The following is a 55,893-nucleotide window of genomic DNA, read 5'->3' as shown; positions in this document are numbered from 1 at the left end:
AGACACGCCAAGCCTGAAACTGGCTTTCCCAGAAGCTGCGATCTTCAAGGCTGGGATCTTGGGCCAAAGCGCAAACCTCGGCCCAATCCCCTACGCGGCCAGAATAGGACGCAATAGGAGACAAAAGCTGCTCCTTGGGTCGAGCTTGAGAGATTGCACAAGACCGTACCAGTGCGCGCCGCGCTGCCCCTACATCTGTCTCCGCCCAATCTGGTAGGCCGTCAAATGCAACTTGGCTAAAGAGCAACGGTACAATATCGGCGGGCGGCACTGGCGCGGCTGAAGGCGTAATCGGGCTCGTTGCCGGTCTTAGGGGTGTTGCAGGCGCTGCAGCTACGGGCGGCGGTGGTACCACCGGCTTAACTACGGGAGCAGGTGCCGGGATTGGTTGTGCAACTGGCGCAGGCACGGGTACCGGTGCCACCGTGGCGCAAGCCGTCAGGAAAACCGGCATCAAGCCTGATGCGGCCAAAAGACCCAAAGAACGACGCATGCTTAGGCAGTCCGGACTGCGCTCAAGAGCCAATTTGGATCGCGCGCGTCAACAGAACGCTCAAACGTCCAAATTTCATCAGCTGCGCGCAGGCCATCGCCGCCATCGGCTAGGTCTGACGAGAAAGCTACGTCAATGCGGGCAATCTTGCCGTCTAACTCGGCATCGAGGATTTTGGCGTCGCTCAATCGAATGACTTCAATCTTGGGTGCATTCGCGGCCCGACGCTCATCCATCGCAACCTTATAGGCTTCGAACACATCGGCATCGACGAGACCTTTCAATGTCTCCTCGTCTCCAGCGCCATAGGCCGTCACGATCATCTCATAAGCTGCCTTTGCGCCCTCCAAGAAGTTAGCCGCATTGAACCCGCGCTGGGCTGCACCGATGGCCTTCAGACCAGCAGCACCAGGGCCATCATATTCCTTGACAGGGAAAGACAGGACTTTGCCGTTTTCATCGGCGGATGCGGGCGTGTCCGCATCGCCTTTATCGGCAGGCGCATCTGGTAAACCAAATCGTGGTTGCCGCATGGGAGGTGGCTCAGCGCCACGGTTTTGGCCTAGAACTTGGTACAAACGGCCAAGGACGAGTGCTGCCACAACGGCAAAAAAGACTATTTCCATGGTTTTCGATCCGGTTCCGCTTGGTTTTGAATGGCGGTCTTACTCTCATATAGGGTGCAATGTGGCGTAAGTCAGCCACTTGGTTGCCGTAAAGGGCTGTTGCGTGCTAGCCACCACAGCTTCTGGAGATCATCACATGACAGACGAAACGGCCTCTGAGCCACTAGAAAACGGTTCTTTAGCGAATGGTGGGGCCGAAACTGCCCCTTCGGTCCGTGTTTTAGCCCAATATGTAAAGGATTTTTCGTTTGAAAATCCAAATGCACCAAATTCCTTGCGGGAAGGTGTACAGCCAAAAATCGATCTTCAATTAGACGTGAGCGCCCGGGCGATGGATGAATCCGGCGTTTTTGAAGTCGATTTGAAGATCAATGCGCGCAGTGATCGTGAAGGTCAGACCCAATTCATCATCGAGTTGGTGTATTCAGGCTTGTTCCAGTTCGCCAATGTTCCTGGTGAAGCCTTGGAGCCCTTGTTGTTGGCTGAATGTCCGAAGATTCTCTTCCCATTTGCGCGCCAATTGATTGCGACCAACAGCCAGGCTGGTGGCTATCCGCCTTTGATGTTGGATCCAATGGATTTTGGCGCACTTTATGCCACTCAGCGCATTGAGCGCTCCAGCGGTCAGCCTTCCTAAGCGATTGCCTGCCCCTTTTCGGCAAGGAATTTGTGCCAAGCAGGTTCCTTGCCAAGGGTGGCGACAAAAGCACGGTGCGCTTCTATTTCTTCTAATGTAGATAAGGGCTCTAAAGCTTGAGCACGTTCGCGTCTGGGCTGTCCGGCTTTGGTTTCCAAAATGCCTTGCGTCGTTTGGTTCGGGGCTTGAGTCGCCTCGACAGGATCGAGAAAATCGAGACGCCTTTCCCGGCCCCCTTTAAGTTCAAGATAAACCGCTGCGAGCAATTGGGAGTCCAGCAAGGCCCCGTGTTTATCGCGTGCGGTCAAATCAATGTTCAACCGACGGCATAAAGCATCCAGAGAGGCCGGAGCACCGGGATATTTTTTGCGCGCGATCACTAAGGTATCGACACAGCGTTCTTTTGGAATCAGCGGCAAGCCAAGACGCCCAAGCTCGGCATTCAAAAAGCGTCGGTCAAATTCGGCATTATGCGCGACAAGCGGGGCATCGCCAATAAACGCCAATAGCTCTTCAACCACCTCAGACGCACCAAACACTGGCTTATCGGCCAAAAATTCATTGGTCAGGCCGTGAACCCGAACCACTTCAGCCGGTACATCGCGTTCAGGATTGATATAGCGGTGGAAAGTCGCACCGGTCGGAACAAGGTCGATTAACTCAACACAGCCGATTTCGACAATTCTGTCGCCTCGCTCCGGGTCAGTTCCTGTGGTTTCAGTATCAAAAACGATTTCGCGCATCTTATTCTTCCGCTGCCGCCATCAAAGCTGCGTAAACTTTCCCAACTTGTTCGCGAGCTGCGTCAAGCCCTAAGCCGGTCTCGATGACAAAATCGGACTTAGCTCTTTTTATTTCATCAGGGGTCTGACGGGCTAAAATCGCCTGAAACTTCTCGTCTGTCATACCGGGGCGGGCCAGAACACGTGCCTTTTGGATATCAGCCGGGCAAGAAACGACGATCACCGCATGAACATAAGCTTCACCACCGGTTTCAAACAAGAGCGGCACATCGACGATCACTAAAGGTGCCCCTTTTTCCCGTGCAGCGGCCAAAAAGTCCGCGCGGTCCTTACCGACCAAGGGGTGCACGATGGCTTCAATTTGTTTCAGAAGCGTCGCGTCTTGTAAAATTCTAGCTGTTAGAACGCCTCGATCAACACCTTCAGGGCCAATCGCTTCGGGGACTAGCGCCTGAAGCGGAGCAATTGCGGCACCCCCCGGGCTATAGAGACGGTGAACGGCAGCATCCGCATCCCAAATAGGCACGCCCAAATCTTGAAACATGGTCGAGGTTGTCGATTTCCCCATACCGATTGAGCCGGTCAGCGCCACAATCTTCATGCAGTAAGCGCCTTCTCCAACGTGTTCAGACCATCTTGCAGATTAGGTAGAACGCCAAACCAATGCTGAAACGCCAAGGCCCCTTGCCCGGCCAACATACCAAGGCCATCAAGATAACGACGTTTATAACTTTTCGCGCTCTCTAGATATGCGGTCATCCGAGGTGAATAGATGGTGTCATAGATAATCGCGTCAGGATGGGTCGGCGAAAAATCCGGCGAAAAGGGCGAGTGGTTATTGAGGCCTTGACTGGTAGCGTTGATGACAAGGCTGGCATTGGCCAAATGCTGCGAGAGATCCTGCCACGTTCCAACACGAATTTGTTGTGGATTTAGCTGATCTGCGATTTTCTGCGCCCGTGCTTGATCGCGATTAATCACGCAAATTCCTTTATCGCTATGGGCAGACAAGGCAGCAAGGATAGATCTGGCTGCACCTCCTGCACCCAACACAACAATATGGCCTTCCAGACTGCGCCAATGTGCTGCACGGCTATCTAGGTCCGCGACCAATCCGTCGCCATCAGTATTATTGGCATCATAACCACGGCCTGCGCGGTCCAAAGTCAAACAATTAGCTGCACCGACCAACCTCACTCGGTCTGACTGCTGTAACGCTGCAGCTGCCGCACGTTCTTTAAATGGGGTCGTAATATTCAGTCCACAGACATCGCTAGCGGCTAGGCCCTGCAATGCTGTTTCAAAGTTTTCCGGCTCTACCGGTAAAGCCACATACAGAGCGTTGAACCCATGGGCTTGAATCCATGAATTCTGTAGAATAGGCGACATGGAATGGCGTACGGGATTGCCCAAGACGGCATAAAGCTCTGTCGATCCTGTTATCCTCATGTCGGGAGTTCCCCATGAAGACGCAAAAAGGCCAAAACTTCTAACAATGGCAGACCTAGAATCGAGAAAAAGTCGCCCTCAACACGGTCAAACAATTGCGCGCCTGGGCCTTCAAATTGGTAACAGCCAACACTTGAGAGGGCCGCATCCCCATAGGCCTTTAGATAATCGCGCAAAAAAGCATCGGAGAATACCCGCATAGTTAGTTTGGGGCTGGTGACCAAGCGCCAAATGACCTGACCGTCTTTAGCGATTACGGCCGCACATTCTAAACTATGGGTCTTGCCGCGCAATACAGACAGACGCTGAAAAGCTTCTTCTAAAGTCTCAGCCTTATCAAAGGAACGGCCTTCAAACGCTAGAATCTGGTCACATCCAAGTACGAACCCGCTCCGCTTTTGTGAGACTTTAACGGCTTTGAGCTCAGCTAATTTGTCGGCCTGATTTCGTGGGCTAGCGCCTTCAGCACGCATGGCCTCTTTGACGGCATCTTCATCAACCCCAGATCCAACCGCCTCAAACTCAACACCAGCTTGAGAAAGGATATGTTTTCGAATGGCACTGGTAGAAGCAAGCGTCAGCATGATTATCTCGCATTGCGCTCGGCAAGCAGGTTTAAGATCGCGGCAGAGGTTTCCTCAATAGATCGGCGCGTTACGTCGATAACCGGCCAATTCTGACGTTCAAACAGACGGTTAGCATCTGTTATCTCCTCACGAACAGCATCTTCATCAACATATTCGCTCGTCGCATCCGCATTGAGAGACAAAAGTCGATTTCGCCGTATCGCAATCAATCGGTCGGGTGAAACCCGAAGTCCTACTACTAAAGGCTTGGTTAGCTCTAACAAGGCTTGCGGAATTGGCGCTTTTGGCACCAGTGGAAAATTCCCGGTGCGAATACCGCGGTTGGCCAAATAAATGGAAGTTGGGGTTTTCGACGTACGGCTTACGCCAACCAAAACGACTTCAGCCTGATTGAATTCATGTACCATTTGGCCGTCATCATGGGCCATTGTGTAATTGAGTGCATCAATCCGGCGGAAGTAATTTTCATCAAGCGCCTGTTTAGACCCGGTCTTTTCGCCGGCCCGCATTTTCAAATGATGTTCCCACATGGTGAGAACTTGGTCCAAAAGTGGTAGTGCCGGGATGCCTAAACGCTTGCAATGGTCTACCAACACATCACGTAAATCGTGTGCCGCGATGGTGAAAAGAACTACCCCTGGAAAGGATTCGATTTCTGCCAAGACGCGGTCCAATTGGCGACGGGAGCGCACCAGATAATAGGAATGCTCTAGCGGCGTCACACCTTCAAACAAAGGTGCAACTGCCCGTAATACGGCATTCAGCGTCTCGCCGGTCGAGTCAGACACCAAATGGACATTTAGAAATGTGGAAATGCGCATGTGGAAGGTGTGGCTGACGACGCAGTCCGGATCAAGGTTTTCATACATGATCGGGTCAAACTTCTTGGCGTCTGCCCAGGCCATCCCGGTAGGGCTGTTAATAACTTGTTAAAAGGGCTTAATGAATCTCTAAGAAACGCGGTTAATTTTGTATGAATATGTGAGACAAATCGTCGCTTGTGTATTACCGGAGAAAAAGCCACGCGGAACTTTTCTCGAACATCCACAGGGCTGGTAAGATGTTGAAATTAGCATCCCCATTGGGGGTAACTATTGCCCGATCCTGCAAGCAATCGCATGATTTTCAGAGCTTTTCGACCTCTCCACCCTGTGGAGAAAACCGGGGCAAAAGCTGATAAACCGCTTGAGAAATCCCGTTAGGTCATGCAGGTGACTTGCAAGGATCAGTCTATCCACCGCACTACTGTCTACTGATTCAAGAATCTAAATCTTATAAGGGAAGGGGAGCTCGCGATGGGTGAGGGAGCAAAGGGACAAAATAGCGCGTTGGTTCGCACCCTCCTAGGTGAGCAGCAAGCCCATCCCCCGATCTGGCTCATGCGCCAAGCTGGCCGTCATTTGCCAGAATATCGAGAACTTCGCGCAAAGAATAAAAGCTTCCTTGATTTTTGTTATGCGCCCGCAGCGGCTGCTGAAGCGACATTGCAACCTGTTCGTCGTTATCCAGTCGATGCAGCCATCATTTTTTCCGATATTTTGGTGGTCCCACATGCTTTGGGTCGGGATGTGCGTTTCGCAGAGGGCGAGGGGCCTCTTTTAACACCCCTTGAAGGCGCGGCAGATATTGCGAAACTTGATATGTCGCGTTTGGAAACGCGCTTGGCACCCGTCTATGAGGCTTTGGAACGAGTTCGGGCTGCGATGGATGCAGACAGGGCGTTAATAGGCTTTGCCGGCGCACCTTGGACCTTGGCAACCTATATGATCCAGGGGCGTGGGGGCGAACGTGACCTTGCTCGGGCTTTTGCCTATCAGAACCCCGAATTAGTGGATGATCTTTTGGCAATTTTGGCAGACGCCGTTGGCCAACATCTCATTGCCCAAATAAAGGCTGGGGCGAATGCGCTACAGATTTTTGAATCTTGGGCCGAGGATATTCCCGGACACTTGTTCGCTCGTTTGGTAACCAAACCAATAAAGCGCGCGGTGGATGTGGTTCGCGCTGTATATCCGGAAGTTCCGATTATCGGTTTTCCTCGTGGGGCTGGCCACCGCGTTGGCCAATTTCAGCAAGAGACAGGCGTCCAAGGTGTAGGACTTGATATTGCAGCTGATTTGGGTGCAGCCCGGTCTGCATTGGGGCCAAAGGTTTGTTTACAAGGCAATCTTGATCCGATGGCGTTAATGGCCGGTGGCGCGGCGCTTGAACAGGCTGTGGATGCCATTCTTGCCGCGGCGGCTACGGGACTACATATCTTCAACCTTGGACATGGTGTGGTTCCTGCAACGCCGATCCCAAATGTCGAATATGTTATGCGCCGCGTAAAAGGTTTGGCCTAAATACCGGCTAAGTTGGACTACCGCTGGCCAAAAAAGGTAATTGATAGGTCTATGGGACAAAAAATAGCGATTGTGCTCTTCAATCTAGGGGGCCCGGATGGGCCGGACTCAGTGCGCCCTTTTTTGAAGAATTTGTTTTCTGATCCAGCTATCATTCGCGTTCCAGGCCCTGTTCGCTGGATGTTGGCACGACTGATCTCGACGCTGCGGGCAAAATCCGCACGGGCCAATTATGCAAAGATGGGTGGTGGCTCGCCATTGGTGCCTGAGACTTTAGCTCAGGCGGAGGCGCTAGAAAAAGCCGTTAAGGCGCGTCCAGGCTATGAAAATGCGGAAGTCAAAACCTTCTTGGCCATGCGTTATTGGAAGCCGTTTGTGAAAGATGCGGTTGCGCAGGTGCGCGCGTTTAATCCAGACGAAACCGTGTTGCTGCCGCTCTATCCTCAGTTTTCGACGACCACGACGGATTCGTCCCTTCAAGCTTGGAAAAAGGCAGGCGGGGGTCCAGCCAAGCTGATTTGCTGTTATCCAGACGCTCCGGGCTTTATTGAAGCGCATGCTGAAGCGGTTATGGAAACCTGGAGGGCTGGTGGCTCGCCCGAACGTGTGCGTGTCCTATGGTCCGCACATGGCCTGCCAGAAAAGATCATCCTCGATGGTGACCCGTATCAAAAGCAGGTTGAAGAGACTGTGGCTGCCCTTCGGCCTCGTCTCCCGGACAGTTTTGAGCATGCCATTTGTTATCAGTCGCGCGTCGGGCCGGTGAAGTGGATTGGTCCGGCGACTGAGACTGAAATTGAGCGCGCCGGTGCCGACAAAATAGCGGTGATCGTTGTCCCAATTGCCTTTGTCTCAGAGCATATTGAGACTTTGGTTGAATTAGACGAAGAGTATTATGAAGTGGCCCATGAAGTTGGTGTACCCCTTTACTTGCGCGCACCTGCGCTTGGGACACGGGCGAAATTCATCGACGAGTTGGCGCGTCTAACCACCGATCTTCTTGAGGGTCCAGACCCAATCCTTGCAGCCCGAACGACAGGCTGTATCGTCGCGTGTCCCGCCTGCCCGCGGGCAGAATTTGGTGGATGCGCGGCATGAGTGAATGGATCGCTAGTCATTATGAGGTCTTTCGAGCCCTTCATTTGATTGCGGTGATCGCATGGATGGCCGGGTTGATGTATTTGCCGCGTCTGTTTGTCTATCATTCTATGGCGCCACTTGGCGGGGAAGTAGATCAACAATTGATTGTTATGGAGCGCCGTTTGCATCGCGGGATCATGGTTCCGGCCATGATAGTCGTGTGGATTTTGGGCCTTACCCTTTTGGTCGGGCGAGGCGGATGGGATTTGTTGGCCCATCCATGGATGCAGATTAAACTGGCCATGGTGACCACCATTACCGCTGTTGATCATTTGTATATGCGTTGGCGCAAAGCTTTTGAGCGCGGTGAGCGCCCGCTGAACCATGTGGCCTTCCGTTTCTTGAACGAGTTGCCCTTTGTTTTGATGATTGTTGCTGTCTTTATGGTTGTCCTTGAGCCTTTTTCTTGACAACACACCTTGACCCCGCATGCGATAATCGTCATGTGAGCATCCGATGCTAAGACCTTCTTCTGGTTTGGCACCGCGTTACAGCCGCTGCAGTCCTTGCAAAGACGGCTTTCACCAAAGATATTTTGAGGCCCTGACATGTCAGAGGAATTGTCGATCGACGCCCCACCTCGCCGGTCCACCCTACAAGAATTAAAGACCCGCACCCCAACTGAATTGGTGGTGCTGGCAGAATCCCTAGAAATTGATGGCGCATCCAATCTGCGCACCCAGGATCTTCTTTTCGCTATTTTAAAGGCACAAGCCGAACGCGGTTCAGAAATTGGCGGCGGCGGTGTGTTGGAAGTTTTGCCAGATGGCTTTGGCTTCTTGCGTTCTCCAGAATCCAATTATCTGTCCGGCCCAGATGACATTTATGTCTCGCCACAACAAATTCGGCGCCACGGTTTGCGGACGGGTGATACCGTCGAAGGACCCGTAAAGGCACCTAAGGACGGCGAACGTTACTTTGCTCTGTCAAAAGTGGACACGATCAACTTCACCGACCCAGAGCAAGCCCGCCACAAGGTCAATTTCGATAACTTAACCCCTCTTTATCCAGACGAACGCCTACATCTGGAAATCCAAGATCCCACTCGGAAAGATCGTACTGGCCGCGTGATTGATATCGTAGCCCCTATCGGTAAAGGCCAGCGTGCCTTGATTGTGGCTCCACCCCGCACCGGTAAAACGGTCATTCTGCAAAACGTTGCCAAGTCGATCGAGATCAACCATCCAGAAGTCTATTTGATCGTGCTATTGATCGACGAACGTCCTGAAGAAGTGACGGATATGAAGCGCTCAGTGAAAGGCGAAGTGGTATCCTCTACCTTCGACGAGCCCGCGACGCGCCACGTGCAAGTTGCTGAAATGGTTATCGAAAAGGCAAAGCGCTTGGCCGAACATGGTCGCGATGTCGTGATCTTGCTGGACTCGATTACGCGTCTGGGCCGCGCCTACAACACGGTAGTACCATCTTCCGGCAAGGTTTTGACCGGCGGTGTCGATGCAAATGCCCTACAACGTCCAAAACGTTTCTTTGGTGCGGCGCGTAATCTGGAAGAAGGTGGTTCGCTGACCATCATCGCCACTGCGCTGATCGAAACTGGCTCGCGGATGGACGAAGTCATCTTCGAAGAGTTCAAAGGTACGGGTAACTCTGAAATCATTCTCGACCGTAAAGTCTCTGATAAGCGCGTCTTCCCAGCCATCGACATCATCAAGTCGGGTACCCGGAAAGAAGAGCTTTTGGTTCCTAAAGAACATCTGCCAAAAATGTACATGCTTCGCCGCATCCTGAACCCCATGGGTACCATGGATGCGATGGAATTCTTGCTGGATAAACTCAAGCAGACCAAAAACAACGACGACTTTTTCCAGAGTATGAACACATAAGATTAACCGCTCTATGATCCACTTACACCGCGATGGGATGGTACCCAACGCATTCGATAAGGGGGTCTGGCGATGCGCTATACTCTGATCACAGGTTTCTTGGCGGTGGGTCTATTCATAAGTGCCTGCGCGCCAGGCGACCCACTTGGAAAAATCTCTGCTGCCGACCGCGACTTTCTGTTCGCCGGTAAAGATACAAATGCTGCCTTTATGGGCCAACCCGCCGATGCGGGGCCAATTGCCTGCAATCCTCAACGGATGAATCAGGGCTATGTTCTCATGGATGAAGAGTCTGGTCTTTGGCTAGACAGTATCAGACCATCCGGCATAGAGCGCCATAAGATTTTGGCGGTGGAACCAACAGAAAAAGGCTTTGAAGTCAGAGGCCAAAATGGTGTTGGGGTGTCATTTAGCTTGATTATTGAGAAGATAAGTGACGAAACCGCCAGTATTTCTTGGGATGGCGCGATGCCAGAGAAATATTTGCGCTGCCCCGGGATGCCGGCTTAACTTAGTCGCTAGCCGCCTTACGGCAAAAGCCTCTCACTCCAAACCCACCTGGGACAAATGCGTCGCGCGTGCCACGGGCTAAGGCCCAGAGCGTTGCCGCAGCAATCTCATCATTTGGTGTTTTGCCGTTGGTACGGGGTGGGACATCATAAGCAATTAGTGTGCTTGGGACCCGAGTTGGCGACTGCTGATTGGCCTTATGCCAATGCCGCTTTGCGGCTTCTGCTGCCGACCATAAGGGTCGCGCTCCATCCGGGATCCAAGCTGCCGCAGAAACAAAGATAATGTGACTTCCCCCTGTTTTTGCGAAATCGGCCGAATAAGCCCGCTGTGCGATCTCTAAAGCGGTGATTTGAGTGGCCCACACTTGGGTAAAATCCTCGGCGCTGTTGCCCTCTCCATGATGCTGTGCACAATGAAAGATAAAATCGACCGATCCAAACAAGTCGCGGGCTGAAGTTAGTGCATTGAGCCACATAGGCGGGTCGCGAACATCCAGACCTAAGGCCAATCCTTGAGTTTGAGCTGCCGTTTCTCGCGCGGCTGAAAGGTCACAATCACCGACCACCAGCGAACAGCCCCGTTGTGCCAAGGCTTGGCAAAGGACACGGCCGAACCGGCCACCCCCACCTGTGACTAAGGCGACTTTGCCGGGAAAGTTTTTTTTCGTCATCCCGCGCGCGTTTTGAGCCAAAAGCCAAGCATCAAAAGAAGGACGGCGATGAACTGGACCACAACTCGCAGACGCATCAGCTGGTTAGACCGTGACCGAGCTTTGTCACCCGTTATGGCCAGATTAGCGATGCCGGCAACCAAGACAGCCAAAACAACAGCCATAGCCACGAAAATTGCGATATTGAGGGGTTCTAAGGTCATGGGCTTGATATATGCCGAGCCTATGGTCGGGGCAATCGCCTGAGTCTGTCGTGTGACTATTTGCCCTTCGTCAGCGCCAAGAGAACCGCGGCACTCGACGGCCTACCGGCGTAGCCTGCGCCAGGCACCACACCAATCGTCAAAACCCCGGATTGCCAACGTACACTGGGGCGATCAAAGCTGCGCTGAACGCGGATTAGTTTGACGCGACGTTCTGGTCGACCGAAATAGCCACGCGGTGCGCGCGACATGCCTTGCGCAGCGCGCTCAAGCGCTTCATGGACCAAAGCCGGCGGCAATGCACCCGAAGCCTCAACCCGAATGTTTCGGCTGGAGAATTTATCAAACCAGCGCAGCGCTTTTTCTAAGGTGGCTTGTAGATTGCCTTCGCTTCGCACTGGGGCCGATAGGGTTTTCGCTCGCCCCTCGCTAGCCGCTAGGCCGCCATTGGTGCCCAATGGCCCATAGACCGTGACGCCACCCAATGTGGTGATACGCACAATGACTTCTCCAATATCATTGCGCAAAAACTCATCGCCGCGTGGTCCCCATTGCGAAGTCAGTGCCCAGACTTCGGGATCGCCCTCAAAGCGCAATAAAACGACCCGCGGTTGCGACCGGTCTAGGACAAAACGGATGTTGTTGGGCCCTGCACTAAAGGAAACGGCTTGTGCGGCAGCTGCATTTGGGCTGGCGAACATATCATTCAGCGTAAGGTCGCTTGTCCGCTTTTGAGTTTGTGCAGTCGCAGAGCCTGCAAACAGCAGCCCAAAAACCATGAAGGTGCAGGAAAGCCAGCTCAACATAGGTTGAGCCCAAACACCTGAACCCAGATGCTTTTCACAGCAGAGACCGTCCCTAATCACCATACAGCTTTCATGCACCCAGAATCTGGCAACATAGAGACAAAACTGTAATGAAACGCAGTGAAAAAAGCCTTACGGCAATAGAGCACTATTCCGCCGCTTCTTGGCCGCGCATCTCATAATGAGAGCCTTGATTCATGAGGTCTGGTAATCCCAACAACTCATTGATTTGTTTAAAGTCCAACATCCTATCGCGGAACAAGGCCGTTGTGCCATTGGCCTTAAGCGATTGCAGAAACTGTTGTGCGACAAAAGCATGGAGCCGCACCATCGAGCCAGGAGCAATCACCAATCGATAGCCCATCTCGGATAATTGATCGCATGTGAGCAGTGGCGTCTTGCCGCCTTCGACCATATTGGCCAAGAGCGGTGTAGCCGGAAATGCGCGGCAAATCGCCTGCATTTGGTCAATCGCTTGTGGGGCTTCAACAAACAAAATGTCTGCGCCTGCTTGGCGGTAGAGGTCTGCTCGTTCTAATGCATGGTCAAATCCCTCCACCGCGATGGCGTCGGTACGTGCTATAATCAAGGTGCTTTCCGAGGCACGGGCGTCCACCGCGGCCTTGATCTTTCCCACCATTTCGCCGGGTGCGACCAGTTCTTTCCCCGCTAAATGGCCACAGCGCTTCGGGGCGGTTTGATCTTCCAATTGCAGCGCATTGGCCCCCATTCGCTCAAACAGTCGAACCGTATGTTGAACGTTAAGCGCATTCCCGAAGCCTGTATCGGCATCCACAATAAGTGGGATTTGGACGCGATCGCGTACGCGGCCAATGATGTCGGCAACTTGGGTAGCCGAGACCAACCCAATATCTGGCCGGCCCAATTGCGTGTAAGAGATGGATGCGCCGGACATATAAATGGCTTCAAAGCCTGCTTGTTCCACCAAAAGCGCACTCAAAGCATCATAAGCGCCCGGGGCTAAAAGGGCTTTGCTTTGGCCGAGCCGCTCGTGCAAAGAAAATTGTGTCATGCTCGATCCCTATGTGCCGCGTCTTGATTTCAGATGAGCGATTAAGCCCCCAGCCCGAACCATCGCCATCAAATGGTCTGGAATAGGTTTACACGATAAAGTCTCACCACGCGTCTTATTCGTGATCTTGCCCAAGACCGGGTCGACCATCAACTGGTCGCCTTCAGCGATACGATAGGCTTCCTCACAGAAAAGCGCTGGCAGTCCTAAATTGAGCGCGTTCCGATAAAAGATTCGCGCAAAACTTGGTGCGATAACAGCCCCAACACCTAGAAGGCGTAAGCTAATGGCTGCTTGTTCACGCGAGGAGCCCAAGCCGAAATTCTTGCCAGCGACCACAAAATCACCCGGCTGCACCGACTTTGCAAAATCCGGCGCAATTGCTTCAAGGCAATGCTGTGCCAAGTCTTCGGCCGACAGTTTCATTAAATGCCCGGGCGCCAGCAGGTCGGTATCGATATCATCGCCAAAAACAAAGGCGCGGCCTGTCCCTGCCGTCTCGGTCATTGTGCCACCGCCAATTCAGAGAAGAATTTTCGCGGGTCGCTGACGCAGCCCGTAAGTGCACTGGCCGCAACAGTATAGGGCGAGGCCAAATAGACAAAGGCCTCGGCATGGCCCATCCGGCCTTTAAAATTCCGGTTCGTTGTTGAAATGCAAACTTCGCCGGCGGCCAATAATCCCGCGCCCATGCCCGCACAAGCGCCACATCCTGACGGCAACAATGTTGCACCTGCAGCAAGTAGTGTCGACAAAGTCCCGTCCGCAGCCGCATCAGCGGTGACTTGTGAGCTAGCTGGCGCGACAAGAAGGCGAACATCTTTGGCGATGCGTTGTCCTTTTAGAATTTGTGCAGCCATGTGAAGATCTTGCAACTTCGCCCCTACGCAGGCGCCAATGTAAGCTTGATGGATCGGCGACCCCAGCGCGTGGTTGATTGGGAAACTATTGGCAGGCGAATGGGGTAGCGCGATTTGCGGCTCGAGGTCGGAAAGATTGATAGAAATGATCCGTTCATAGGCCGCATCAGGATCAGGCTTCCAAGCCAAGTCGGCTTCTGTCGCACATCCACCATGGGCGCGGATATGGCTAAGGGTTACCTTATCAGCGGCAATCAGCCCAACTTCTCCCCCAAGTTCCGCCGCCATATTGGACAGAACCATACGTTCATCCATCGGCATGCTTTCGACGCCAGGGCCACCATATTCGATCGCCTTAAACGCGTTGTCCATGCCAAGCTCTCGGCACAACACCAGCATCACATCTTTTGCGGAGACCGTCGACCCTAAAGAGCCGGTCATTTCAACGCGGATGGTCTCAGGGACAATGGTCCAAGTTTGTCCGGTAACCACAATGCCAAGCATATCTGTGGCACCAAACCCCGCTGCATAACAGCCAAACGCACCCGCATGCGGGGTGTGACTATCCCCACCAGCAACAAAGATCCCAGGGCGAAGCAGACCCTTCTGAGGTAGGATTGCATGACAAATGCCTTCCATATCAAAGAAATGCTCCACCCGATGATCCTTAGCGAAGTCACGCGTTAATTTTAGGATCGCGGCACTCTCCCCATCGACGGCCGGAACATAATGGTCCGAAACAATCACGACGCGAGACGGATCCCAAAGGGTTGCACCAAGGGAGTCTAAATGGGGCTTCCATCGGCGCGGCCCGCTGGAATCATGCGCCATCGCCAAATCAACTTGTACTAAAATGATTTCGCCTGGCTCCACACGTGGCTTACCAGATGCCCGTGCCAGTAGCTTCTGTGCCAAAGTCTGACCTGAACTCACCAATTGGGGTCTGGAAGCTTCAGACATGCGCGCGGATGCACCTTTGCTTAGAAATGATCTATCTTTATATCAAATAACGTTTCAACATTGGCAAGGCAATGACTCACCCCTAAAGTGGCAATGGCCATACAAAGGGAGACCTAAGTGTCAAATCCACCGACAGTTCCAAGGCAAACACAACCAACTTTTTTGTTTGTCTGCAAAGATGGCCCAACGGCACCCGAAAAGCGGATCGAACATTTGGCGGGGCATCTCGCCCATGTTGAAGCCCATTGGCAGTCTTATGTCACCGCTGGACCCTTAAAGGCACCTGGCAGTTCAAAAATCCATGGATCGTGCTTGATCGTGTGCGCCGATGATGTTGACGCTGCTTGGGCAATCATGCGCGGCGACCCTTATTTCACCTGTGGGATGTTCGAGACTGTCGAAGTACATGATATGACCATGTCTATCGGAATTTATCCTGGCGGTAAGATCTGGGAGAGTCTTGACTCTGTTCGAGAGCGTGCCAACGGTGCTTGAGACGTAATCTTACTTCAGTAGCCTGCCGGAATTAGGGCTTTCCATTTCCTAAGGGCAGACTAGTTTCTTTTCATGGACACGACCTTGCCCAATTCTCACGAACCTAGTTCCGAGCTTAAGGCCGCTATGGTAGACGCAAGGCTGCCGACGCCCTTGTATCACCAATTATTTTTGGTTCTGCGTGAGCGTATTCGCTCAGGTGCCTTTCCCTTAGGCGCTGTTTTGCCAGGCGAGCAAGATCTGACGCATGTCTTCAATGTCTCGCGCATTACAGTAAAGCGTGCCCTCAATGAATTGGCTTCGGCGGGCATGGTTTCGCGCCATCGGGGCCGCGGTACCGTCGTGACCTATAATGCCACCGTACCAGTCGTGAAGGGCAGCTTTGATAATCTGATGGAAGCCCTGAAAGTCATGGGCCTTTCTACAGAGGTTGAACTCATAAATGTGGCCCAGGTTGCGGCGACGGCAGAGATTGCAGAACTCTTGGGTCTCCCGAGCGGTGTCCCCGTCCAGCGCGCAGAGCGTATCCGCAAGCTGGAGGGCGAACCTTTTTCCTACATCGTTACCCACTTGCCAATCGACATCGCAGCGACCTTCGACCCGGATGCGCTGGCGCATACGCCGATGTTGGATTTGCTAGAGCGGTCAGGCTTTGTCGCGGTTTCGGCCGAACAATGGATCACAGCTTGCAGCGCAGAGCCTGCAACAGCGCAAGCCCTCAAGATTGCAACCGGCTCGCCTCTTTTAAAGATCGTGCGCGTCATGAAAGATTCCCAATCGGCACCGATTGAGGTTGTCCAAGGCTATTACCGGCCTGAACGCTTCCAGTATCACATGAATTTAACGCGGCAGCGCAAGGGCGGCCGCGATGAATGGCGCTAGCCTTAAGCCTTAAGCCTTATGGCTCAAGGCGATAGCCACCACCTTCCGTGATTAGGAGCCCGTTGCGGCTTGAAACCGGCTCAATCTTCTGCCGCAAACGATAGATGTGGGTTTCCAGCGTGTGCGTAGTAACCGCCGCATTATAACCCCAGACTTCGCGCAGCAATTCATCGCGAGGCACTGCTTTTGCGCCGGAGCGATAGAGATAGCGCAGGATGGCAGCTTCTTTGTCGGTCAAGCGGATGCGCTTGCCGGTGGCGTCGGTCAATGTACGGTTTGCGGGTTTGAAGTCGTAAGGACCAATCTTCAAGGTTGCGACGTCAGTTTGATCATGGCTGCGCAAATGGGCGCGTACGCGAGCCAGAAGTACCGCAAAGCGGAATGGCTTCGTGACATAGTCGTTGGCACCCGCATCGAGGCCCAATACCGTATCAGAATCGGTGGACTGACCTGTCAGCATGATGATAGGGCCTGCAAATCCACCCGTGCGGATCGCCTTACAGGCTTCACGACCGTCGAGATCGGGGAGATCGATATCGAGCAAGATGAGGTCGGGACCTTGGGTGCGAGCAGCGGCGACCCCGCTTGCGGCATCTTGGGCCATAACGGTGTCGAATTCCCCCGTCAGCTCGAATTGCTCGGCCAAGGTGGTGCGGAGATCATGGTCGTCATCGACCAGAAGGAGGGTGCGCTTGCGTGACATAGCCCTTACATGGTTGCACCCTATTGCGTGATACAAGAGGGTGCGGCATCACAGAGTCTTGATCTAGGGGAAATTATGCAGGTTTTTGCAGCGTCAAAATCGGGTTGGCTGACCTACGGACAAACAAAAGTGCGTTGTTCCATTGGTAAGGGTGGTGCAAAGCCTGCCACTGAAAAGCGTGAGGGCGATGGGGCAAGCCCCCTTGGTGTGTGGCCAATCCGTGCCATTCTGTGGCGAGAGGATCGTGGACCTAAGCCTGTGTCGGGATTTGATGCTACGCCGATTCAGCCCCAAGACGGGTGGTGTGATGCAGCAGATGATCCAAAATACAACCAGTTCGTGACCCATCCCTATCCGGCTAGCGCTGAACATTTGTGGCGCGACGACGGGCTGTACAATATCATTGTCGTTCTTGGACATAATGATGACCCCGTTGTGCCGGCGATGGGGTCGGCCATCTTCATGCATTGCGCCTCAGAGGACTATAGGCCTACAGAGGGTTGCGTGGCTTTGGCCGAAGACGACCTGCGTGACCTGCTGAAGCAGGCTAAACCCGGCGATGCTGTAGCCTTCACCGACTAAATCTGTCTGGTTTCGCCGACAAAGTGTTGCGCGAATGCTCTTGCCTATTTGCTGCGTTTGGCGTTTTAGGCTGGCTTTATGCATGAAGAAGCCGCGACCTCTCTCCAAAGCCAACAGATAGACCGCCCGACACCTGCCCCATCAGCAGATGGGAAGACAGGCAAGACCCTGTTTATCCAGACCTATGGCTGTCAGATGAATGTCTATGACAGCGAACGTATGGCTGATGTCTTGCGGCCCCTAGGCTACAGTCCAGTTGATAAGCCTGATAATGCAAACCTTGTTGTGCTCAACACGTGCCATATTCGCGAGAAGGCAACCGAAAAAGTCTATTCTGAAATTGGCCGTCTTAAAGCACATAAGGACTTGATGGCGCAGAATGGTACTAAAATGACCATTGCGATCGCAGGCTGTGTCGCTCAAGCCGAGGGCGAAGAAATCATGCGTCGCGCGCCAGCTGTGGATTTAGTCGTGGGCCCACAAGCCTATCATAAGCTACCCGAGCTGATTGCCCGAGCGGCCCGTGCTAGCGGTGAGCGGCTTGAGACAAGCTTTGAGGCTGACGAGAAGTTTGACGCCTTGCCAACTTTGCGCGCACCCGACGGTCCATCGGCCTTTTTGTCTGTGCAAGAAGGGTGCGATAAGTTCTGTACCTTCTGTGTCGTGCCCTATACGCGCGGCGCGGAATATTCGCGCCCAGTTGACCCCATCATTCTCGAGGCCCGCGGGCTTGCGCAGCAAGGGGTACGCGAAATCACGCTTCTGGGCCAAAACGTCAACGCTTACCATGGGCAGGGGCCGACACTGGCTGGCTCTGAGACGTGGTCTTTGGCGCAATTGGTTCGCCATTTGGCCAAGATCGGTGGGATAGAGCGTATCCGCTATACGACGTCACACCCTTGCGACATGAGCGACGACTTGATTGAGGCGCATGGCGAGGTGAAGGAGCTAATGCCCTATCTGCACCTGCCTGTGCAGTCTGGCTCTAACAAAATCCTCAAGGCCATGAACCGCAAGCATAGTGTAGAGAGCTATCTCGACACCATTGCCAAGGTGCGTAAAGCACGTCCGGACATCGCTTTGGCTTCTGATTTTATTGTGGGTTTCCCCGGAGAGACCGAACAAGATTTTGAAGACACGATGGAGCTGGTTCGCGCGGTGGGCTATGCTGGTGCTTATAGCTTCAAATATTCTAAGCGGCCGGGCACACCTGCCTCTGAAATGTATGGCCAAGTCGCTTCAGAAGTCGCCGATGACCGACTGCAGCGTTTGCAGGCCTTGATATTGGAGCAACAGCGCGCTTTCAATGCTGCCAAAGTTGGGGAGACATTTGACGTGCTCTTCACCGGTAAAGGGCGCAATGAGGGTCAGATATTGGGCCGTAGTCCATGGTTGCAGTCGGTCCACGTTGCCGGTCCAGAACATTTGATTGGCCAGATTCAAAGTGTTCGCATCATTGGCACAATGCCGAATTCCCTGACCGGGGAATTGGTGACTGCTTCGTGACGCGTCGTCGCAAATCAGAGGAAGGGCGCGTCGCCCTCACCAACCAAAGTTTGGTGCCTTTGGTGGCGGGTCCGGCTCATCGTAATTTGACCTTGGTCGAGGATGCCTTCGGTGTCGATCTTACCGCCCAGGGCGGTGATATTCTGGTCCATGGCGATGATCCTGTGTCGGTTGGCCAAGCGCGCGAGGCATTGCAGGCTCTCATTGAAAGGGCGGAAGCCGGGATGGCTTTGGGTCTGCCTGAAGTCCGTTCGGCTATCACATTCGTTCGCGCGGGTTCGCGCGCCCGGAGCGGCGCTCTTTCCTTGCCCGGGCGCCGCGCCGACATTAAGCCTCGAACTCCGACCCAAGCCATTTATCTCGACGCTCTCATGGGTGGTGAGTTTGATTTGGTGTTTGGCGTTGGGCCCGCCGGAACGGGAAAAACCTTTCTAGCCGTGGCTGTCGGTGTTTCGCTGTTACTGGAAGGGCGCGTCTCACGCGTTGTAGTGACCCGACCCGCGGTGGAAGCGGGTGAACGTTTGGGCTTTTTGCCTGGAGACCTTGAAGAGAAGGTGGATCCCTATCTTCAGCCCATTTGGGATGCATTCAAAACCCTTCTTGGAGCCGCGCAATTAGAGCGTCGCAAGGCCGCCGGTGAAATTGAGGTCGCCCCCTTGGCCTTCATGCGTGGGCGCACCTTATCGGACGCATTTGTGATCGTGGATGAAGCGCAGAATACCACCCGCATGCAGATGAAAATGCTGCTGACCCGCTTGGGCGAAGGGTCGCGTATGGTGGTTAACGGCGATCCAAGTCAGATCGACTTGCCGCGCGTGAGTGATTCAGGCTTGCCGCATGCGTTACGAATTCTGCGGCGAGTTGAAGGCATGAAGATCGTGCATTTCAACGCCGAAGACGTGGTCCGCCACCCGCTCGTCGGGCGGATTGTGTCGGCCTATGAGCGCGAAGCTGAAGAGGCGACACCCCCTCCCAGCCCACCACCCGTCACGCCAGAGCCAAAAATGACCGAGACCTCCGCTTCCTTTGGCGTTGATGTTCAAATTGAGGCTGAAGGCTGGCATCATGTATTTGGTCCTGATTCAGACGCTGAAATCGAACGGATTGTGCAAACCGTCTCACGTTATTTTGAACCAGACGGAGATAGCGTCGCCCTCTTGCTAACCAGCGATCCGGTTGTTCAGGCCTTGAATGCGCAATGGCGGCACAAGGATCAGCCAACAAATGTTCTGTCTTTTCCGGCACCTGAGACGGTGCACGCCTTGGAGAAGACTTTGGGCGATGTCGCGCTTGCTTACGAAACCTGCGCACGTGAGGCACAAGAACAGGGCAAAAACCTCAAAGATCACGCTACCCATTTATTTGTGCATGGGCTATTACATCTTTTAGGATATGATCATGAAGCCGATGATGATGCGGCGGAGATGGAAGGCTTAGAGAGAGAGATATTAGCAAACCTCGGTATTGCTGATCCTTATCACACCCATGACTGACGACCCATCCAGTAGTAACTCAGCCAAGAAAACAAGCTTTTGGAAGCGGTGGACGCAAAAGCTGCGTCGCCAGAACGCTTATGCAGGCCTAGATCCCGCCGAGCTCTTGCGTGAGCGCGAGCAGTCAGGCGAAACGATCGAGCGCAATCAAAAGGACATGATCGTCAAGGCTGCAAGCTTTGATCGATTGTCGGTTCGCGACGTAATGGTACCCCGTGCGGACATTACGGCCGTAGAAATCGAGATGCCGCTTGGCGAAGTCGCTCGTATGTTTGAAGAGCATCAGCATTCTCGCATGCCGGTTTATGCCGAAAATCTCGACACACCCTTGGGCTTTGTCCATGTCAAAGACATTCTATCTTTGTTGATCCCGGATGCAGAAGGTCAGACCAAGGCGAAGCTGGATGATCTTGTCTTAGGGCGGCTAAAGCGCGATTTGCTTTATGTTCCGATCTCCATGAAGTTACCAAACCTGTTGCTGCAAATGCGTGCAAAGCGGTGCCATATGGCTCTGGTGATCGATGAATATGGCGGCACCGATGGCTTGGTGACGATTGAAGACCTCGTGGAAGAAATCATTGGCGATATTGATGATGAGCACGATGATCTCGACCAGGACCTCATCGTTGATACCGGCAACGGCGTCTGGGAGGCCGATGCGCGGGTAGAGTTGGATGACTTCTCTGAGCGCGCTGGCGTTGATCTGACGTTGGAAGATATGGAAGATGATATTGATACGCTGGGTGGTTTGGTCTTTGCGCTTGCAGGACGCGTGCCGCCACGTGGTGAGATCCTTCATCATCCCACGGGCTATGATTTTGAAGTCATTGATGCAGACCCGCGCAGAATCAAACGGGTGCGCATCCGTTCTGCCAAAGCGGTGGAAAAGGCAAATACCGATAGTTCTCAGGCACCATCTGCGTGACTGATACCCTAATGCCTCCATCACAGGCGGCTGAGCCCGACACAAGTCATCCCATTGCTATTCTGGGGCCGAACAAGCCTGCGTGGCTTTCCGGCTTAGGTGCGATGTTGTTGGGAGCGCTTGCGGTTTTAGGCCATGCACCTTTCCACATTTGGCCGGCCTACATGGTATCCATCTGCGGCCTCATTTTCTTGCTGGATGGCGCATTTCAAAACAAGAAGCGGCTTAGATCGGCCTTTTGGCGCGGTTGGTCTTGGGGCTTTGGCTATTTCCTCGCTGGGATGTTTTGGGTCGGCAATGCGTTTTTGGTCGATCCCGAGAAATTTGCCGTGTTGATGCCATTCGCTGTAACGGCCTTGCCCGCCGCGATGGGTGTATATTGGGGGCTGGCGGCTGTCGCGGCGCAAAGGTTTTGGCGAGCAGGGCCGTCCCGTCTTCTGATTTTTGCCGTCTGCTTTGGCATTAGCGAATTTGCGCGTAGCCATTTATTCACCGGGCTTCCTTGGAATTTGCCGGCCTATATCTGGAAACCGGGAGAGCCGATCAGCCAAGTTGCAGGCGTGATCGGTCCTTATGGGCTGTCAGTCTTGACCCTCTGGGCATTAGCAACCCCTGTTGTCCTTTTGGCGAAGGGCGAAGGGCTCAAGCGCTATCTCTCTCTTATCGCCGCAGGTGGGTTGGCATTGGGTGCCTGTGCGTATGGCTTGCTTCAACTTCGCGCAGCGGGACCGATTGATCCAATGGCTGGAAAAGGTCCCGTCATTGCTGCTGGACAAGCTGGGTTTAGCCAAAAGGAGGTGTGGGACCCCGCCAACACGGTGCGGATCGTTGAAACCTACCTTGGCTTATTGGAAACGTCAGACTCCCAAAAGGCAGATATTGTGGTTTGGCCTGAAGGGGCTTTCCCATTCATTCTTTTGGAAGAGCCCTTTGTCCTAGAGCAGATTCAAGCCCGCCTTGGTGCACGGACCTTAGCAGTAGGCTCCATTCGTCGTGACCTTTTGGCCGGTCAAGCGCTTTTTTCCAATAGTCTACTGGTGTTTGATGTTGAGAATGGCGGCCTGACCACGCGCGCCGTTTATGACAAGCATCACCTGGTACCCTTTGGTGAATATCTGCCTCTGCGATCGCTGTTCCAACTTTTCGGGATAGCAAGCCTGGTTTCCTATGATGGCGAAATGTCACCCGGGCCAGAGCCCACGACGTTAAGCCTTCCCAAAGCGCCTTTGGCCGATCCCCGCATTTGCTATGAGATTGTGTTTCCACGCTTTAATAAGCAAGCGACAGGCAAAGCTGCTTGGATCCTGAATGTGTCGATCGATGCATGGTATGGTGATTTGCTGGGGCCAGATCAGCATTATGCGCAAGCCCGTTATCGGGCCATTGAAACAGGGTTGCCTGTGGTGCGCTCCGCGAGTGGTGGGTGGTCCGCTATTGTCGATCGCCTCGGACGCCCGGTGGCAGAACATCGCGCAGGGGCTGGCTATGCGACAGCACGTCTGCCTGATTTCCACGGACCCACCCCCTATGCCCGTTTCGGCGAACTCGGGTTTGGCATTTTAATTCTTGGTTTCGGCCTTATGGCGGTTTGGCGACACAAGCGGCATTGACACAAACAACTCTTCATTGAAATAATGCCCGCACCAAGGCAAGGTTTCATGATTAATCATCGTCGTTCTACTTCCGTTGATGCTTATGTTGGCTGTCGCTTAAAGCAGCGGCGTGAAGATTTGGGTATGAGCCAAGAGCGCTTGGCAGAATTGCTGGGTCTGTCGTTTCAACAAGTTCAAAAATACGAGCGCGGCATGAACCGTATCGGGGCAAGCCGGCTATTCCAGCTGTGCGGCCTATTGGGGGTTGAGCCTTCTTTCTTCTTCGATGGGCTAAACGTGGCGCTAGGGCCGGGTGTTGCAGAAATTCCAAGCGAAGCAGAGACACTTTCTACCGCGAGCCTTTTGGCTGCCCCTGGCGCTCTAGAGCTTCTGGCCGATTATGCGCGCCTAAAATCCAGCACTCAGCGCAAAAAGGTCATTGAGCTAGTTCGTATTCTGGCTGATGACGACTAGGCTCTTAAGGAGAGGCTGCTGCCACCAGCAGATCTCCGGCTCTAGTCCAAGGGCAGCCAAACGGGCATAAGCAGCCTATGTCCAACCCTGATTTCTCTGCACCAAAGCCCTTTGGGCCACTCCGATCCTTCGGGCGCGTGCGTGGTCGCGCTTTATCTGATCGCCAAGAACAGCTGTATGAAACCCTATTTCCACGCGTGTCGATTCCAGCAGAGCCGGCCCATGGCCTAGACCCGAGCCACTGGATGCCCTCCGCAGAAGCAGTTGTATTTGAGATCGGCTTTGGTGGAGCCGAGCATCTGATTGGGCAAGCAGAGCGTCATCCAAGTCACCTCTTTTTGGGGGCAGAGCCCTTTCAAGAAGGGGTGGCCAAGGCATTGGTTGGTATTGAAGACCGCGGCCTCATGAATGTGCGTCTGTTGGCGTCAGATGCTCGGCCCGTTTTGAACGCACTTAAGCCGGCCAGCCTCGACAAGCTGGTGATTCTGTTTCCAGACCCATGGCATAAGGCGAAACACAATAAGCGACGTCTTATCCAAAACGCCTTTTTGGACGATGCCCATAAAGCACTTAAGCCCGGCGGTGAGCTTCGTTTCGCCACCGATTGGGCCAATTATGCCGCGTGGACGCTAGAGAAAGTGACTCAACACGGTGGCTTTGAGTGGCAGGCAGAAATGGCGGCTGATTGGCGGACGCCACCAGAGGATCACATTACAACGCGATACGAAACCAAGAAGCTTGGGGATTGTGCGCCCATTTTCTTGCGCTTTACCGCCCGCCCGCGGGCGTTGTGAGGGCCACAAAGACATCTTCCAAATTGGGTTCTTCGATCCGCAAATCCTTTATTCGCACCCCAGCGCCCATCGCCTGAGACAAGAGTGCCTCCACGCTGTGCTCGTTGGGTCGGTAGTGAATGGCCAAGGCCCCATCTGGGCGCAAAACACATTCAAGATCGGATAGGCCTGAAGGAATCTGCGTCAAGGGCTCTAAGGGAGAGATCACCACTGCCTTTTTGTCGAGCCGCTTCAAAATGGTCGGCGTTGGCTCAGAGGCAATCAGTCGTCCTTGATCGATGATCGCAATATTGTCGCACAATTCCTGCGCCTCTTCGAGATAGTGTGTGGTCAGGACAATCGTCACACCACGCTCTTTATTCAGCATGGTGATATATTCCCACAAGGAGCGGCGGAGTTCGACGTCAACGCCGGCAGTGGGTTCATCGAGAATGACAACCGGCGGCGTGTGCACAAGCGCTTTGGCAATCAACAAACGACGCTTCATGCCTCCCGACAATTGCCGAGAATAAGTGTCGCGCTTATCCGCCAAGCCGACGGCTTCCAGCAATTCCATCGAACGCCGTTCCTTGGGCGGGACCCCATAAAAACCGGCTTGGAGCTCGAGTGTTTCAAAGGGGGTAAAGAAGGCATCAAAACTAATTTCTTGTGGCACAATCCCAATGGCTGCCTTGGCAGCGCGATGGTCTTTGTCGATATCGATGTCCCAGATACGAACTTCACCTGCCGTTTTGATGACAAGGCCGGCCAGAATGTTGATAAATGTGGACTTTCCTGCGCCATTTGGCCCTAAAAGGCCGAATATGGACCCTTTTGGGATTGCGAGGTCCAACCCTTTCAGAGCCTGCTTTTCAGGAGATTTTCCGCTGGCTGCATAGGTTTTTTGAAGCCCGCGGGCTTCAATCGCAAAAGGGGATTGGGTCATGGTTTCTCGCTTGGCGCACACGTTGACGGATAGGGCCCGAAAGTTCTAATTAGGACGCTAAACAGGCCGTAGCAATCACGCCACTGTGAGAGAAACAGATTAATGTCCGTCTCCGTACCTTTAAAGACCAACCAGCCAGTTGAAACCATTTATGTGGATGGTCATCGCATCGCCTGCGATGGCGGTGGTGGTGCTTTGGGGCACCCAAAGGTCTGGTATGAAATGGGTGACGAAGGTCAGGTTGAGTGCCTGTATTGTGGCCGCCTGTATGTGCAGAAGACCTCTGAAGGTGGCGCAACGCACTAAGACTAGATTTAGCTCAGCTTGCAGCTTACCGAGGCGGCGCACCCGAGATGTTTTTGGGACCAGCGCCACCATTCATGTTCTGATACTGGATATAGGCTGGCGTCAGAATCACGATGAACAGAACTGGCAAGAAGAATACAATCATCGGAACGGTTAGCTTCGCCGGCAGGGCGGCTGCCTTTTTCTCCGCTTCCGTCATCCTCAATTCGCGGTTCTCTTTAGCCATTACCCGCAAGGCCGCACCTAGCGGTGTACCATATCGTTCCGCTTGGATCAGCGCTGTAGCGACGCCCTTTACGCCTGGATGATTGGTACGCTTAGCCAAATTTTCATAAGCCACACGCCGATCCTGCAGATAGGCGAGCTCGGCATTGGTCAGGCTCAATTCCTCAGCCAATTCGATGGAGGAGGAACCGATTTCTTGACCGACGCGTAAGAAGGCCCCTTCAATTGACATGCCGGACTCAACGCAGATTAGAAGCAAGTCTAACGCATCTGGGAAAGCGCGCATGATAGAGGTGCGCCGCTTGGTCGCGATATTTTTGACAATGATGTTTGGCAGGTAAAAGCCCGCCACACATGCCCCAAGGGCCGCGATAAGGCGGTTATTGCTGGTCATGTCTTTTCCAAAGATCGTGACATAGGTCAGCGCGCCGATGAAGAAGAAAATTGGGGTCGCAAATCGCGCAAAATAGAAGATGGCAACAGGCCCGGGGCCGCGAAGTCCGGCCTCCATCAAATTCTGGGTCACATTGGGATCTTCAAGCAGTTTCTGAAGGTTTAGCTTGTCAACGATCGACTTCCATGGACCTTTGGCGCGTTGGCGCAGCGATGTCTTTTCGGCGTGCTCAGCGGCAATGGTGGCGCGGCTTTTGCGCCGCATGGATTCGCGATCTGTTGCCACACCTTTCATGCGGGCCGCCAATTGGTCGGTTTTCCACAAAGGTTGGGCAATCGTCAAAGCAGTAATCAACAGCGCAACCGCCATGATGAGCGAGGCAACAAAATCTGGGTCTGTGACCGTGCGTGCAAAATCCTTAACTTCTGCGAACATAGTCTGTTCCTTAAATGTCGAAGTTAATCATGTTGCGCATGACCAAAATGCCGGTGCCCATCATCAAAACCCCAACACCTAATCCAAGATGTCCGGTGGGGTCAGTGAAAAGCAGGCCCATGTAAGAGGGGCTTGTGATGTAAACCATCAAGCAGACGCAGATCGGCAAAGCACCGATAATCATGGCCGATGCCTTAGCTTCGGAAGATAGGGCGTTGATCTTCTCGCGCATGAGTTTGCGCGACCGCAAGATCAGAGACAAATTGCCCAAGGCTTCCGAAAGGTTCCCACCCGCCTTCAATTGGATCGACAAAACGATCGAGAAGAAGCTGACTTCAGGGAGCGGCATGCGTTCAAAAAGCTTTGCCAAGCACTGATCCATCGGAACGCCCATGGATTGGCTATCGCAGATGCGCCGAAATTCTGTGCTCAAAGGTTCCGGCGCTTCCCGAGCGATGATCTTCAGACATTCTGCTAAGGGCAAACCAGACTTCACGCCGCGCACGATCACATCAATGGCGTTAGCGAATTCTGCAATGAATTTCTTTTGGCGTTGGCCAACCAGAAAGCCCAAAATCCAGCGCGGCAAACCAAAAGCGGCAACCCCACCAGCGCCCAAGGCAACATACCAAGAATTGCCCGAGACCAATATGCCCAAAGCGACCAAGATGCCAACTGAACCCGATGCGATCCAAAAGGTTTTTTCTTCGATCGTCAGACCCGCTTGCTCGATGCGCGCGCCTACAGAAAGCCGGGCCCGACGCAACTGCCGTTCCCGCATTTCGATATCTTTAATGTTGCCTAGCAAGCGCTTCCGGCGTGTTTCATCCGGGTCAGCACCGCGACGCTTGATCGCGGATTCGCGCGATTGCGCAACCGACTTAATTCGCTTTTGAGACTCCTGGTTGTCATCGCCAGCCAGCGCAATTCCAATCAGCACCACGCCGATGGCTACAATCACAGGGATGATGGTTCCAAGATCCATGTCCGTTACACATCCGCCGCATCAAGAGCTTCGGCGAGTTCCTTTTCCAGACCGTAATAGCGTGCGCGATCCCAGAATTTTGGACGCGCAATACCAGTCGAACGGTGCTTGCCGATGATTTTGCCGTTTGCGTCTTCGCCATCCATTTCAAAGACGATCAGGTCTTGGGTCACGATCACATCGCCTTCCAAGCCCAGAACTTCGGTGATGTGCGTGATTTTGCGTGAGCCATCCCGCAGGCGGGCTGCCTGAATCACCACATCAATCGAACCAACAATCATTTCGCGGATCGTTTTGGTTGGCAGCGAGAAGCCACCCATGGTGATCATGCTTTCCATCCGCGACAGACCTTCGCGCGGGCTGTTGGCGTGCAACGTTCCCATAGAACCGTCGTGACCCGTGTTCATGGCTTGCAGCAAGTCGAACGCTTCTGGTCCCCGGACTTCGCCCACGATGATCCTCTCTGGACGCATCCGGAGACAGTTTTTGACGAGGTCGCGCATGTGGACCGCACCTTGACCTTCCAAATTGGGCGGACGGGTTTCCAAGCGGACGACATGAGGCTGTTGCAACTGCAATTCGGCCGCGTCTTCGCAAGTGATGACGCGTTCATCTGGGGCAATATATCCGGTTAAGCAGTTTAGAAGGGTCGTTTTACCAGAACCCGTCCCGCCGGAGATCAGGACATTGCATCGGGCGGCACCAATAATGCCGAGCACTTTGCCCGCGGCTTCAGAGATCGCCCCGAACCCAACGAGGTCCTTCATCCGCAATTTGTCTTTTTTGAACTTACGAATGGTGAGGGTAGGGCCATCCAGCGCCAAGGGCGGCACAATAACGTTCACACGCGAGCCGTCTGGTAAACGCGCGTCGCAGATTGGTGAGCTTTCATCAACCCGCCGACCGACTTGGCTCACGATCCGTTGGCAAATGTTCATCAGCTGCTGGTTGTCGCGGAAGCGGATCGGCGTTTTGGTCACTTTACCGCCGACTTCGATAAAGACGGCATTTGCCCCATTGACCATGATGTCGGCGATATCATCGCGCGCCAACAAAGGTTCAAGCGGACCATAACCCAAGACGTCATTGACGATGTCGTTGAGCAATTGCTCTTGCTCAGCAACCGAGACGATGACTTGTTTGATGGCGATGATCTCATTGACGATATCGCGGATTTCATCTCGGGCCGTGCGCTGATCCAACGCAGCCAACTGACCCAAATCAATGGTCTCGATTAGCGCGTTATAGACCGAAGCCTTGGTGCGGTAGTATTCCTCGGTCCTTCCATCATTGACGGGGACGACCGGCGGTGCTGACTGGGTTGGCGCACGCACCGCTTTGGCGACACGCGCCGGGTCCAAAGTTCCAGCGGGCGAAGCCGATGGCGGTGCCGCAGCCGTTGGGGACGGCGCTTGTGGCGCTGCTGTTGGTTTTGGAGCCTCAATGGGGGCAAACTTAGGAGGTGATGCCTGTGCCGCCCCGTCTGCGCGTTTACCAAACATCCTGTCCTCACTTAGCCGCTTTTGCGGGGATTAGTTTTGACAGGAATGTGGTCTTGGCCTTGGGCTGAGGCGCGCGGCCCGTGAACAATTGAGCCAAGAAATCCATACCTTCAGCGCATTTGCTGTTGGGATTTACGTCGGCCAACATTTGCCCGTTATTGCTTGCGGTTCCAAACAATTGGGGATCGTAAGGCAAGACAAGGGTTGGCTGTACGCCCAAGGCTTCGGCGAAGTCCTTGACCGGGATCTCGGGCCGTTTGGCAACGCCGACCATATTCAAAATGACTTTTGGTGGCGTGTCGTTTGGGCGACCAACCCGCACCATATCGAAGATGTTTTTAGCATTGCGCAAGCCAGCCAAGTCTGGTTGGGCCACGACGACAACTTCATCGGCAGACAACAAGGTTTGCCGCATCCATTTTGACCATGTGTGTGGCAAATCAAGAACGACATAAGGCACGCCGCGGCGAACCCCTTCGATCACCGTTTCATAGGCGTCTGGGGAAATATCAAACTCACGTTCCAGCGACGCCGGAGCCGTAAACAGGGTCAGGTGGTCTGTATGGCGGGTCAGCAAGCGGTCCAGCAACACATCGTCGACCCGCTCTGGCTGTTCCAAGGCATCGGCGATACCTGTTGCTGGATCGGTATTGAAGTCGAGGCCGGTGGTCCCCCAAGAAAGGTCAAGGTCTACCAATGTGGTGTTTACGCGGGCATGTTCTGCCATGCACCACGCAACATTGTGCGCGATGGTAGATGACCCAGCACCGCCTTTTGCGCCCACAAACGCAATGGTACGGCCCAAGAATGGCTTGCTAGGATCGACATAAAGGCCGGAAATGGTGCGGATCAGCTGCAAGGGCTGCAGCGGCGGAACGAGGTATTCGGAAACACCGCGCCGGATCAACTCACGGTACAGGCCAATATCATTGGACTCGCCAATCAAAATTACTTTGACGCCGGGTTCGCAATAAGAGGCCAGTTCATCTAATTGCTGAATCAAGGCTGCTGGCGGAGCCAAGCTTTCAACAATGATCAGGTTTGGCGATGGCTGTGCCTGGAAGAATTCGATTGCCCCTGCCAAGCCGCCCATCGAAACGGTCACATGCGCTTTTGCAATCCGGCGATCGGTCGAGGCCGATTGCAGCAATTGCGCGGTATCGGGTCGCTCGCAGAAAACTTGCACCGAGATGCGTGGCACAGGTTGGTCACCGCCGCGTGCTAGCTCACCGACATAGGTTTCTTCAAAGGCAGCTGCATCGAAGTCACCCGGGGAGGCGGCCGCTGGGATGCTTTGCGCATGGGTCGGCTCTAGAAAGTCTAGGTCGGCATCCAGCTCAAAAGGCTCGTCAGCCGTTGCCAATTCTTCCCACATGGGCTTGCGTTTTGCATTCCCAATCATTTGCCACCCCCGGCTGCAACGGATCCACTAACTGTCGGCACACCGCCTTTGCGGTGTAGATCAATACCTGTCTGAATTCGGGCTGCATCGCGCGGCCCATCTTTGCGATCGCCAAGAAGGTCGCCAGGATCAGCCACCATCGCGGCTAAATTGGCGTTCTGAGCGCATGTAAATCGGTCGACTGGCGTGTTGTTGGCCGTCTTTCGCGGATCAAACGACGTCCAAGGTTCGCAAACGATTGGCTTGGCTTCATAGCGGCCGAAAGTAATCAAAATCGGGGCATTGGACTGCCCTTGCGCTTGATAGGGGCCGGAAGAGATTTTTGAAAAATCAACGCCACCAAGGAAAAGGGCCCGTTGAACATCTTGGGCTACTTGCCCAGCCGTTTGGCTGTTGCTGGCATTAGCGGGTACCGAAACAACGATATTGCCGCGACCAAGACGAACATATTCTTGGGCGAAAGCCTTCAGCTCTGCCGCTTCTTGTACATTGAGGCCAACAGCGCCACTCGGTGCGGAAACCGCCATACGCGCTTCGACGGGGACGACTTCAGGGATGTAGGCATCTAGAACCGTGCGTTTCAAATGGGCCTGCTCAACAAAATCGACAGGGGCCTCTTCTTTGGCAGCATGACCGCCCCCGCAGGCGCCGAGTAGCATCAGCGCTGACAGCGCAACCGCCATGGCGGCGGCCTTGCCGGTTCGGGCGATTGAAGCGTTTGGAGCGACTACTTGGTTCATCGGCTTCTTCCTGATCTTAATTCACAATATGGCCGACAGGGGCACGATAACGTCCTTGCGGCAGCCCCTTCGAATCGGGTTTGACGATTTTATTCATGCGACCCAGTAATAAGGCTGTTGCGTCATTTGATGGGGCGTATCCATCTCCCGGCGTCTGCAGTTGGTCCATGGTCGTCGACTTTACGATGTAGGGCGTGACGATGATGACCAGCTCGGTTTCATTGCTTTGGAAGTCACGCGACCGGAAGAGATTGCCCAAAATGGGGAGATCTTTGAGGCCGGGCATCCCCTCAATCGACTGCCGCGTTGCCTGTTGAATGAGGCCGGCCATCACCATCGAACGCCCTGAAGGCAACTCCATCGTGTTCTCGGCGCGCCGTACGGAGACCCCAGGAATAGACAAGCCGCGGATCGTATCTGTAATGTTTCCTGCCGCATCCCGAATGAGTGTATCCGCCTGGCGGAAGGAGGCAGCCGTGGAGATTTCGGAAACTTCTGTGGAAATCTTCAGAGATATACGATCGGGGCTCAAGATGATGGGCGTAAAGCCCAAGCCGACACCAAAGGGCTTGAATTCAACCGAGACGCGATTGCCTTCTTGGGCCGTCGGTACAGGGAATTCACCCCCGGCCAAGAATTTAGCGGGCTCACCCGATGTTGCAGTAAGATTTGGTTCGGCTAAGGTCCGGGCCAAGCCAACACGTTCCAATGCTTGGATGTTGCTATCCGTGCGCTGCCCCGACACCAGTTCGCCGGGGCCATAGGTGACCTCTGTGCGGCCCGTATCAGGGTTAAACCTCGAACTAAAGCCACCTGCGCCCGCGCCGACAGTTGGGTCAAGAAGACTGGAATTGCCGCTCAGAAACGAGTTTGAAACAGGGCGAATGAAGTTTTGTGCCCAAGTCGAGTCAATCGTGGTGCCGCCTAAGAAGGCCCCATTCACCGAAAAGCCATTGGCAGTCGCAAATTTAAGGCCCCAATCCTCCGGCAAAAGCTGATTGAGGATGTTGGTGGAGGTCAGGTTCATGCCCAATTGCTTGATAACCGAACGCTGCATTTCTACGATGCGAACGCGCAGCATGACTTGATCGCCCGACAAGACGCTCATCATGTTCAGAACTTTGTCGACGCCGCCTGCATATTGGCCGGCAATGCGCAGAACTTGGTCAGCCGTCAGTCCATTGGGGACTTCGCCTGTCAAAATGATAGAGTCGCCCACACTATCAACGACAACGCGTGCCTCTGGCACTAAGCGTTGGATCAAAGCGTTTAATTCCGACGTGTCGCGGGCAACCCGAATCTCCAGTGCCAAAATCTGGCGGCCCTGCGCATCTAGAAAAAAGACATTGGTTTCACCCGCTCGGGTGCCGAGTAGGACGGCTCGGCGGCCGGTGCGCATGACTGCATCCGTGATGTTTGGGTCAGAGACCACAACATCGCGGGCATCAACTGGCAAGTCGACAATCGCGGATTTACCCAGCCCTAAGGTGAGGCGCTGGGTCGTAGTGGCGTGACTGGCGGGCTTTGAGATGGCAGCTTGGGCAGATGCCATGCTTGGGATCAACCCAACGCACAGCACAAGACTCGAAGCTGCGGCGAGTAGACGTTTCGCGGCTTGGGTTCTGCGCATCACTGCCCTCCCCGATATACTTTAACGGTCGTCGGGATGGGCTGAGAAGCTTGTTGGACCACTTGGGTTGCCGCCGGCTTCGGGTCGCTTGTTTGCGCAATGCCAGTGCGTTGGCTCATGACGTCGGTACCGGTCGACGCAAAAGTTGCACCACCAGCATCTGCATAGCCACGCAAGATAAGGGATAAATCACCAAGTTTATGCGCTAGACGAACTTTCTCAGCATCAGATGCAGACAATTCAACCGTCGCGACGCCGCCTGGTAGGGTTGTTTTGTCTTTATCCTGCGTGACCGACTGGTCGATTGCCAGCACGCGGACATTCTCCAAAATAGCCGCTGAAACGACCTTAGACTGAGACTGACCATTAGAGGTAAATTGTACCTCACGCGTCAGAATAATGTCGACGCGATCATCTGGAAGCACAAAACCCGCAACAGCTGTTTCTGGGCTGATTGGGAAGGAGACAGCGCGCATGCCGGGCGTAAGCAGTGCGGCCATCGCCCCTGTTTTTGCATCAACATCGACAATTTTGCTGGCGAGCACAGGTTCGCCCTTCACCATGGCTTGGCGAACGATGCCATTGGTTAGCTCTTCAATTGCCTTGGGACTTTTTGATTGCAAGATGAATCCGGGCGCAGCAGCGCTGGTCGGGGTATAGGCTTCCCATCCCAAGGAGGACGGCGAAATGCGTTCGCCCACAACCATATCGCGCTTAGCAACCAAAACATTGACGGTTTCGACCTTGGCCTCGACAACCGCAACCGGTTGCGCGACTTGTGGGTTTCCGGCTTGCGACCGCATCCAAATGAATGCGCCACCTGCGACTAGCAAAGCACCGCCAATGATCGAGATTTGCCGAATATTCACGCTACGCATCTCCCGCTCAGGGTTCTTGCAGGCCAATTTCCTGCTGAACCCTTAGAGAATCACCCAAATCCAAAACGATTTACCGGACGACCATGCGTAAATAGGTTCTAAGAAGAGGTTAACGCGATGATTTCTTTGGTTCAAGAAATGCAAACAATTTACACAATTTTAGGTTAAATGCTTGGAAACCAAACGGTATATGGCGTTGCAAGAATTGCCCCAATTCCCAAAGCAACCCCGTAAGGGACGGCTGCGGATTTCCGTAATAGTCGACGTGCCCAGCGCGGACTCTTGGGCAGACCAAACTGCTTCGCCAGGCGGCGGCCCAAGATAAGGAACAGCACCAAGATTCCACCAGCTATGGCCGTGTATAGGATGAATGGCATCATAGCTGCTGGCCCAAGCCACAAGGCTGCAGCACCGGTCAATTTGGCATCACCGCCGCCATAAACGCCGATTAAGAACATGCCCATGGCAATGATCGTAGTTACTAGGCCAACCCCAACGTGGGCCGCGAGATCATTCACGCCTAAGCCCATCGGCAACGCGAAAACTAGAAAACCTGCCGCAATCAGCATGTTTAGTTTGTTTGTGATTAGGAATGTGCGAACATCGCCTATCCCAGCCCAGATCATGGCCCCCGAAAAGGCGATCAAGCCTGCAGCTGCTGCAAATGTTTCAGGTCCAAGTGTCATGGTCGCCTTTTAGCACGGTTCCGCTAAGCCAAGGTAAATGGCGCTGAGGGAGCTAGGCTGGGGTAAAGAACAAAAAAAAGGCGCTTGGTCCGGAGACCAAGCGCCAATTTTAACAGACAAAGTCTGTATTAGCGGCTGCCGATCGAGGTACCGATCGAGTTGAAGCGGGCGCTCATGTTGTTGCCCAAGGTGCCCAACGAGGTGATCAGAACAACAGCGATCAAAGCTGCGATCAGACCGTATTCGATAGCGGTTGCACCGGACTCATTGTTGCGGATTTTCTTGAAAAGCTTTTTCATTTTTAGGTTCCCATTCTACATGCGACCGGGTGGTTGAAGTCTTGATTGCTTCTAATTCCCTGTGTCCTCATCGTTCTAGCGAAGACTCATAAACATGGCGTAAACTGAAACGTAAAAATTGAACTGACATGCCACTTTCTCGGCACATTTGCGGCCACACAAATTCAACTTACTGATTTTAATGATGATTTTTGTGTCTTCTTTTGCCAAAATTTCTGCAACTTCATAGGTTCCGTAGAATTAGATAGAAAATACGAAGTAATATGTTACCGCTCAAAGTACAAAGCACAGCCCATTAAGCCATAAAAACTAGCATTTCTCCCTCAGAAAATTGAAAGTTGTTCACCCGGGATCAGTCGCACTTTCCTCCTGGGGTTTGCTTTATATCTTATACGCGTAGGAGAACATCTTGTACGCGTCGGAGAGCAAAGAGACGCTTGGCCCGAAGACCAAGCGCCAATTTTAATTGACAAAGTCTGTATTAGCGGCTGCCGATCGAGGTACCAATCGAGTTGAAGCGTTCGCTCATATTGTTGCCCAAGGTGCTTAACGAGCTAATCAGAACCACAGCGATCAAAGCTGCGATCAAGCCGTACTCGATAGCGGTAGCACCGGACTCATTGTTGCGGATTTTCTTCAAAAACTTTTTCATCTTTAGGTTTCCTTTCTACATGCGACCAGGGGGTTGAAGTCTTGATTGCTTCCATTTCCCCGTGTCCGCCTCGTTCTCTTGAAGACTCATGAACAGCGCGTTAACTGAATCGTAAGAATTGATCCGACATGCCACTTTTTCAGCGAATTTATGGCATAGCTGTCGTAACTATCTGATTTTAAATACTATTATTTGCCACATTTTGCCAAAATTTCGACACTTTTGTAATTTCCGGAGAATTGGGTAAAAAATATGGAGTAATATGTTACCGCTCAAAATACAAAAATCAGTCAGCAGTGCAAAAAACAAATATTTTCTTTTTCATGAAACTATAAGTTGTGTGTCTTATATTGGACGAATTTACCCGAAGGTATCTTCTCTACATATTATACGCGCATGGAAAGGGGGAATTATTCAAACTTTTCGTCGTCACAAGTTGCGAGATTTTCGGCCTCAAGCGGCGTTTACTTGTTAATGGCTGGTTTACAGGTGGGCGGTAAAACAAGCAGCAGCACGGAGTTCTGTCATGTCCAACTTTCCAAAATCATTGGCTTTGTTTGCCAGCGCCTTTGTCGTACTGGTTGCAAGTTCGGCAGCCGCGCAATCTTTTCAATTGGAAGTCGATCAAACCCAACCCTTGCGCTTTGAGCGCCCAGTGACGGGTGTGGTTGTCGGAAATGCCAGCATTGCCGATGTGATTGTCCATGATGCCCGCGTGCTCTTCGTCATCGGCAAGTCAACCGGCACGACAGAGATTACCGCTGTAGACGCCGCGGGCCGCACGGTGTTTTCGGGTACTGTGCAAGTGCGGCCAGCTAATGTGCGCGACATGGTTACCATTCAACGTGGCAGAGAGATTTCCACTGCAATCTGTCAGGAGCGGTGCATCCCGAATGTTCATTCTGAGGGGACCACGCAGGGCAATAATCCCGCGGTGACGGCCATCAACCAGCGATCGGGTTTTGCTGCGGGCTCAGGTTCGCGCCAATAGAGCGCAGATCGTCGTTAATAGATAAAAATGTCATCGTCGCTTTAAGCAGGCTGAAAGGCCCTCTGTGCTTAGTGGGCCTGCGTTGAAGGAGTGGACGATGTCTGCATTGCTCTCGATCATGGTTAAGCGGCTGCGTTCTCGTCGTGCTAAGCAGGGCAAGCGGGGCACGGCTGCTGTTGAATTCGCGATGGTCGCCACGCCATTCATCTTCATGTTGTTTGGCATTTTCGAAACCATGATGATCTTCTTTGTGCAGACGACGCTAGAAGCCGCCGTCGCCGAAGAAGCACGGAAAATTCGAACAGGTCAGGCACAATCTACTTCTGCCCCAATTACAAAGACCCAGTTTAAAGCCAATGTTTGTGCCCGCATGATGGGCTTGGCTGATTGTAATGCCCGCTTGTTTGTTCAAGTTCAGAACCAGCCCGTGTCTGGTACTTTGCCTGTTCCCTGGGCAGATGGGACCTTAACACCGGGTTCAGCCGCCGATGAGCCCTATGAGACGACAGCAGCCAACGCGATTGTTGTGGTGCGCGGCTATTATGTCTGGCCCTTGATGACCCCTGGCATTTCCAACGCCATGCGGAATTTCTCCGACACGTCTTCGGGCGGCACCCTCGGAAACTATAACCGCATCATTGCCGCAACATCGGCATTCCGTAACGAACCGTTCAATTGAGGTTGTTTGTAATGACGTTCAAAACCTCACTTAAAAACAGACTGAGTCCTCTAAGTCAGGCATCGCAAAACCGCACCGCCGAGCGCGGCGTTTCCGCCGTCGAGTTTGCTTTGATCGCGCCGCTAATGATCCTTATGCTGTTTGGGGCTTCAGAAGTTAGTCAAGCCGTCAGTGTCGACCGGAAAGTGACTCTCGCTGCGTCAACATTGGGCGATTTGGCCGCGCAAACTGACCGGGTAAGCTGTACGGATCTCGCCCAAATAGCCAACGTAACGCGCGGTGTTTTTGCCCCTTATACGGCGACAAGCCCGTCGCTTGTGGTGGGCTCCATCGCCCTACAAGCCGGCACCCCGAAAGTAGAGTGGAGCCAAGAAATTGATGGCACCGGCGGCTGCGCCAATGTCAACAACAGCCATTCTTTGAAAGTTGGGAATACGGTTGCGGTCGACACAGGCCTGTTTGCAACAAATGGTGGCGTCGTTGTTGGGGAAGTCACCCTTCAATACACCTCGCTGGGAACCTCGTTTCTATCAGGCACCACGACCATGCGGGAACGTTTTTACTTTCGCCCCCGTAAGTCCGCCAAACTCTGCTTGACGGGTGTGTCTACGCCGGGTTGCTAGCCTGAGCTCACAGCTGCTCTCAGGCTTTCAAAGCGCGCTGGGTCCGTATCCAAGGCTAATCCGTTCAAGGTGCGGATTGGTCGTACGCCTGTAATGGCGTTGGTTAAGCAAGCTGCCTCGCATCTGGTGAGATCAACAAGGCTGACCCGACCTTCAGCGACAAGTCCAGCGCGGATCAAACGCCCCCGAATGATCCCGGGTAGGGCCCCATCTTCGATCGGTGGGGTGCGCCAGGTACCCTCAACCTTGATCATCACATTCGAACTTGTCGCGCAGGCAATTGACTCATCGGGTCCACGCATCAGGCCGTCATCAGCCCCCTGCGCCTGCGCTATCGACAAGGCGACGATATTGTCGACATACGATAAAGTCTTGAAGCGTGCGGACGGGGCTCCCCCAGCGCGCCAAACATCCACAATACAGACCTCTACAGGCGGGAATTCAGCGGGCACGGCGGCAAGTGTCGCCAACAGGTTGGGTTGACTATTCTCAGGTATTTTTAATCCCCTTGGCCCTGTTCCGCGCGTAAGTGTCAGGCGCAGCGCTCCTCTTTTTAAGCCACTTTTTGCTGCAAGGCTCAACAGGCCTTGTTCAATTGACGCAATGTCAAACGGGATCGAAAGCCCTAACTGGCTAGCCCCATGGCCCATTCGGGCCATATGATCTTCGAAGAAGCGAATTTCTTGGCCAGTCCAAAGCAAGGTTTCAAACAGGCCATCGCCAAGGGTAAAGCCGCGATCGCTTGGATCAATTCGGACATTGGCGATTTTTTCCAGGCGGCCATCAAACCAACAGAGTTCTCCAAGCGTGGAAGATGTCACGCCACATCTCCCCGATTGGCGGCAATACGAAGCGCACGCGCTTTCACCAAAATTTCCTCATATTCGTTTGGCGGCTCACTATCTGCCACAATGCCAGCGCCAGCGCGGGCGTCAATCTGCCAAAGATCGCCATTCCTGCGGCACGCAGCGGTTCGAATCAACACATTGGAATCGGCTGCTCCGTCAAAGCCAACCCGGATCATGGAGCCGCACCAAGGGCCGCGCGGCTCACCTTCTAGCTCGCTAATGATCTCCATGGCGCGGACTTTGGGTGCGCCTGTGATGGATCCCGGTGGGAAACAACTGCGCAGGGCATCGAAAAAGCTAAGGCCTGGCTTTTGACGGCCGCGCACTTCCGATACTAAGTGATGCACCGTGGAAAAGCTCTCTAAATCGCACAGGCGTGGCACCTTCACACTGCCTGCCTCGCAGACACGGGCAATGTCATTGCGCATCAAATCAACAATCATCAAATTTTCAGCTCGGTCTTTATCGCTGGCAAGCAGGGACTGCGCACTTCGGCTGTCTTGAGCTGGATCTTTGTAACGCGGAGCGGTGCCTTTGATTGGGCGAGTTTCCAAGGTGCCTGACGGGTCTCGAGAGATAAAGCGCTCTGGCGAGTGGGATGCCACAACCTTATCGCCTAGGCATAGATAGGCCGCAAACGGGGAAGGATGACGCCCCATCAGCCGACAAAACAACTCCATAGGCGTGTCATCTGGCGCGAGTTGGCCCGAGAAGCGTGCAGATATATTGGCCTGAAATATGTCACCCGCATGGATATAGTCGACAGCGCGTGCGATCTGTCTTTCGACGGTCGCGCGCGGCAAAGACGGGATCAGCGCCAGTTCGGTGGGCGCTTCTACGGCCTTTAAGGGCAGCGGGCGGGCGGCCTCCAGAGAGGTTGCCAGTTTTTGTGCGCGCTGCTCAGCCAAGGCAAAGTCCAAATGTCCAGCGTTATTGAGGCCCCAAGATAATACCCAAGCTCTTTGATTTTCTGCATCAAATACGGCCAAAGTATCATACAGGCCCAGCCAAACATCTGGCCACGCATTGGGCCAGGTTTCTCTGCCAGTCTCTGGTAAAACCTCGAAGGCGTGGCCAAGTTCGTAACTCAAAAGGCCGGCCCACCCTCCTTGAAATGGTCCCAGATCTGGGTGCAGCTTGATACCGGGGGCTACTAAGGCTTCATCCAAGTCTATAAAGGGATCATGGCCAGCGCTTCGGTGCCAGCTATGGATGCGAACCGGCTCTGCCATCACATATGACCACCGCGACAGAGCATGGGTGCCGCCGCCGATGAATCCAAGACATCCGGCCTCCTGCTCTAACGAGGCAAGCGCCTGCAGCGCGGGCTGCCAGGAAAGAGAGCGAACGGCGGGGTGCGTCACGTGGGCGTCTTTACGTCAGAGGATCCGGGGCTGTTCGCAATCTAGTAGGTCCCGCTTTCAAGGCGAGGTGGCTGCTTGACAAAAAGCATGAGGAAGAGGCCACCGATTAGCAAAAATCCAGTCGATGCCAATCCAATCTGTTGGCTTTGAAACGCCTTGGTGAATATCCCTACCAACATTGGGCCCATCCAAACGGTGGCCGAACCTGCCAAAGAGTAAAGCCCAAAGAATTCTCCTTCCATACCCTTGGGGGCAAGTCTGGCCATCAAGGTGCGTGAGGAGGCATAGGCTGCTGTGATGGATATGGCGATGATGATTGCCCCACATACAAATACGACTTCGGGCAGAGTGGTGAACATGGGCGCATTCCAAATTGGGGTGTCTGGCACCACGGGCAAGCCAAACACATGGGTCTTGGACTGCGCGGTTAAGACAATCAAACACAATAAGGTTACGCCAATTTCTGCGATGATGGACCATTTTGCTCCTATCCGCGCATCAACTCTGCCCGCAACTAAGCCGCCAAAAACCGCAAATATCGACAAGATCACACCATAGGCGGACATCTCCAAGAGGTCCCAGCCAAACACACCCGCTGCGGTCACCCCCGCAACAATTAGAATGGCGGTTTTGCCGTCGACATAAAGCATGCGGGCAATCAGATAGAGGCCGGCATTGCGGTCGACACGAAATAGACGACCAACGGCTTTGAACATGCCCACGACCCCATCAATAGCTGCTTTTGACGGTTTCATGCCGGAAGGCTTTTTGTCGCGAGAGAAGAAAAACAAAGGTAAGGCAGCTATCGCAAACCAAATGGCAGTCATTGGCGCGACAATACGGCTGGTCTCATGGGTTGCAGTGTCCAGGCCGAACAGAGGCTGGCTGGGCACAAAGCTCCAATCCACGCGCCCGGGAAACGCTAAGCCCCATAGGACAAAGATCAAGAAGACGACTGAAGCCAAATTACCGAGGGCTAGTCCAAGCCCAGATGCGTGCGGCAAAGTGGCTGGCGTAGAGGCCGTTTGTAACATCGCATTGTGCAGCACTTCGGTATAAGCAAACATGGCCCCGAGTGCTGTGGTCAAGGTGCCGATCATCACAATCGATAGTCCGCCTTGGCCGGCGGGCAGGGCCCACCATAGGCTAAAAATAGCCAGAACCATGGTAAAACTGACGACACCCAAGATCGGCTTGCGGTTACCAAAGCGGTCTGCAATGGCACCAAGAAATGGGCCCGTCAGGGCGACGATTATCCCAGCCAGCGTATGCCAACTCGCGATGGTTGCCTGTCCTACCACGGGGTCTGAAAACACGGTCGTCGCAATATATGGCGCAAGAATATAAATCGTGCACAAGATCACATAAGGATTACGGCCGGCCTCAAAACACGCCCAAGACAGGGCAGAGCGGTCTAGCTTTTCAGGTGAACGGGTCGTTGGTGTTGCGGTTGGGCTGCTTATCTCAGTCACAGGAACTTCCTTCAGCGCCAATTAGGCGACCCGCTCTGCCTTCAAGCGTCGCCCATCATGTCCTGCTTATGGCAAGCGGTAAAGGGCGGGCCATACCTAGCCCAATAACGGTCATATCTTTCTTTCCCAACCCTTTACTTTGATTGATCCCCCCGCCATTTAGCAGGCCAGATCAATAACCAATTTAGGAGCGGCAGCGATGAGCTATGTTCTAATCCATAATCCGGGCTGCGGCTCGTCGAAAAAGGGTCTTGAAGTGCTGGAGGCTGCCGGCATTCAGCCCGAAATCCGCCGCTATATGCTGGTGGCAGAGCGTTTGAGCGTTGATGAACTCAAAGAAATCGCCCAAAAAATGGGTGGGGTTTCGCCTCGCGCCTTCATGCGCGAAAAGGATGCTGCTGACGCGGGTCTTCCTGCGGATGCAAGTGATGCGGATGTGTTTGCCGCGATGGCCAAGAACCCTAAGCTTATCCAGCGTCCGATTGGAATAAATGGCGACAAGGCGGTTCTTGGTCGTCCAAACTCTGCTCTTTTGACCATTATCTGAGGCCGTCTCCGCGACGCGTAGATGGTGGGGTGCCGATGCTTATTCTGGCCATAGATACAGCGCTAAATGCCTGCTCCGTGGCGGTTCTGCGATCGGGCGAAGTCCTTGTGTCGCGCGTCGAGCCCATGGCCAAAGGTCAGGCGGAGCGCCTCGCCCCCATGGTGCATGAAGTGCTGATAGAGGCGGGGGTTAATGCGGCTCAGATTGATCGCATTGCTGTGACACGCGGTCCTGGTGCCTTTACAGGACTCCGTATCGGCCTTGCCTTTGCGCGTGGTTTAGCAGTGGCTTTGGATCGACCCTGCCTCGGCATTTCGACGCTGGAAGTCCTGGCCCATGGTGCGGCGGCTCAGCGTACCTTGGCGGCCATTGATGTAGCCGGAAGTCTATTTGTCGGGGCGTGGGAGGGGCGCGTGTGCGTCATCGAGCCGTGTCGCCTTGATGTCGAAAGCGTGCTCGATCGCCTCCATGGGGAATGGAGTTTAACCGGGCCGGGCGCAGCCAGTCTGGCCCGACTTCGCCCGGATTGGCAGGTGGTGAAGCAAGATGTGCCAGACCCTGTGATATTGGCGCAATTGGCCCAGGACCTTGACCCGGCCAGCAATCCACCCGCCCCGCTTTACTTGCGCGGACATGAGGCAAAGCTTCCCGGGGGGCTCTCTTTGGAAACTGCGCTGACATGACTTTGCGCCGTGCGCACCCCTCAGATGCGGCGGCCCTTGCCCGCATCCACCAATCTGCGTTTGATCATTCATGGTCGGAGGCCGACTTTGCTACTTATGTGGCATCAGATTTTGTTTGGATCATTGGCAAGCCGATTGCAGGCTTTTTGTTGGTTCGCGCTATTGGCGACGAAGCTGAGATTTTGACCTTGGCTGTTGATCCATCAGCGCGACGAAATGGGCACGCCGCCGCTCTTCTCACCGCTTCGAAACAAGACTTGGTCGGACATGGTGTCGTTCGTCTTTTCTTGGAAGTTGCCGCCGATAATCTGCCGGCTTTAGCGCTCTATGAAGGCCATGGATTTACGCCAATCGGCGTCCGCAAAGCCTATTATCGGCGCGAAAATGGCCCGAATATGGACGCAAAGCTTCTTTCTTGTGCGTTGACTACAGCACATTGATGTCAAAGCTGTAGACGAAACAGCGCAAACCTCGCATATCTTAACCATGACGGATGGAACCACTATGCCTGATCGCATTGAAGCCCTTTGCGTGGAAAAAGGTCTGCGTATGACCGAGCAGCGCCGCATCATCGCGCGCACTCTGTCGGAAGCCAAAGATCATCCTGACGTGGAAGAATTGCACCGCCGCGCGGCGGCGGTCGACAAGGGCATTTCTATCGCCACGGTCTATCGCACGGTCCGCTTGTTTGAAGAAAGCGGCATCCTCGAACGTCACGATTTTCGCGATGGGCGTTCGCGCTATGAAGAAGCAGGCGCAGAGCATCATGACCATTTGATCGATATGAAAACAGGCCGCGTCCTTGAATTCGTCGATCCTGAGATCGAGCGCCTTCAACAAGAAATCGCTCGTCGTTTGGGCTATCGGTTGATCGACCATCGGCTCGAGCTTTATGGCGTCCCGCTTGAGGACTCGTGATACCGCGGCCTCTTGCCGTCCGCTTACCCTTTCTCCCAACAAAAGGCTGCCCCTATGTTCAAAAAGAGACTGACGTCCCTCATGTTGATTTCGTGCGTTGCGCTTGTGGCGTGCCAGCCTGCCGGTGCCAATCAAGATAAGTCGGTAATGGATGGCGTCGATGGCAAAGCGGCAGAAGCGCCGCTGGACGCGAATGGCCAGGCCGCGAAGGAGTTTCTGGAAAAGAATAAGAGCGCGCCTGGCGTGATCACGACGGCCTCGGGCCTGCAATATGCCGTCATTGCCAAGGGTCCAGAGACTGGACCAAAGCCGGCAGTCGATTCGATGGTTCAGGTGAATTACGAAGGTAAGCTTCTCAATGGCGAAGTGTTTGATAGCTCTTTTGCCCGTGGCGAAGCGGCAGAGTTTCAAGTCGGTGCTTTGATCCCAGCCTGGGTTGAAGCTTTGCAAATGATGCGCCCTGGCGATGAATGGACGATTTGGGTGCCGCCCGCCCTAGGCTATGGTGCCCAAGGCGGTGGCCCAATTCCGCCGAACTCGCTTTTGATCTTCCGCATGAAGCTGGAAAAGATCGTGGGTGGCCCTGATTCCGATGCGGGGATTCAGGCTGAAAAGGGTGCGACCCGCTGATTTTTTAGCCTTTGCACCCACTTCGCTGAGGAAGCCTGCGCCAAAGCTGGTGACAAGGCGGCTTCCTCAGCCTATAAGGCGTTTAACAGATCGACTTTGATCGCCTGAGGCGGTCAAAGCGGCTCCGGGTCACCGGGGCCGCTTTTTGTTTGTTCTGAAACCTGCCGACCTCCTTAGAGGGATGGCGCAATAGATTGAGACCCACGTGCGCACAACGTCGCCTTATGAAGACAAACTCTTGGCTCTAATTGAGCCTGCTGCCCGTGATTTGGGCTATGAGATTGTGCGCGTGCGTCTGATGGGATCGCGCCGCAAGACCTTTCAGATCATGGCAGAGCGTCCCGATGGCCGTATGTCGTCCGGCGATTGCGAAAAGCTGTCGCGGGGCTTGAGCCCGCTTCTTGAAGCCGAAGACCCGATTGAGGGGGAATATGCGCTGGAAGTCTCTTCTCCCGGCATTGATCGTCCTTTGACCCGCTTTTCGGATTTTGATCGCTGGATCGGCTGGGAAGCGAAGTTAGAGCTGGATCGCGGTATCGAAGGGCGCAAGCGCTTCTCCGGTGAGCTGGCTGGAACTGAAGACACGAATATCTGCATCAATCTCGAAGGCGAAGAAGACACAGCCCTCATCCCCTTCGAATGGATCGCCAGCGCCCGCTTGGTGCTGACGGACGATCTAATCCGCGAATCCTTGCGCCGTCGCGGGGCAGATGAAGACGAACTTGAGCAACTGGAAAAAGCTCTGGATGACGATCAGGTGGAATTTGTCACCGATGATGTCCTGCCAGATGTGGATCCAGATCTAACCTAATCAGCCCATTCCGTTTCAGAAGGAAGACAAACATGGCCATTTCCGCCAACCGGCTTGAACTTTTGTCCATCGCCCGCTCGGTCGCATATGAAAAGAATATCGACGAATCGATCGTGGTTGAAGCGATTGAAGAGGCGATCAGCAAAGCTGCCCGCGCCCGCTATGGTGCTGACCATCAGATTGATGCTCGCATCAATCCAAAGTCAGGTGAACTGACCCTGAAGCGCAAGCAGACGGTGGTTGCGACCCAAGACGATGTCGAAAACCCCAGCCAGCAAATTCCGCTGTCGGTTGCTAAGCGTATCGACCCCAGTGTGGATGTGGGCCATGTCTTTGAAGAAGACCTGCCCTTGTTCGACTTTGGCCGCGTGATGTCCTTGACCGGTAAGCAGGTCATCACCCAGCGGGTCCGCGAAGCAGAGCGTGATAAGCAGTTTGAAGAATACAAGGACCGCGTTGCCGACATCATTAATGGCATAGTCAAGCGCGTTGAATATGGCAATGTGATCGTCGATCTGGGTCGTGGCGAAGGCGTTATCCGCCGTGATCAGACCTTGCCACGCGAAAATCTGAACATGGGTGACCGCGTCCGCTGCTATATCTACGACGTGCGTCGTGAGCCAAAAGGCCCACAAATTTTCCTGTCGCGCGCCCATCCAGGCTTCATGGCGAAGTTGTTCGAAGCTGAAGTACCTGAAGTTTATGACGGCGTCATCGAAATCAAGGCGGTTGCCCGTGATCCGTCCTCGCGCGCCAAGATCGCCGTTTTCAGCCATGACAATTCAATCGATCCTGTGGGCGCTTGCGTCGGTATGCGTGGTTCGCGGGTTCAGGCAGTGGTCGGCGAATTGGGTGGCGAGAAAATCGACATTATTCCTTGGTCGCCCGACCCTGCAACCTTTATCGTGAATGCGCTTCAGCCTGCTGAAGTGACCAAAGTGGTTCTCGACGAAGACGAAAACCGCGTGGAAGTCGTGGTTCCAGATGAGCAATTGAGCTTGGCCATTGGTCGTCGCGGCCAAAACGTCCGCCTTGCCAGCCAATTGACTGGCTGGTCGATCGATATTCTGACCGAAGAAGAAGAGCGTTCGCGCCGCGAGAAAGAAGCCAACAGCCGCACCGAATTGTTCATGGGTGCAATCGACGTTGATGAGATGATGGCCCGCCTTCTGGTTTCGGAAGGCTTCGAAACCATCGAAGAATTGGCCTATGTTGAATTGGGCGACCTGTTGCAGATTGAAGGCTTTGACGAAGACGTCTCCGCCGAGCTGCAAGCCCGCGCCCGCGATTACATCGAACGCGCTCAAAACGAACTCAATACCAAGCGCACCAGCCTTGGCGTCGAAGACGAAGTTTTGGGTCTGCCCGGGGTTACGCTGGAAATCGCCATCAAATTGGGTGAAGGCGGCGTGAAAACTGTGGAAGACGTCGCAGGCTTGGTTTCAGACGATCTGCGTGGCTGGTTTGAAGTCAAGAATGGTGAGAAAGTCCGCTTCCCAGGCCTTTTGGAAGGCATGAGCATGAGCGTTGAGCAAGCGGATGCGCTGATCATGGCTGCACGTGTCGCCATGGGCTGGGTTGAGGCTCCTGCGGCTGAAGAAGCCGAAGCAGAGGCGGAAGTTGCCGCCGATGGACAAGAGTGAGCGACGTGAAGGCGCCGGACGCGTTCGGCGCTGTGTAGCCACCGGAGAGGTTCAGCCCGAGGCTGGCCTTATCCGATTTGTGGCCGATCCTGACGGCTGGGTCTTTCCTGATCCAGCCGCACGGGCACCCGGTCGTGGGGTGTGGGTAACCTCCACGCGGGAGGCTGTAGGCCTTGCTATCAAGAAAGGTGCTTTTTCGCGGGGCCTCAAGCGCGAGGCGAAGCCACGCGAAGATTTGATGGACAGACTAGTCGAGGCCTTGCGGCAGCGCTGTTTGAATCAGCTCTCGATTGCGCGAAAAGCCGGCGAAATTGTTCTTGGCAATGATCAAGTTGCCTCGGCGTTGCGAACAACAAAGCCAGCTTGGCGTATTGAAGCCAGTGACGGATCGCCAGATGGTCGAGGTAAATTAGACGGTCTGTCGCGCGCGTGGGGCGGGGTGCCAACTGCAGGCTGTTTCACTGGGGTGGAAATGGGCATGGCGTTAGGACGCGATGTTGTGATACATGCTATCTTAATGCCAGGGCGTTTAGCAGACAGCTGGACGACGGACATTAGGCGCTTAGCGGGTTTTATTCCATTAGTGCCCGATGATTGGCCAAGGGACGGCACCTATATATAGGGGCAGGTCTATTTGGAACTGGACGAAGCCGATCTTGACCGGCACAGGACGCCCGGGCGGTAACCCTGCTCGAACGGCGGTTTTTGTGCTTGCTGGACCTAATTTTGGGGCCAAAGGCCGGTTTAAATTTTACGACGCGCCACTGCGTGCGCAAGGATGAGCATGAGCGACGGTAACGACAACGAAAACCAAACGGGGCGTAAGCCTCTGACCCTTTCCCGCAATGTGGGCGCTGGCACCGTTCGCCAGAGCTTTTCGCATGGGCGCACCAACCAAGTTGTGGTTGAGGTCAAGAAGAAACGCACCATCGGCCCTGGCGAAGCACCTGCCGCCGGCGCACCTGGATCTGTGCCAAAGCCAGCCTTTACCCCGCCTTCCCGTCCTGCAGCCCCCGTGGCCGCAGCGCCCGCCGCAAAGCCTGCGGCACCGGCTCAATCCGACGAGTCGCGTCAAGCGCCTGCACGTACCACCAAGACTTTGGGTCTGTCTGACAGCGAAATGAAAGCCCGCATGGCTGCGCTCGAGCGTGCGCGGGAACAAGAACAAATCCGCCGCCAACAGCAATTGGCCGAAGCTGAACTGCGCCAGCGTCGTGAAGAGGCTGATCGTCGTCGCGCCGAGGAAGAACGTCAGCTCGCCGAAGCAGAAGCGCAACGCAAGCGTCAGCAAGAAGAAGAGCAGCGGGCCGCCGAAGCCCGCCGCGTTGCAGCACAAGCTGCGCTCAACATCCAAAATGACGGCCCTGTTCGTGGCCGCGAAGAAGCGGCACCAGCCTATGAGCCTGAGCCGCAAGCTTTAGGTGCCGACCGTGACGATGATGCTGGCGAAGCCCCTTCTGGCGAAGAAGGCGAAGACGGCGACTTGTTGTCGGAATTGGGTGGCCGGGTAAAGCGGCAGAAGGTTGCGGTCGTGCGCGCACCCCCTGTCTCGCGCGCCAAAGGTGCGCAGCAGCGCCGCTCGGGCAAACTGACGATTACATCGGCCTTGGGCGACGATTCAGATCGTCAGCGTTCATTGGCTTCAGTTCGACGTGCCCGTGAAAAAGAACGCGATCGCCGCTTGCGCATGCTGAAGGGTCAAGAGCAGACCAAGCAAGTGCGCGAAGTCGTTGTGCCCGAAGTCATCACCGTGGCCGAATTGGCCAACCGGATGGCCGAGCGCCTGACAGACGTCATCAAATATCTGATGAAGCAAGGTCAGATGATGAAGGGTGCGGATAATCTCGATGCAGATACCGCCGAATTGATCGTCACCGACTTTGGTCACACCGTGAAGCGCGTGGCGGAATCAGACGTTGAAATTGGCCTCGAAGGTGAAGCTGATACCGACGAGAACCAATTGCCACGTCCACCTGTTGTCACCATCATGGGCCATGTGGACCATGGTAAGACCTCGCTTTTGGATGCCATCCGCTCTGCCGATACCGTCAAGGGCGAAGCTGGCGGGATTACCCAGCATATCGGTGCCTATCAGGTGCGTTTGGCCAATGGCGAGCGTGTGACCTTCTTAGATACGCCAGGTCACGCAGCCTTCTCTAGCATGCGGGCGCGTGGTGCCAGCATTACAGACGTGGTGGTTTTGGTGGTCGCGGCAGACGATGGTGTCATGCCACAAACGGTAGAGGCGATTAATCACGCCAAAGCCGCTGGCGTTCCCATCATTGTGGCTGTCAACAAAATCGACAAGCCAGAGGCTAATCCGCAAAAGGTCTTGAACGAGCTTCTGCAATATGAAGTTCTGACGGAGGCCGTGGGTGGCGACACCTTGTGGGTGCCCGTCTCGGCAAAAGAGCGCACAAATCTGGATACCCTGTTGGAAACCATCCTGCTGCAGTCGGAAGTTTTGGACTTGAAAGCCAATCCAGATCGCGCCGCAGAAGGTGCCGTCATCGAAGCCAAGCTCGACAAGGGCCGGGGTTCGGTCGCGACCGTTCTGGTACAGCGTGGGACCTTGAAGCGCGGCGATCTGGTCGTGGCCGGCACCCAATGGGGCCGTGTTCGCGCTTTGACCGACGAGCGTGGCCAAACCTTGCAATCGGCAGGCCCATCGCAACCCGTTGAGATCTTAGGTCTTGATGGAACGCCAGAGCCCGGCGATGTCGTGGTTGTGGTCGACAGCGAAGCCCGTGCCCGCGAAGTCACCGATTACCGGATCCGCATGAAGCGGGAAAAGGTCGTCGTGCGCCAAACCGCGCGTTCGGGTCTGGAAGCCATGTTGGCCCGCATCAAGGATGCCGAAGTCAAGGAATTCCCCCTTATCGTCAAAGCCGATGTGGGCGGGTCTGCCGAAGCTATTACCGCCGCGCTCGAGAAACTCTCGACCGAGGAAGTGCGCGCCAAAGTTATCCACCAAGCCGTTGGTGGGATTACCGAGAGCGACGTGCTTTTGGCCAAGTCATCCGGCGCACCAATTCTTGCCTTCAATACACGTGCACCCAAGCAAGTGCGCGATCTGGCCGAGCATGAAGGCGTTGAGATCCGTTATTATTCCATCATCTACAATCTGTTGGATGATGTGAAAGACATTCTCTCCGGCATGTTGGAGCCAGAGCGGAAAGAAACCTTCTTGGGCTATGCCCAAATCTTGCAGGTGTTCAACATCACCAAGGTTGGCAAAATTGCTGGCTGTAAGATCAATGAAGGCAATATCAAACGCGGTTGCGGTGTTCGCTTGCTGCGCGATGATGTCGTCATTCACGAAGGCAAGCTCTCTACCTTGAAGCGCTTTAAGGACGAAGTCAGCGAAGTTTCGGCTGGCCAAGAATGCGGCATGGCATTTGAAGGCTATCAGGACCTGCGCGAAGGCGATCTGATTGAGTGCTTCGACGTGCAGATCATCAAGCGCAGTTTGTAGTGCGGTGCTTCTTTGTCGCACGATTGGAAACCTAGCCTCTCAAACGCCAAACAAGGCTTGAGAGGCTAGCGGCCATTCTTTTCGACATCCTAAAGCAAGTGCGCGGCGAGTTGCGGAACGCGCGCGGCGTCGCGAACGTCACTGCCGCTGATTGCTGGAGCCGTTGGAATACAACGCGCGGCCGGCACCTATGCAGCTGTAGTATCGGGCCAATCCCAGACGCCCTTTTTGCATATTCCCTAAAAAAACCTACGGTTGGCTCTTTGCCAGCGCCGAAGGGGCGGGCGGCTACAAGTCGAAGATCAAGCCCATCTCCGCCTAAATCGAGGCTAACATGCAGAGTTTAAGCCCACACATCCTTACATACGTTTCCGATGACGGCGCGGGGCAAATGTTTCGTTGACGCTTCCCAATCCAATTAAAGCGAGCGAGACGGACAATGATCACTCTTGGGCCCGACACCCTTACTCTACAAAACAAGAGCGGTGATACTGAAACCTTCGAGGTTAGAATCTTCCTGCATGACCCCAAAGAAGAAGGCACGCCTGAGCATGACGATGGCCTAGCCTATTATGGTGAAATCCTGCTCAGTTTCGCTTCCCACGAGCGCCGGATGAAGGCTTCATGTAAAAACAATATTGAGCTGGTCGGGGTCTTGATGATGTTTGCAGAGGCGTACATATCGAGGACATGTGAGGTTGATAATTTAACGCTGTTTCGAAATATGCCCGGGGACATAAAGGTGCCCACCGATATGTTTCGGTGAACCGGTTCGCGTCTTCGATATGAGGTTAGCATGCAGAGCTTAGGCCCACACATCATTCGGCATCAATTTCCCGATGGCGAAATCGAGGAAACGCCTGTTCACTTCAACTTCCTTGGTCCACGGGAGACAACTATTACTAATGGCGTCACAATCATTGAGGAGACAGGTGAAGTGATTATCGAGTTCCCTGATGGCGAACATCGGACCTTTATATCCGCATAAAACACTTTTGCGTTGGTTGGCTGGGCCATTGGATTGACCGAAGCTATGTTTATTGGGTGGAATAAAGAAGATGGCGCAAAGACTTACCGATTGCGTTCTGGCGACGTAAAGGGACCCGGAGATATGTTTTTGTAGTTGCGCAAGGCTTGCCGCTCAGCGTTTCCCTTGCCTCACGCAGGCCAAGCCGCTACTTCGGTCGCCCGCGCTGTATTGGAACAGCGGATAGTAGACATAAACCGCCTTTGACTGGTCGATCCCAGCATGGGCTTTGAAAGTTAAATCATGGCAAAGCGTTTCGATAATTCATCTGGCCCTACCCAGCGGCAATTGCGGGCAGGGGAAAACATTCGTCACGTGCTGGTCGAAATCCTGCGCCGGGGCGATATTCGCGACCCTGCCTTGGTGGACAAAAGCATCACGGTCGGCGAAGTCCGCATGAGCCCAGATTTGAAGCATGCCAATGTCTTTGTGGCGGCCCTTGGCCTTGAAGATGCCGAAGAGATTGCCAAGGCTCTGAACCGTGCTTCGAAATTCTTACGCGGTGAATGTGGGCGGGCGCTGGAAAGCAAATTTACCCCAGACCTGCGCTTTATTGCTGACACGTCCTATGACGCGGCCTTGAAGATGAATGATCTTTTCAACGATCCCAAGGTTCGCGCCGATCTGATCAAACCGGCGGATGAGGCCTGATGTCGCGGCGCAAGAAAGGCCAAGATGTGCATGGCTGGATCGTTCTGGATAAGGACTTGCACTTAACCTCCACCGATGCGGTTACGCGCGTCCGGCGGGCATTTGACGCGAAGAAGGCGGGCCATGCCGGCACACTCGACCCCTTGGCGACAGGCATTTTGCCGATTGCGCTCGGCGAGGCGACCAAGACGGTGGCTTGGCTGATGGAGGCTGAGAAGTCCTATCGCTTTACGGTCGAATGGGGTGCATCCACCGATACCCAAGACCGCGAAGGCAAAATCATCGCCACTTCCGATGTGCGGCCCAGCAAAGAGGCGATTGAAGAGGCTCTGAAAGGCTTCATCGGTGAAATCCAGCAAGTCCCGCCCATCTATAGCGCCATCAAGGTCGCGGGCGAACGCTCTTATGATCTGGCGCGTGATGGTGAAGTGCCTGAGCTCAAGGCACGGACCGTCTTGCTGATCGAAGCGAGCCTCGTCGATGTGCCCGACGCCGATCACGCCACGATTGAGTGCCGCTGTGGCAAGGGCTTTTACGTCCGCGCCTTGGCCCGTGACCTCGCAACAGCGCTTGGCGCGGAGGGCCATGTGAGTGCTTTGCGTCGTACCTCCGTCGGCCCATTCCATGAGAGCGCAGCAATAACACTGGAAAAGCTGCAGGAAGTGTGCAATAGCGACGCCGCGTCCGACAGCCTTTTGCCAGTTGAGACCGCGCTGGACGACATCCCGGCGCTGGCCGTAACAGCGGAAGAGGCTTTCAGGTTGCGGCAAGGCCGCGGGATTGTTCTTCTCCCCCACCAGGTTGAAGAGCTGCGCTCCAAGCGCAGACCACGTGTTGTTTCTGGCGAAGATATGAGCCGGGCAGCATTGGCAACCCTTCAAGGTCAAGCCGTGGCTATAGGCGACGCACGCGCGGGGCGGTTTGAGCCGGTCCGGGTGTTTCAACTCAGTGCGCGCGATTGAACCCGCCGCCAACCCAAAGGAAACCACGATGTCGGTATCACCAGAGCGTAAGCTCGAAATTATGAAAGAACATGGTCTCGCCCCGAACGACACGGGCAGCCCAGAAGTCCAAATCGCCATCCTGACCGAGCGGATTGTTAATCTGACTGAGCACTTCAAGTCTCACAAGAAGGACAACCACTCCCGTCGCGGTCTGTTGGCCATGGTATCTTTGCGTCGCCGTTTGCTGGACTATGTGAAGTCCCGCGATGTGGCACGTTATCAGGCCATTTTGACCAAGCACGGTCTGCGTCGCTAAGGCGTCGTGACAAAATCAATCAGGGCGGTGCGAGATGCGCCGCCCTTTTGCTATTTGCCCCTCAACCGAAATCGGTAATCGGGGTAAGATGAAAGATGGCCCCCGCATAGGGCGAGGGCTTTCTCCGGCAAGGACGCCGGACCCCTCAGTTCAGGAAGGCCTGGGCTGAGTTTTGTAGGCGGCAGCATGGGGAAGGCTCCATGATCTGCCAGAAGGAATGATGATGTTTGACATAAAGACTGTTTCGCTCGAATGGGGCGGACGTACGCTGACACTGGAAACTGGCCGCATGGCGCGCCAAGCCGACGGGGCCGTTTTGGCTACCTATGGCGACACACAAGTTCTCGCGACCGCTGTTGGTGCGCGTTCGGCCAAGCCGGGGATCGATTTCTTCCCCTTGACCGTAAACTACCAAGAAAAATTCTATGCAGCTGGCCGTATTCCCGGTGGCTATTTTAAGCGCGAAGGCCGTCCAACTGAAAAGGAAACCTTGGTTTCCCGCCTGATCGACCGCCCCATTCGTCCTCTGTTCGCCAAAGGCTTCAAGAACGAAACCCAAGTTGTGGTCACCACTCTGTCGCACGATCAGGAAAATGATCCCGATATCGTCGCCTTGGTGGCATCTTCGGCTGCTTTGGTTCTGTCGGGCCTGCCCTTCATGGGCCCGATTTCGGCCGCGCGCGTTGGCTATATCAATGGCGAATATGTGCTGAACCCAACCGTCGATCAGCTGAAGGAAAGCGACATGGATTTGGTGGTCGCAGGAACCGCTGAAGCCGTGATGATGGTTGAATCGGAAATCTACGAATTGTCCGAAGAAGTGGTGTTGGGCGGGGTATCCTTCGCGCACAAGCAAATGCAGCCTGTGATCGATCTGATCATCTCGTTGGCCGAGCAAGCCGCTAAAGATCCTTGGGACTTCCAAGCCGAAGATCACAGCGCCGAATATAAGGCTGTGAAGGACATGATCGGTGCCGAAATCGACGCGGCCTATCGCATCGCCGACAAGGGTGCCCGTCAGGACGCCGTTGGTGCAGCGAAGAAGCGCGCCGAAGCTGAATTGGTCGCTTCTGAAACCAAGCCAGACGGCATGGACCCATCGCTCTTCAAGACGGTCTGTAAAGAAGTCGAAAGCGATATCGTGCGCAGCGCCATCGTGAAGGAAGGCCGCCGCATTGATGGTCGTCCTGTCGACAAGGTTCGAGCGATTGTATCGGAAGCGGGCGTTCTCCCCCGTGCACACGGCTCGGCCCTGTTCACCCGCGGCGAAACCCAGGCTCTCGTGGTTGCCACTTTGGGTACTGCCGATGATGAGCAATTCATCGACAGCCTCGAAGGCACCTATAAAGAGCGCTTCATGCTGCATTATAACTTCCCTCCTTATTCGGTGGGCGAAGTTGGCCGCATGGGTGGCGCGGGTCGTCGCGAAATTGGTCACGGCAAGCTTGCTTGGCGTGCGATGCAAGCGGTTCTGCCAACCCCAGAACAATTCCCTTACACCATCCGTTTGGTGTCGGAGATCACCGAATCCAACGGCTCGTCCTCGATGGCGTCGGTCTGCGGTGCCTCTTTGGCTCTGATGGATGCAGGCGCCCCAATCAGCGCGCCCGTAGCAGGTGTGGCGATGGGTCTTGTGTTGCAAGATGATGGCAGCTTCGAAGTTCTGACCGACATTCTGGGTGATGAAGATCATCTGGGTGACATGGACTTTAAGGTCGCAGGGACCGAAAATGGCATCACTTCGCTGCAAATGGACATTAAGGTAGCCGGCATCACTGAGGAGATCATGAAGGTCGCGCTCACCCGTGCCCATGCTGGCCGGATGCACATTCTGGGCGAAATGGCCAAGTCCTTGACCGGTGCCCGTGGCGAACTCAATGCCTTTGCGCCAAAGATCGTGTCCTTCATGATCCCAACCGACAAGATTCGTGAAGTGATCGGCACCGGTGGCAAGGTCATCCGCGAAATCGTCGAAAAGACCGGTGCAAAAATCTCGATCGAAGATGATGGCAGCGTGAAAGTTGCCGCATCCGATCAAGACAAGATCGATGCCGCTGTGAAGTGGGTGAAGAGCATCACGGATGAAGCTGAAGTCGGCAAAATCTATGAAGGCAAAGTCGTCAAAGTCATGGAATTTGGTGCCTTTGTGAACTTCTTCGGTGCCAAAGACGGCCTCGTCCATATCTCGCAACTTGCTAACCGCAAGGTCGCGACTGTCGGCGAAATCGTCAAAGAAGGCGACACCGTGAAGGTGAAGCTGATGGGCTTTGATGACCGTGGCAAAACCCGCTTGTCGATGAAAGTCGTCGACCAAGCTACGGGCGAAGACATTGAAGAAAAGCTGAAAGCCGAACGTGCTGAGCGTGGGGAGCCTGAAGAGGTCGAACAACCCCGCGAGCGCAGCGAACGCCCCCGTCGCCGTCGCGACTAAGGCTCTCTGGCTTACCTGGTTTACTAACGGCGATTCCTTCGGGGGTCGCCGTTTTGGTTTGTGGGCGATTTGACAGGTCAAGTCGCCCGATCCCGCCAGAAGAAGCGGTTGGAAGGTGCATTCTTGTCTAGACCCATTTTGGTGGAAACCCTGTTTCACCAAAATGGGTGACCAGAATGGGCACCAAAGCGCTTCCAGATCAATTCTCTATTTCATCGATGTCATCCCCGCCGAAGCGTGAGCGAAGAGCGGGGACCTTGTGGGAGCTCCCCTCTCCCAGGGGGAGAGGGGTGTTCCCCCAACACCTTTAGCCCCGCCAAGAAAAGCCTTGCGAGGGTGCACCATAAAGAGGGGCCGGGGCGCTAAGAGCGCGTCAATGAAGTGGGCCAGATTAACGGACTGGCCCGAATACGACGCAAACCGTGCGCC

At 54.4% G+C, this 55,893-nt stretch carries 61 protein-coding genes (1 of these 61 only partly in view); 33 read left to right on the top strand and 28 right to left on the bottom strand.

What is annotated here, in order from left to right:
- Nucleotides 1-493, bottom strand: partial view of an MltA domain-containing protein gene (locus tag IOB61_RS08525; protein WP_290815116.1) — the beginning only. The gene continues 857 nt to the left of window position 1, outside the view; only the first 493 of its 1,350 coding nucleotides appear in the window; it begins with the start codon at nt 491-493; the stop codon falls past the left edge of the window.
- 2 nt (nt 494-495) lie between these two features.
- Nucleotides 496-1,119: a Tim44/TimA family putative adaptor protein gene (locus IOB61_RS08520; protein WP_290815114.1), complete on the bottom strand. Its 624-nt coding sequence runs from the start codon at nt 1,117-1,119 to the stop codon at nt 496-498.
- A gap of 136 nt (nt 1,120-1,255) precedes the next feature.
- Here IOB61_RS08520 and secB point away from each other — a divergent pair, with 136 nt between their 5' ends.
- Nucleotides 1,256-1,756 (top strand): protein-export chaperone SecB, encoded by a 501-nt coding sequence (secB, locus tag IOB61_RS08515; protein WP_290815111.1) that lies wholly within the window; start codon nt 1,256-1,258, stop codon nt 1,754-1,756.
- Here secB and dnaQ read toward each other — a convergent pair.
- From dnaQ to IOB61_RS08490, 5 genes are read right to left on the bottom strand one after another with little or no spacing between them, the layout of a single operon-like run.
- Nucleotides 1,753-2,499 (bottom strand): DNA polymerase III subunit epsilon, encoded by a 747-nt coding sequence (gene dnaQ / locus IOB61_RS08510; protein WP_290815109.1) that lies wholly within the window; start codon nt 2,497-2,499, stop codon nt 1,753-1,755. The genes secB and dnaQ overlap by 4 nt on opposite strands.
- Before the next feature lies 1 nt (nt 2,500).
- The gene (gene coaE, locus IOB61_RS08505; RefSeq protein ID WP_290815107.1) at nt 2,501-3,100 is read right to left on the bottom strand and encodes a dephospho-CoA kinase; all 600 of its coding nucleotides are present in this window, start codon (nt 3,098-3,100) and stop codon (nt 2,501-2,503) included.
- Complete coding sequence (gene aroE, locus IOB61_RS08500) at nt 3,097-3,948, bottom strand: shikimate dehydrogenase (protein ID WP_290815105.1); 852 nt, start codon at nt 3,946-3,948, stop codon at nt 3,097-3,099. The genes coaE and aroE overlap by 4 nt, the downstream gene beginning before the upstream one ends.
- Nucleotides 3,945-4,532 (bottom strand): Maf family protein, encoded by a 588-nt coding sequence (locus IOB61_RS08495; RefSeq protein ID WP_290815103.1) that lies wholly within the window; start codon nt 4,530-4,532, stop codon nt 3,945-3,947. Before IOB61_RS08495 ends, aroE begins: the two co-directional genes overlap by 4 nt.
- Nucleotides 4,533-4,534: 2 nt before the next feature.
- The gene (locus IOB61_RS08490) at nt 4,535-5,440 is read right to left on the bottom strand and encodes a pyruvate, water dikinase regulatory protein (RefSeq protein ID WP_290815100.1); all 906 of its coding nucleotides are present in this window, start codon (nt 5,438-5,440) and stop codon (nt 4,535-4,537) included.
- 390 nt (nt 5,441-5,830) lie between these two features.
- Between IOB61_RS08490 and hemE the strand changes: the two genes are divergently transcribed.
- The 5 genes from hemE to IOB61_RS08465 all read left to right on the top strand — a co-directional run bounded on the left by hemE (nt 5,831) and on the right by IOB61_RS08465 (nt 10,371).
- Nucleotides 5,831-6,877, top strand: coding sequence for a uroporphyrinogen decarboxylase (gene hemE, locus IOB61_RS08485; RefSeq protein WP_290815098.1), 1,047 nt, complete (start codon nt 5,831-5,833; stop codon nt 6,875-6,877).
- Between the two features lie 51 nt (nt 6,878-6,928).
- Nucleotides 6,929-7,975, top strand: coding sequence for a ferrochelatase (gene hemH, locus IOB61_RS08480; protein ID WP_290815096.1), 1,047 nt, complete (start codon nt 6,929-6,931; stop codon nt 7,973-7,975).
- On the top strand, nt 7,972-8,427 hold the full coding sequence (locus IOB61_RS08475; protein ID WP_290815094.1) for a CopD family protein: 456 nt from the start codon (nt 7,972-7,974) through the stop codon (nt 8,425-8,427). Before hemH ends, IOB61_RS08475 begins: the two co-directional genes overlap by 4 nt.
- 138 nt (nt 8,428-8,565) lie before the next feature.
- Nucleotides 8,566-9,861 (top strand): transcription termination factor Rho, encoded by a 1,296-nt coding sequence (rho, locus tag IOB61_RS08470; protein WP_085340974.1) that lies wholly within the window; start codon nt 8,566-8,568, stop codon nt 9,859-9,861.
- Nucleotides 9,862-9,933: 72 nt separating this feature from the next.
- On the top strand, nt 9,934-10,371 hold the full coding sequence (locus tag IOB61_RS08465) for a hypothetical protein (protein ID WP_290815092.1): 438 nt from the start codon (nt 9,934-9,936) through the stop codon (nt 10,369-10,371).
- 1 nt (nt 10,372) lies between these two features.
- Here IOB61_RS08465 and IOB61_RS08460 read toward each other — a convergent pair whose 3' ends face one another.
- From IOB61_RS08460 to IOB61_RS08435, 6 genes are all read right to left on the bottom strand, one after another.
- Complete coding sequence (locus tag IOB61_RS08460; protein WP_290815088.1) at nt 10,373-11,044, bottom strand: SDR family NAD(P)-dependent oxidoreductase; 672 nt, start codon at nt 11,042-11,044, stop codon at nt 10,373-10,375.
- Complete coding sequence (locus IOB61_RS08455; protein WP_085340977.1) at nt 11,041-11,247, bottom strand: twin transmembrane helix small protein; 207 nt, start codon at nt 11,245-11,247, stop codon at nt 11,041-11,043. The genes IOB61_RS08460 and IOB61_RS08455 overlap by 4 nt, the downstream gene beginning before the upstream one ends.
- Nucleotides 11,248-11,303: 56 nt before the next feature.
- Nucleotides 11,304-12,053, bottom strand: coding sequence for a DUF4908 domain-containing protein (locus tag IOB61_RS08450; RefSeq protein WP_290815083.1), 750 nt, complete (start codon nt 12,051-12,053; stop codon nt 11,304-11,306).
- A 148-nt stretch (nt 12,054-12,201) separates the two neighbouring features.
- Nucleotides 12,202-13,086 (bottom strand): isocitrate lyase/phosphoenolpyruvate mutase family protein, encoded by an 885-nt coding sequence (locus tag IOB61_RS08445; RefSeq protein WP_290815080.1) that lies wholly within the window; start codon nt 13,084-13,086, stop codon nt 12,202-12,204.
- 9 nt (nt 13,087-13,095) lie between these two features.
- Nucleotides 13,096-13,593, bottom strand: a complete 498-nt coding sequence (locus IOB61_RS08440) for a 3-isopropylmalate dehydratase small subunit (protein WP_290815077.1) — start codon at nt 13,591-13,593, stop codon at nt 13,096-13,098.
- Nucleotides 13,590-14,906: a 3-isopropylmalate dehydratase large subunit gene (locus tag IOB61_RS08435; protein WP_290815074.1), complete on the bottom strand. Its 1,317-nt coding sequence runs from the start codon at nt 14,904-14,906 to the stop codon at nt 13,590-13,592. Before IOB61_RS08435 ends, IOB61_RS08440 begins: the two co-directional genes overlap by 4 nt.
- Nucleotides 14,907-15,023: 117 nt before the next feature.
- On the opposite strand from IOB61_RS08435, the gene IOB61_RS08430 reads away from it, so the two are divergent.
- Together IOB61_RS08430 and IOB61_RS08425 are read left to right on the top strand one after the other, a co-directional pair.
- Nucleotides 15,024-15,401, top strand: a complete 378-nt coding sequence (locus tag IOB61_RS08430) for a YciI family protein (RefSeq protein ID WP_290815071.1) — start codon at nt 15,024-15,026, stop codon at nt 15,399-15,401.
- An 84-nt stretch (nt 15,402-15,485) separates the two neighbouring features.
- Nucleotides 15,486-16,283, top strand: coding sequence for a GntR family transcriptional regulator (locus IOB61_RS08425; RefSeq protein WP_290815068.1), 798 nt, complete (start codon nt 15,486-15,488; stop codon nt 16,281-16,283).
- Nucleotides 16,284-16,299: 16 nt separating this feature from the next.
- On the opposite strand, the gene IOB61_RS08420 is transcribed toward IOB61_RS08425, so the two are convergent.
- Nucleotides 16,300-16,986, bottom strand: coding sequence for a response regulator (locus tag IOB61_RS08420; protein ID WP_290815065.1), 687 nt, complete (start codon nt 16,984-16,986; stop codon nt 16,300-16,302).
- Between the two features lie 75 nt (nt 16,987-17,061).
- Here IOB61_RS08420 and IOB61_RS08415 point away from each other — a divergent pair, with 75 nt between their 5' ends.
- The 7 genes from IOB61_RS08415 to trmB all read left to right on the top strand — a co-directional run bounded on the left by IOB61_RS08415 (nt 17,062) and on the right by trmB (nt 24,352).
- Complete coding sequence (locus IOB61_RS08415; RefSeq protein ID WP_290815062.1) at nt 17,062-17,568, top strand: L,D-transpeptidase family protein; 507 nt, start codon at nt 17,062-17,064, stop codon at nt 17,566-17,568.
- A gap of 78 nt (nt 17,569-17,646) precedes the next feature.
- A complete protein-coding gene (gene miaB / locus IOB61_RS08410) occupies nt 17,647-19,074 on the top strand; it encodes a tRNA (N6-isopentenyl adenosine(37)-C2)-methylthiotransferase MiaB (protein ID WP_290815059.1) in 1,428 nt (475 codons plus the stop codon).
- A complete protein-coding gene (gene ybeY / locus IOB61_RS16840; RefSeq protein ID WP_367272833.1) occupies nt 19,071-20,567 on the top strand; it encodes an rRNA maturation RNase YbeY in 1,497 nt (498 codons plus the stop codon). Before miaB ends, ybeY begins: the two co-directional genes overlap by 4 nt.
- A complete protein-coding gene (locus IOB61_RS08395; RefSeq protein ID WP_290815057.1) occupies nt 20,560-21,492 on the top strand; it encodes a hemolysin family protein in 933 nt (310 codons plus the stop codon). Before ybeY ends, IOB61_RS08395 begins: the two co-directional genes overlap by 8 nt.
- Nucleotides 21,489-23,102, top strand: a complete 1,614-nt coding sequence (gene lnt, locus IOB61_RS08390; RefSeq protein ID WP_290815054.1) for an apolipoprotein N-acyltransferase — start codon at nt 21,489-21,491, stop codon at nt 23,100-23,102. The genes IOB61_RS08395 and lnt overlap by 4 nt, the downstream gene beginning before the upstream one ends.
- Nucleotides 23,103-23,150: 48 nt before the next feature.
- Nucleotides 23,151-23,558 (top strand): helix-turn-helix domain-containing protein, encoded by a 408-nt coding sequence (locus tag IOB61_RS08385; protein ID WP_290815051.1) that lies wholly within the window; start codon nt 23,151-23,153, stop codon nt 23,556-23,558.
- A gap of 77 nt (nt 23,559-23,635) precedes the next feature.
- Nucleotides 23,636-24,352, top strand: a complete 717-nt coding sequence (gene trmB, locus IOB61_RS08380; protein WP_290815048.1) for a tRNA (guanosine(46)-N7)-methyltransferase TrmB — start codon at nt 23,636-23,638, stop codon at nt 24,350-24,352.
- Here the strand turns inward: trmB and IOB61_RS08375 are convergent.
- Nucleotides 24,327-25,277: an ABC transporter ATP-binding protein gene (locus IOB61_RS08375; RefSeq protein WP_290815045.1), complete on the bottom strand. Its 951-nt coding sequence runs from the start codon at nt 25,275-25,277 to the stop codon at nt 24,327-24,329. The genes trmB and IOB61_RS08375 overlap by 26 nt on opposite strands.
- Nucleotides 25,278-25,379: 102 nt before the next feature.
- Between IOB61_RS08375 and IOB61_RS08370 the strand changes: the two genes are divergently transcribed.
- Nucleotides 25,380-25,583, top strand: a complete 204-nt coding sequence (locus IOB61_RS08370; protein ID WP_290815042.1) for a zinc-finger domain-containing protein — start codon at nt 25,380-25,382, stop codon at nt 25,581-25,583.
- Nucleotides 25,584-25,608: 25 nt separating this feature from the next.
- Here IOB61_RS08370 and IOB61_RS08365 read toward each other — a convergent pair whose 3' ends face one another.
- From IOB61_RS08365 to IOB61_RS08320, 10 genes are all read right to left on the bottom strand, one after another.
- Nucleotides 25,609-26,637, bottom strand: a complete 1,029-nt coding sequence (locus IOB61_RS08365; RefSeq protein WP_085340990.1) for a type II secretion system F family protein — start codon at nt 26,635-26,637, stop codon at nt 25,609-25,611.
- A gap of 10 nt (nt 26,638-26,647) precedes the next feature.
- Nucleotides 26,648-27,622 carry a type II secretion system F family protein gene (locus IOB61_RS08360; protein ID WP_290815039.1) on the bottom strand — a complete coding sequence of 325 codons (975 nt, stop codon included), beginning with the start codon at nt 27,620-27,622 and terminating at the stop codon, nt 26,648-26,650.
- Between the two features lie 5 nt (nt 27,623-27,627).
- Nucleotides 27,628-29,124 carry a CpaF family protein gene (locus tag IOB61_RS08355; protein ID WP_290815035.1) on the bottom strand — a complete coding sequence of 499 codons (1,497 nt, stop codon included), beginning with the start codon at nt 29,122-29,124 and terminating at the stop codon, nt 27,628-27,630.
- Between the two features lie 7 nt (nt 29,125-29,131).
- On the bottom strand, nt 29,132-30,526 hold the full coding sequence (locus tag IOB61_RS08350) for an AAA family ATPase (RefSeq protein ID WP_290815032.1): 1,395 nt from the start codon (nt 30,524-30,526) through the stop codon (nt 29,132-29,134).
- Entirely contained in the window at nt 30,523-31,266 is a 744-nt protein-coding gene (locus tag IOB61_RS08345) for a CpaD family pilus assembly lipoprotein (protein ID WP_290815030.1), read from the bottom strand. Before IOB61_RS08345 ends, IOB61_RS08350 begins: the two co-directional genes overlap by 4 nt.
- A gap of 16 nt (nt 31,267-31,282) precedes the next feature.
- Complete coding sequence (locus IOB61_RS08340) at nt 31,283-32,896, bottom strand: type II and III secretion system protein family protein (RefSeq protein ID WP_290815027.1); 1,614 nt, start codon at nt 32,894-32,896, stop codon at nt 31,283-31,285.
- Nucleotides 32,896-33,765, bottom strand: coding sequence for a Flp pilus assembly protein CpaB (cpaB, locus tag IOB61_RS08335; RefSeq protein ID WP_290815024.1), 870 nt, complete (start codon nt 33,763-33,765; stop codon nt 32,896-32,898). Before cpaB ends, IOB61_RS08340 begins: the two co-directional genes overlap by 1 nt.
- 173 nt (nt 33,766-33,938) lie before the next feature.
- On the bottom strand, nt 33,939-34,460 hold the full coding sequence (locus tag IOB61_RS08330) for a prepilin peptidase (RefSeq protein ID WP_290815021.1): 522 nt from the start codon (nt 34,458-34,460) through the stop codon (nt 33,939-33,941).
- A 128-nt stretch (nt 34,461-34,588) separates the two neighbouring features.
- Nucleotides 34,589-34,759, bottom strand: a complete 171-nt coding sequence (locus IOB61_RS08325; protein ID WP_290815018.1) for a Flp family type IVb pilin — start codon at nt 34,757-34,759, stop codon at nt 34,589-34,591.
- A gap of 481 nt (nt 34,760-35,240) precedes the next feature.
- A complete protein-coding gene (locus tag IOB61_RS08320; RefSeq protein ID WP_290815015.1) occupies nt 35,241-35,411 on the bottom strand; it encodes a Flp family type IVb pilin in 171 nt (56 codons plus the stop codon).
- A gap of 526 nt (nt 35,412-35,937) precedes the next feature.
- Here IOB61_RS08320 and IOB61_RS08315 point away from each other — a divergent pair.
- The 3 genes from IOB61_RS08315 to IOB61_RS08305 all read left to right on the top strand — a co-directional run bounded on the left by IOB61_RS08315 (nt 35,938) and on the right by IOB61_RS08305 (nt 37,704).
- The gene (locus IOB61_RS08315; RefSeq protein ID WP_290815012.1) at nt 35,938-36,402 is read left to right on the top strand and encodes a pilus assembly protein N-terminal domain-containing protein; all 465 of its coding nucleotides are present in this window, start codon (nt 35,938-35,940) and stop codon (nt 36,400-36,402) included.
- 97 nt (nt 36,403-36,499) lie between these two features.
- Nucleotides 36,500-37,081 carry a TadE/TadG family type IV pilus assembly protein gene (locus tag IOB61_RS08310; protein ID WP_085341000.1) on the top strand — a complete coding sequence of 194 codons (582 nt, stop codon included), beginning with the start codon at nt 36,500-36,502 and terminating at the stop codon, nt 37,079-37,081.
- Between the two features lie 11 nt (nt 37,082-37,092).
- Complete coding sequence (locus tag IOB61_RS08305; protein WP_290815009.1) at nt 37,093-37,704, top strand: TadE/TadG family type IV pilus assembly protein; 612 nt, start codon at nt 37,093-37,095, stop codon at nt 37,702-37,704.
- Here IOB61_RS08305 and IOB61_RS08300 read toward each other — a convergent pair.
- From IOB61_RS08300 to IOB61_RS08290, 3 genes are read right to left on the bottom strand one after another with little or no spacing between them, the layout of a single operon-like run.
- On the bottom strand, nt 37,701-38,525 hold the full coding sequence (locus IOB61_RS08300; RefSeq protein ID WP_290815006.1) for an aminotransferase class IV: 825 nt from the start codon (nt 38,523-38,525) through the stop codon (nt 37,701-37,703). The two genes, IOB61_RS08305 and IOB61_RS08300, sit on opposite strands and share 4 nt — an antisense overlap.
- Complete coding sequence (locus IOB61_RS08295) at nt 38,522-39,916, bottom strand: anthranilate synthase component I family protein (RefSeq protein ID WP_290815003.1); 1,395 nt, start codon at nt 39,914-39,916, stop codon at nt 38,522-38,524. The genes IOB61_RS08300 and IOB61_RS08295 overlap by 4 nt, the downstream gene beginning before the upstream one ends.
- A 41-nt stretch (nt 39,917-39,957) precedes the next feature.
- Nucleotides 39,958-41,388 (bottom strand): MFS transporter, encoded by a 1,431-nt coding sequence (locus IOB61_RS08290; protein ID WP_290815000.1) that lies wholly within the window; start codon nt 41,386-41,388, stop codon nt 39,958-39,960.
- 199 nt (nt 41,389-41,587) lie between these two features.
- On the opposite strand from IOB61_RS08290, the gene IOB61_RS08285 reads away from it, so the two are divergent.
- The 14 genes from IOB61_RS08285 (at nt 41,588) to pnp (ending at nt 55,464) form a co-directional block, all read left to right on the top strand.
- Nucleotides 41,588-41,935 carry an ArsC/Spx/MgsR family protein gene (locus tag IOB61_RS08285; protein ID WP_290814997.1) on the top strand — a complete coding sequence of 116 codons (348 nt, stop codon included), beginning with the start codon at nt 41,588-41,590 and terminating at the stop codon, nt 41,933-41,935.
- 35 nt (nt 41,936-41,970) lie between these two features.
- Nucleotides 41,971-42,618: a tRNA (adenosine(37)-N6)-threonylcarbamoyltransferase complex dimerization subunit type 1 TsaB gene (gene tsaB, locus IOB61_RS08280; protein ID WP_290814994.1), complete on the top strand. Its 648-nt coding sequence runs from the start codon at nt 41,971-41,973 to the stop codon at nt 42,616-42,618.
- Nucleotides 42,615-43,058: a ribosomal protein S18-alanine N-acetyltransferase gene (gene rimI, locus IOB61_RS08275; protein ID WP_290814990.1), complete on the top strand. Its 444-nt coding sequence runs from the start codon at nt 42,615-42,617 to the stop codon at nt 43,056-43,058. The genes tsaB and rimI overlap by 4 nt, the downstream gene beginning before the upstream one ends.
- A gap of 64 nt (nt 43,059-43,122) precedes the next feature.
- The gene (locus IOB61_RS08270) at nt 43,123-43,536 is read left to right on the top strand and encodes a Fur family transcriptional regulator (RefSeq protein ID WP_290814987.1); all 414 of its coding nucleotides are present in this window, start codon (nt 43,123-43,125) and stop codon (nt 43,534-43,536) included.
- Between the two features lie 54 nt (nt 43,537-43,590).
- Nucleotides 43,591-44,166 carry an FKBP-type peptidyl-prolyl cis-trans isomerase gene (locus IOB61_RS08265; protein WP_290814984.1) on the top strand — a complete coding sequence of 192 codons (576 nt, stop codon included), beginning with the start codon at nt 43,591-43,593 and terminating at the stop codon, nt 44,164-44,166.
- A 205-nt stretch (nt 44,167-44,371) separates the two neighbouring features.
- Nucleotides 44,372-44,977 carry a ribosome maturation factor RimP gene (rimP, locus tag IOB61_RS08260; protein ID WP_290814982.1) on the top strand — a complete coding sequence of 202 codons (606 nt, stop codon included), beginning with the start codon at nt 44,372-44,374 and terminating at the stop codon, nt 44,975-44,977.
- Between the two features lie 32 nt (nt 44,978-45,009).
- Nucleotides 45,010-46,620 (top strand): transcription termination factor NusA, encoded by a 1,611-nt coding sequence (gene nusA, locus IOB61_RS08255; protein WP_290814979.1) that lies wholly within the window; start codon nt 45,010-45,012, stop codon nt 46,618-46,620.
- The gene (locus tag IOB61_RS08250; RefSeq protein ID WP_290814976.1) at nt 46,607-47,242 is read left to right on the top strand and encodes an RNA-binding protein; all 636 of its coding nucleotides are present in this window, start codon (nt 46,607-46,609) and stop codon (nt 47,240-47,242) included. Before nusA ends, IOB61_RS08250 begins: the two co-directional genes overlap by 14 nt.
- 162 nt (nt 47,243-47,404) lie before the next feature.
- Entirely contained in the window at nt 47,405-50,095 is a 2,691-nt protein-coding gene (gene infB, locus IOB61_RS08245) for a translation initiation factor IF-2 (protein ID WP_290814973.1), read from the top strand.
- 439 nt (nt 50,096-50,534) lie between these two features.
- Nucleotides 50,535-50,861, top strand: a complete 327-nt coding sequence (locus IOB61_RS08240) for a hypothetical protein (RefSeq protein WP_290814970.1) — start codon at nt 50,535-50,537, stop codon at nt 50,859-50,861.
- A 504-nt stretch (nt 50,862-51,365) separates the two neighbouring features.
- A complete protein-coding gene (gene rbfA / locus IOB61_RS08235; protein WP_290814967.1) occupies nt 51,366-51,773 on the top strand; it encodes a 30S ribosome-binding factor RbfA in 408 nt (135 codons plus the stop codon).
- Nucleotides 51,773-52,735, top strand: coding sequence for a tRNA pseudouridine(55) synthase TruB (truB, locus tag IOB61_RS08230; RefSeq protein WP_290814964.1), 963 nt, complete (start codon nt 51,773-51,775; stop codon nt 52,733-52,735). The genes rbfA and truB overlap by 1 nt, the downstream gene beginning before the upstream one ends.
- 28 nt (nt 52,736-52,763) lie before the next feature.
- Nucleotides 52,764-53,033 (top strand): 30S ribosomal protein S15, encoded by a 270-nt coding sequence (gene rpsO, locus IOB61_RS08225; RefSeq protein ID WP_085341036.1) that lies wholly within the window; start codon nt 52,764-52,766, stop codon nt 53,031-53,033.
- A 223-nt stretch (nt 53,034-53,256) separates the two neighbouring features.
- The gene (gene pnp, locus IOB61_RS08220) at nt 53,257-55,464 is read left to right on the top strand and encodes a polyribonucleotide nucleotidyltransferase (RefSeq protein ID WP_290814960.1); all 2,208 of its coding nucleotides are present in this window, start codon (nt 53,257-53,259) and stop codon (nt 55,462-55,464) included.
- Nucleotides 55,465-55,893: the final 429 nt, after the last annotated feature.

It is taken from the genome of Aquidulcibacter sp., from assembly GCF_020253525.1.
GTDB lineage: Bacteria > Pseudomonadota > Alphaproteobacteria > Caulobacterales > Aquidulcibacteraceae > Aquidulcibacter.
Note: the sequence above shows the minus strand (reverse complement) of the source record. Positions and strands in the feature narration are given on the sequence as shown.

Bases quoted from the DNA above. Each gene is read 5' to 3' on its own strand.
- IOB61_RS08520 (WP_290815114.1), bottom strand. From the start codon at position 1,119: ATGGAAATAGTCTTTTTTGCCGTTGTGGCAGCACTCGTCCTTGGCCGT.
- secB (WP_290815111.1), top strand. From the start codon at position 1,256: ATGACAGACGAAACGGCCTCTGAGCCACTAGAAAACGGTTCTTTAGCG.
- dnaQ (WP_290815109.1), bottom strand. From the start codon at position 2,499: ATGCGCGAAATCGTTTTTGATACTGAAACCACAGGAACTGACCCGGAG.
- coaE (WP_290815107.1), bottom strand. From the start codon at position 3,100: ATGAAGATTGTGGCGCTGACCGGCTCAATCGGTATGGGGAAATCGACA.
- aroE (WP_290815105.1), bottom strand. From the start codon at position 3,948: ATGAGGATAACAGGATCGACAGAGCTTTATGCCGTCTTGGGCAATCCC.
- IOB61_RS08495 (WP_290815103.1), bottom strand. From the start codon at position 4,532: ATGCTGACGCTTGCTTCTACCAGTGCCATTCGAAAACATATCCTTTCT.
- IOB61_RS08490 (WP_290815100.1), bottom strand. From the start codon at position 5,440: ATGGCCTGGGCAGACGCCAAGAAGTTTGACCCGATCATGTATGAAAAC.
- hemE (WP_290815098.1), top strand. From the start codon at position 5,831: ATGGGTGAGGGAGCAAAGGGACAAAATAGCGCGTTGGTTCGCACCCTC.
- hemH (WP_290815096.1), top strand. From the start codon at position 6,929: ATGGGACAAAAAATAGCGATTGTGCTCTTCAATCTAGGGGGCCCGGAT.
- IOB61_RS08475 (WP_290815094.1), top strand. From the start codon at position 7,972: ATGAGTGAATGGATCGCTAGTCATTATGAGGTCTTTCGAGCCCTTCAT.
- rho (WP_085340974.1), top strand. From the start codon at position 8,566: ATGTCAGAGGAATTGTCGATCGACGCCCCACCTCGCCGGTCCACCCTA.
- IOB61_RS08465 (WP_290815092.1), top strand. From the start codon at position 9,934: ATGCGCTATACTCTGATCACAGGTTTCTTGGCGGTGGGTCTATTCATA.
- IOB61_RS08460 (WP_290815088.1), bottom strand. From the start codon at position 11,044: ATGACGAAAAAAAACTTTCCCGGCAAAGTCGCCTTAGTCACAGGTGGG.
- IOB61_RS08455 (WP_085340977.1), bottom strand. From the start codon at position 11,247: ATGACCTTAGAACCCCTCAATATCGCAATTTTCGTGGCTATGGCTGTT.
- IOB61_RS08450 (WP_290815083.1), bottom strand. From the start codon at position 12,053: ATGTTGAGCTGGCTTTCCTGCACCTTCATGGTTTTTGGGCTGCTGTTT.
- IOB61_RS08445 (WP_290815080.1), bottom strand. From the start codon at position 13,086: ATGACACAATTTTCTTTGCACGAGCGGCTCGGCCAAAGCAAAGCCCTT.
- IOB61_RS08440 (WP_290815077.1), bottom strand. From the start codon at position 13,593: ATGACCGAGACGGCAGGGACAGGCCGCGCCTTTGTTTTTGGCGATGAT.
- IOB61_RS08435 (WP_290815074.1), bottom strand. From the start codon at position 14,906: ATGTCTGAAGCTTCCAGACCCCAATTGGTGAGTTCAGGTCAGACTTTG.
- IOB61_RS08420 (WP_290815065.1), bottom strand. From the start codon at position 16,986: ATGTCACGCAAGCGCACCCTCCTTCTGGTCGATGACGACCATGATCTC.
- IOB61_RS08415 (WP_290815062.1), top strand. From the start codon at position 17,062: ATGCAGGTTTTTGCAGCGTCAAAATCGGGTTGGCTGACCTACGGACAA.
- miaB (WP_290815059.1), top strand. From the start codon at position 17,647: ATGCATGAAGAAGCCGCGACCTCTCTCCAAAGCCAACAGATAGACCGC.
- IOB61_RS08395 (WP_290815057.1), top strand. From the start codon at position 20,560: ATGACTGACGACCCATCCAGTAGTAACTCAGCCAAGAAAACAAGCTTT.
- IOB61_RS08385 (WP_290815051.1), top strand. From the start codon at position 23,151: ATGATTAATCATCGTCGTTCTACTTCCGTTGATGCTTATGTTGGCTGT.
- trmB (WP_290815048.1), top strand. From the start codon at position 23,636: ATGTCCAACCCTGATTTCTCTGCACCAAAGCCCTTTGGGCCACTCCGA.
- IOB61_RS08375 (WP_290815045.1), bottom strand. From the start codon at position 25,277: ATGACCCAATCCCCTTTTGCGATTGAAGCCCGCGGGCTTCAAAAAACC.
- IOB61_RS08370 (WP_290815042.1), top strand. From the start codon at position 25,380: ATGTCCGTCTCCGTACCTTTAAAGACCAACCAGCCAGTTGAAACCATT.
- IOB61_RS08365 (WP_085340990.1), bottom strand. From the start codon at position 26,637: ATGTTCGCAGAAGTTAAGGATTTTGCACGCACGGTCACAGACCCAGAT.
- IOB61_RS08360 (WP_290815039.1), bottom strand. From the start codon at position 27,622: ATGGATCTTGGAACCATCATCCCTGTGATTGTAGCCATCGGCGTGGTG.
- IOB61_RS08355 (WP_290815035.1), bottom strand. From the start codon at position 29,124: ATGTTTGGTAAACGCGCAGACGGGGCGGCACAGGCATCACCTCCTAAG.
- IOB61_RS08350 (WP_290815032.1), bottom strand. From the start codon at position 30,526: ATGATTGGGAATGCAAAACGCAAGCCCATGTGGGAAGAATTGGCAACG.
- IOB61_RS08345 (WP_290815030.1), bottom strand. From the start codon at position 31,266: ATGAACCAAGTAGTCGCTCCAAACGCTTCAATCGCCCGAACCGGCAAG.
- IOB61_RS08340 (WP_290815027.1), bottom strand. From the start codon at position 32,896: ATGCGCAGAACCCAAGCCGCGAAACGTCTACTCGCCGCAGCTTCGAGT.
- IOB61_RS08330 (WP_290815021.1), bottom strand. From the start codon at position 34,460: ATGACACTTGGACCTGAAACATTTGCAGCAGCTGCAGGCTTGATCGCC.
- IOB61_RS08325 (WP_290815018.1), bottom strand. From the start codon at position 34,759: ATGAAAAAGCTTTTCAAGAAAATCCGCAACAATGAGTCCGGTGCAACC.
- IOB61_RS08320 (WP_290815015.1), bottom strand. From the start codon at position 35,411: ATGAAAAAGTTTTTGAAGAAAATCCGCAACAATGAGTCCGGTGCTACC.
- IOB61_RS08315 (WP_290815012.1), top strand. From the start codon at position 35,938: ATGTCCAACTTTCCAAAATCATTGGCTTTGTTTGCCAGCGCCTTTGTC.
- IOB61_RS08310 (WP_085341000.1), top strand. From the start codon at position 36,500: ATGTCTGCATTGCTCTCGATCATGGTTAAGCGGCTGCGTTCTCGTCGT.
- IOB61_RS08305 (WP_290815009.1), top strand. From the start codon at position 37,093: ATGACGTTCAAAACCTCACTTAAAAACAGACTGAGTCCTCTAAGTCAG.
- IOB61_RS08285 (WP_290814997.1), top strand. From the start codon at position 41,588: ATGAGCTATGTTCTAATCCATAATCCGGGCTGCGGCTCGTCGAAAAAG.
- tsaB (WP_290814994.1), top strand. From the start codon at position 41,971: ATGCTTATTCTGGCCATAGATACAGCGCTAAATGCCTGCTCCGTGGCG.
- rimI (WP_290814990.1), top strand. From the start codon at position 42,615: ATGACTTTGCGCCGTGCGCACCCCTCAGATGCGGCGGCCCTTGCCCGC.
- IOB61_RS08270 (WP_290814987.1), top strand. From the start codon at position 43,123: ATGCCTGATCGCATTGAAGCCCTTTGCGTGGAAAAAGGTCTGCGTATG.
- IOB61_RS08265 (WP_290814984.1), top strand. From the start codon at position 43,591: ATGTTCAAAAAGAGACTGACGTCCCTCATGTTGATTTCGTGCGTTGCG.
- nusA (WP_290814979.1), top strand. From the start codon at position 45,010: ATGGCCATTTCCGCCAACCGGCTTGAACTTTTGTCCATCGCCCGCTCG.
- IOB61_RS08250 (WP_290814976.1), top strand. From the start codon at position 46,607: ATGGACAAGAGTGAGCGACGTGAAGGCGCCGGACGCGTTCGGCGCTGT.
- infB (WP_290814973.1), top strand. From the start codon at position 47,405: ATGAGCGACGGTAACGACAACGAAAACCAAACGGGGCGTAAGCCTCTG.
- IOB61_RS08240 (WP_290814970.1), top strand. From the start codon at position 50,535: ATGATCACTCTTGGGCCCGACACCCTTACTCTACAAAACAAGAGCGGT.
- rbfA (WP_290814967.1), top strand. From the start codon at position 51,366: ATGGCAAAGCGTTTCGATAATTCATCTGGCCCTACCCAGCGGCAATTG.
- truB (WP_290814964.1), top strand. From the start codon at position 51,773: ATGTCGCGGCGCAAGAAAGGCCAAGATGTGCATGGCTGGATCGTTCTG.
- rpsO (WP_085341036.1), top strand. From the start codon at position 52,764: ATGTCGGTATCACCAGAGCGTAAGCTCGAAATTATGAAAGAACATGGT.
- pnp (WP_290814960.1), top strand. From the start codon at position 53,257: ATGTTTGACATAAAGACTGTTTCGCTCGAATGGGGCGGACGTACGCTG.